The sequence below is a fragment of the Candidatus Clostridium stratigraminis genome, from assembly GCF_045310675.1.
GTDB lineage: Bacteria > Bacillota > Clostridia > Clostridiales > Clostridiaceae > Clostridium_AT > Clostridium_AT stratigraminis.
Window position 1 is genome coordinate 115,344 of sequence record NZ_JBJHZZ010000005.1, and the last position, 57,671, is coordinate 173,014.

General features: G+C 33.8%; 53 protein-coding genes and 1 riboswitch (1 of these 54 only partly in view). Of the genes, 36 read left to right on the forward strand and 17 right to left on the reverse strand.

Annotated features, from left to right (window positions below):
* Positions 1-143 precede the first annotated feature (143 nt).
* Positions 144-1,247 (forward strand): histidinol-phosphate transaminase, encoded by a 1,104-nt coding sequence (hisC, locus tag ACJDUG_RS09810; protein ID WP_406769717.1) that lies wholly within the window; start codon positions 144-146, stop codon positions 1,245-1,247.
* A 76-nt stretch (positions 1,248-1,323) separates the two neighbouring features.
* Here the strand turns inward: hisC and ACJDUG_RS09815 are convergent, their stop codons facing one another.
* Positions 1,324-5,955, reverse strand: coding sequence for an OmpL47-type beta-barrel domain-containing protein (locus tag ACJDUG_RS09815; RefSeq protein ID WP_406769718.1), 4,632 nt, complete (start codon positions 5,953-5,955; stop codon positions 1,324-1,326).
* Between the two features lie 81 nt (positions 5,956-6,036).
* Positions 6,037-6,129: riboswitch (cyclic di-GMP riboswitch) on the reverse strand.
* A 309-nt stretch (positions 6,130-6,438) separates the two neighbouring features.
* Here ACJDUG_RS09815 and ACJDUG_RS09820 point away from each other — a divergent pair.
* The 6 genes from ACJDUG_RS09820 (at position 6,439) to ACJDUG_RS09845 (ending at position 12,834) form a co-directional block, all read left to right on the forward strand.
* Positions 6,439-7,683 (forward strand): MDR family MFS transporter, encoded by a 1,245-nt coding sequence (locus ACJDUG_RS09820; RefSeq protein WP_406769719.1) that lies wholly within the window; start codon positions 6,439-6,441, stop codon positions 7,681-7,683.
* A 209-nt stretch (positions 7,684-7,892) separates the two neighbouring features.
* Positions 7,893-8,777 (forward strand): RNase adapter RapZ, encoded by an 885-nt coding sequence (gene rapZ / locus ACJDUG_RS09825; protein ID WP_406769720.1) that lies wholly within the window; start codon positions 7,893-7,895, stop codon positions 8,775-8,777.
* Positions 8,774-10,114, forward strand: a complete 1,341-nt coding sequence (locus tag ACJDUG_RS09830) for a gluconeogenesis factor YvcK family protein (RefSeq protein WP_406769721.1) — start codon at positions 8,774-8,776, stop codon at positions 10,112-10,114. The genes rapZ and ACJDUG_RS09830 overlap by 4 nt, the downstream gene beginning before the upstream one ends.
* Positions 10,115-10,184: 70 nt before the next feature.
* The gene (gene whiA, locus ACJDUG_RS09835; protein WP_406769722.1) at positions 10,185-11,138 is read left to right on the forward strand and encodes a DNA-binding protein WhiA; all 954 of its coding nucleotides are present in this window, start codon (positions 10,185-10,187) and stop codon (positions 11,136-11,138) included.
* A gap of 5 nt (positions 11,139-11,143) precedes the next feature.
* Positions 11,144-12,451 (forward strand): DRTGG domain-containing protein, encoded by a 1,308-nt coding sequence (locus ACJDUG_RS09840; RefSeq protein WP_406769723.1) that lies wholly within the window; start codon positions 11,144-11,146, stop codon positions 12,449-12,451.
* Positions 12,452-12,543: 92 nt separating this feature from the next.
* Positions 12,544-12,834, forward strand: coding sequence for a Dabb family protein (locus ACJDUG_RS09845; RefSeq protein WP_406769724.1), 291 nt, complete (start codon positions 12,544-12,546; stop codon positions 12,832-12,834).
* Between the two features lie 96 nt (positions 12,835-12,930).
* Here ACJDUG_RS09845 and ACJDUG_RS09850 read toward each other — a convergent pair whose 3' ends face one another.
* A complete protein-coding gene (locus ACJDUG_RS09850) occupies positions 12,931-13,659 on the reverse strand; it encodes a hypothetical protein (protein WP_406769725.1) in 729 nt (242 codons plus the stop codon).
* A gap of 190 nt (positions 13,660-13,849) precedes the next feature.
* On the opposite strand from ACJDUG_RS09850, the gene ACJDUG_RS09855 reads away from it, so the two are divergent.
* The 5 genes from ACJDUG_RS09855 (at position 13,850) to ACJDUG_RS09875 (ending at position 17,257) form a co-directional block, all read left to right on the forward strand.
* Positions 13,850-14,626 (forward strand): acyl-CoA dehydratase activase, encoded by a 777-nt coding sequence (locus ACJDUG_RS09855; RefSeq protein WP_406769726.1) that lies wholly within the window; start codon positions 13,850-13,852, stop codon positions 14,624-14,626.
* Between the two features lie 24 nt (positions 14,627-14,650).
* Positions 14,651-15,910 carry a double-cubane-cluster-containing anaerobic reductase gene (locus tag ACJDUG_RS09860; protein WP_406769727.1) on the forward strand — a complete coding sequence of 420 codons (1,260 nt, stop codon included), beginning with the start codon at positions 14,651-14,653 and terminating at the stop codon, positions 15,908-15,910.
* A gap of 5 nt (positions 15,911-15,915) precedes the next feature.
* Positions 15,916-16,170: a putative Se/S carrier protein gene (locus ACJDUG_RS09865; RefSeq protein WP_406769728.1), complete on the forward strand. Its 255-nt coding sequence runs from the start codon at positions 15,916-15,918 to the stop codon at positions 16,168-16,170.
* Positions 16,171-16,362: 192 nt separating this feature from the next.
* A complete protein-coding gene (locus tag ACJDUG_RS09870; protein WP_406769729.1) occupies positions 16,363-16,791 on the forward strand; it encodes a hypothetical protein in 429 nt (142 codons plus the stop codon).
* A 139-nt stretch (positions 16,792-16,930) separates the two neighbouring features.
* Positions 16,931-17,257, forward strand: a complete 327-nt coding sequence (locus ACJDUG_RS09875) for a hypothetical protein (protein WP_406769730.1) — start codon at positions 16,931-16,933, stop codon at positions 17,255-17,257.
* A gap of 114 nt (positions 17,258-17,371) precedes the next feature.
* On the opposite strand, the gene ACJDUG_RS09880 is transcribed toward ACJDUG_RS09875, so the two are convergent.
* Both ACJDUG_RS09880 and ACJDUG_RS09885 read right to left on the reverse strand, forming a co-directional pair.
* Positions 17,372-18,286: a TDT family transporter gene (locus tag ACJDUG_RS09880; RefSeq protein WP_406769731.1), complete on the reverse strand. Its 915-nt coding sequence runs from the start codon at positions 18,284-18,286 to the stop codon at positions 17,372-17,374.
* A gap of 5 nt (positions 18,287-18,291) precedes the next feature.
* Complete coding sequence (locus ACJDUG_RS09885) at positions 18,292-18,645, reverse strand: C-GCAxxG-C-C family (seleno)protein (RefSeq protein ID WP_406769732.1); 354 nt, start codon at positions 18,643-18,645, stop codon at positions 18,292-18,294.
* Between the two features lie 812 nt (positions 18,646-19,457).
* Here ACJDUG_RS09885 and ACJDUG_RS09890 point away from each other — a divergent pair.
* From ACJDUG_RS09890 to ACJDUG_RS09945, 12 genes are all read left to right on the forward strand, one after another.
* Positions 19,458-21,320: an LTA synthase family protein gene (locus ACJDUG_RS09890; RefSeq protein WP_406769733.1), complete on the forward strand. Its 1,863-nt coding sequence runs from the start codon at positions 19,458-19,460 to the stop codon at positions 21,318-21,320.
* Positions 21,321-21,507: 187 nt separating this feature from the next.
* Positions 21,508-22,086 carry a hypothetical protein gene (locus tag ACJDUG_RS09895; protein WP_406769734.1) on the forward strand — a complete coding sequence of 193 codons (579 nt, stop codon included), beginning with the start codon at positions 21,508-21,510 and terminating at the stop codon, positions 22,084-22,086.
* Positions 22,087-22,234: 148 nt separating this feature from the next.
* Positions 22,235-23,263 (forward strand): LacI family DNA-binding transcriptional regulator, encoded by a 1,029-nt coding sequence (locus ACJDUG_RS09900; protein ID WP_406769735.1) that lies wholly within the window; start codon positions 22,235-22,237, stop codon positions 23,261-23,263.
* 517 nt (positions 23,264-23,780) lie between these two features.
* Complete coding sequence (locus tag ACJDUG_RS09905) at positions 23,781-25,088, forward strand: transporter permease (RefSeq protein ID WP_406769736.1); 1,308 nt, start codon at positions 23,781-23,783, stop codon at positions 25,086-25,088.
* A 110-nt stretch (positions 25,089-25,198) separates the two neighbouring features.
* Positions 25,199-25,333, forward strand: coding sequence for a hypothetical protein (locus ACJDUG_RS09910; protein ID WP_406769737.1), 135 nt, complete (start codon positions 25,199-25,201; stop codon positions 25,331-25,333).
* A 22-nt stretch (positions 25,334-25,355) separates the two neighbouring features.
* Positions 25,356-27,515 carry a hydantoinase/oxoprolinase family protein gene (locus ACJDUG_RS09915; RefSeq protein ID WP_406769738.1) on the forward strand — a complete coding sequence of 720 codons (2,160 nt, stop codon included), beginning with the start codon at positions 25,356-25,358 and terminating at the stop codon, positions 27,513-27,515.
* Positions 27,516-27,543: 28 nt separating this feature from the next.
* The gene (locus ACJDUG_RS09920; protein WP_406769739.1) at positions 27,544-28,224 is read left to right on the forward strand and encodes a hypothetical protein; all 681 of its coding nucleotides are present in this window, start codon (positions 27,544-27,546) and stop codon (positions 28,222-28,224) included.
* A gap of 4 nt (positions 28,225-28,228) precedes the next feature.
* Positions 28,229-29,602, forward strand: coding sequence for an FAD-dependent oxidoreductase (locus ACJDUG_RS09925; protein ID WP_406769740.1), 1,374 nt, complete (start codon positions 28,229-28,231; stop codon positions 29,600-29,602).
* 63 nt (positions 29,603-29,665) lie between these two features.
* Positions 29,666-30,739: an alcohol dehydrogenase catalytic domain-containing protein gene (locus ACJDUG_RS09930; RefSeq protein ID WP_406769741.1), complete on the forward strand. Its 1,074-nt coding sequence runs from the start codon at positions 29,666-29,668 to the stop codon at positions 30,737-30,739.
* Between the two features lie 20 nt (positions 30,740-30,759).
* Entirely contained in the window at positions 30,760-32,295 is a 1,536-nt protein-coding gene (locus tag ACJDUG_RS09935) for an FGGY-family carbohydrate kinase (RefSeq protein ID WP_406769742.1), read from the forward strand.
* 219 nt (positions 32,296-32,514) lie between these two features.
* On the forward strand, positions 32,515-32,994 hold the full coding sequence (locus ACJDUG_RS09940) for an NUDIX domain-containing protein (protein WP_406769743.1): 480 nt from the start codon (positions 32,515-32,517) through the stop codon (positions 32,992-32,994).
* Between the two features lie 30 nt (positions 32,995-33,024).
* Positions 33,025-33,333, forward strand: a complete 309-nt coding sequence (locus tag ACJDUG_RS09945; protein ID WP_406769744.1) for a putative signal transducing protein — start codon at positions 33,025-33,027, stop codon at positions 33,331-33,333.
* A gap of 172 nt (positions 33,334-33,505) precedes the next feature.
* Here the strand turns inward: ACJDUG_RS09945 and glpK are convergent, their stop codons facing one another.
* The 5 genes from glpK to ACJDUG_RS09970 form a co-directional block, all read right to left on the reverse strand.
* The gene (gene glpK / locus ACJDUG_RS09950) at positions 33,506-34,996 is read right to left on the reverse strand and encodes a glycerol kinase GlpK (RefSeq protein WP_406769745.1); all 1,491 of its coding nucleotides are present in this window, start codon (positions 34,994-34,996) and stop codon (positions 33,506-33,508) included.
* A gap of 47 nt (positions 34,997-35,043) precedes the next feature.
* Complete coding sequence (locus ACJDUG_RS09955; RefSeq protein WP_406769746.1) at positions 35,044-35,607, reverse strand: glycerol-3-phosphate responsive antiterminator; 564 nt, start codon at positions 35,605-35,607, stop codon at positions 35,044-35,046.
* A gap of 73 nt (positions 35,608-35,680) precedes the next feature.
* Positions 35,681-36,043, reverse strand: coding sequence for a DUF1667 domain-containing protein (locus tag ACJDUG_RS09960; RefSeq protein WP_406769747.1), 363 nt, complete (start codon positions 36,041-36,043; stop codon positions 35,681-35,683).
* Between the two features lie 96 nt (positions 36,044-36,139).
* Complete coding sequence (locus ACJDUG_RS09965; RefSeq protein WP_406769748.1) at positions 36,140-37,405, reverse strand: NAD(P)/FAD-dependent oxidoreductase; 1,266 nt, start codon at positions 37,403-37,405, stop codon at positions 36,140-36,142.
* A gap of 21 nt (positions 37,406-37,426) precedes the next feature.
* Positions 37,427-38,863, reverse strand: a complete 1,437-nt coding sequence (locus tag ACJDUG_RS09970) for an NAD(P)/FAD-dependent oxidoreductase (RefSeq protein WP_406769749.1) — start codon at positions 38,861-38,863, stop codon at positions 37,427-37,429.
* Between the two features lie 791 nt (positions 38,864-39,654).
* On the opposite strand from ACJDUG_RS09970, the gene ACJDUG_RS09975 reads away from it, so the two are divergent.
* The 3 genes from ACJDUG_RS09975 to ACJDUG_RS09985 are packed head-to-tail and all read left to right on the forward strand — an operon-like array spanning position 39,655 to position 43,448.
* Positions 39,655-40,740, forward strand: a complete 1,086-nt coding sequence (locus ACJDUG_RS09975) for an ABC transporter ATP-binding protein (RefSeq protein ID WP_406769750.1) — start codon at positions 39,655-39,657, stop codon at positions 40,738-40,740.
* Positions 40,737-41,612: an ABC transporter permease gene (locus tag ACJDUG_RS09980; protein WP_406769751.1), complete on the forward strand. Its 876-nt coding sequence runs from the start codon at positions 40,737-40,739 to the stop codon at positions 41,610-41,612. The genes ACJDUG_RS09975 and ACJDUG_RS09980 overlap by 4 nt, the downstream gene beginning before the upstream one ends.
* Positions 41,613-43,448 (forward strand): extracellular solute-binding protein, encoded by a 1,836-nt coding sequence (locus tag ACJDUG_RS09985; RefSeq protein WP_406769752.1) that lies wholly within the window; start codon positions 41,613-41,615, stop codon positions 43,446-43,448.
* Between the two features lie 43 nt (positions 43,449-43,491).
* On the opposite strand, the gene ACJDUG_RS09990 is transcribed toward ACJDUG_RS09985, so the two are convergent.
* The 4 genes from ACJDUG_RS09990 to ACJDUG_RS10005 all read right to left on the reverse strand — a co-directional run bounded on the left by ACJDUG_RS09990 (position 43,492) and on the right by ACJDUG_RS10005 (position 46,584).
* Positions 43,492-44,109, reverse strand: a complete 618-nt coding sequence (locus tag ACJDUG_RS09990; RefSeq protein ID WP_406769753.1) for an HAD family hydrolase — start codon at positions 44,107-44,109, stop codon at positions 43,492-43,494.
* Positions 44,110-44,351: 242 nt separating this feature from the next.
* Positions 44,352-44,531, reverse strand: coding sequence for a RidA family protein (locus ACJDUG_RS09995; protein ID WP_406769754.1), 180 nt, complete (start codon positions 44,529-44,531; stop codon positions 44,352-44,354).
* Positions 44,532-44,707: 176 nt separating this feature from the next.
* Complete coding sequence (locus ACJDUG_RS10000; RefSeq protein WP_406769755.1) at positions 44,708-45,223, reverse strand: DUF2127 domain-containing protein; 516 nt, start codon at positions 45,221-45,223, stop codon at positions 44,708-44,710.
* Between the two features lie 353 nt (positions 45,224-45,576).
* Positions 45,577-46,584, reverse strand: coding sequence for a PLL family lectin (locus ACJDUG_RS10005; RefSeq protein ID WP_406769756.1), 1,008 nt, complete (start codon positions 46,582-46,584; stop codon positions 45,577-45,579).
* Between the two features lie 201 nt (positions 46,585-46,785).
* On the opposite strand from ACJDUG_RS10005, the gene ACJDUG_RS10010 reads away from it, so the two are divergent.
* Together ACJDUG_RS10010 and ACJDUG_RS10015 are read left to right on the forward strand one after the other, a co-directional pair.
* The gene (locus tag ACJDUG_RS10010) at positions 46,786-47,382 is read left to right on the forward strand and encodes a hypothetical protein (RefSeq protein ID WP_406769757.1); all 597 of its coding nucleotides are present in this window, start codon (positions 46,786-46,788) and stop codon (positions 47,380-47,382) included.
* A 217-nt stretch (positions 47,383-47,599) separates the two neighbouring features.
* Entirely contained in the window at positions 47,600-48,991 is a 1,392-nt protein-coding gene (locus ACJDUG_RS10015) for a Na+/H+ antiporter NhaC family protein (protein WP_406769758.1), read from the forward strand.
* Positions 48,992-49,135: 144 nt separating this feature from the next.
* Here ACJDUG_RS10015 and ACJDUG_RS10020 read toward each other — a convergent pair whose 3' ends face one another.
* From ACJDUG_RS10020 to ACJDUG_RS10030, 3 genes are read right to left on the reverse strand one after another with little or no spacing between them, the layout of a single operon-like run.
* Complete coding sequence (locus ACJDUG_RS10020; protein WP_406769759.1) at positions 49,136-49,513, reverse strand: VOC family protein; 378 nt, start codon at positions 49,511-49,513, stop codon at positions 49,136-49,138.
* Between the two features lie 38 nt (positions 49,514-49,551).
* Positions 49,552-50,469, reverse strand: coding sequence for a DUF7916 family protein (locus tag ACJDUG_RS10025; RefSeq protein WP_406769760.1), 918 nt, complete (start codon positions 50,467-50,469; stop codon positions 49,552-49,554).
* Positions 50,470-50,503: 34 nt separating this feature from the next.
* Complete coding sequence (locus tag ACJDUG_RS10030) at positions 50,504-51,265, reverse strand: DeoR/GlpR family DNA-binding transcription regulator (protein WP_406769761.1); 762 nt, start codon at positions 51,263-51,265, stop codon at positions 50,504-50,506.
* A 286-nt stretch (positions 51,266-51,551) separates the two neighbouring features.
* Here ACJDUG_RS10030 and ACJDUG_RS10035 point away from each other — a divergent pair, with 286 nt between their 5' ends.
* Positions 51,552-52,355 carry a Cof-type HAD-IIB family hydrolase gene (locus tag ACJDUG_RS10035; RefSeq protein ID WP_406769762.1) on the forward strand — a complete coding sequence of 268 codons (804 nt, stop codon included), beginning with the start codon at positions 51,552-51,554 and terminating at the stop codon, positions 52,353-52,355.
* A gap of 106 nt (positions 52,356-52,461) precedes the next feature.
* On the forward strand, positions 52,462-53,004 hold the full coding sequence (locus ACJDUG_RS10040; RefSeq protein ID WP_406769763.1) for a GNAT family N-acetyltransferase: 543 nt from the start codon (positions 52,462-52,464) through the stop codon (positions 53,002-53,004).
* Between the two features lie 83 nt (positions 53,005-53,087).
* Here the strand turns inward: ACJDUG_RS10040 and ACJDUG_RS10045 are convergent, their stop codons facing one another.
* A complete protein-coding gene (locus ACJDUG_RS10045) occupies positions 53,088-53,312 on the reverse strand; it encodes a hypothetical protein (RefSeq protein ID WP_406769764.1) in 225 nt (74 codons plus the stop codon).
* A gap of 202 nt (positions 53,313-53,514) precedes the next feature.
* Here ACJDUG_RS10045 and rfbA point away from each other — a divergent pair, with 202 nt between their 5' ends.
* The 5 genes from rfbA to ACJDUG_RS10070 all read left to right on the forward strand — a co-directional run.
* A complete protein-coding gene (rfbA, locus tag ACJDUG_RS10050; protein WP_406769765.1) occupies positions 53,515-54,384 on the forward strand; it encodes a glucose-1-phosphate thymidylyltransferase RfbA in 870 nt (289 codons plus the stop codon).
* Between the two features lie 5 nt (positions 54,385-54,389).
* Positions 54,390-55,271, forward strand: a complete 882-nt coding sequence (gene rfbD, locus ACJDUG_RS10055; protein ID WP_406769766.1) for a dTDP-4-dehydrorhamnose reductase — start codon at positions 54,390-54,392, stop codon at positions 55,269-55,271.
* A 57-nt stretch (positions 55,272-55,328) separates the two neighbouring features.
* A complete protein-coding gene (gene rfbB, locus ACJDUG_RS10060) occupies positions 55,329-56,384 on the forward strand; it encodes a dTDP-glucose 4,6-dehydratase (protein WP_406769767.1) in 1,056 nt (351 codons plus the stop codon).
* A gap of 3 nt (positions 56,385-56,387) precedes the next feature.
* Positions 56,388-56,936: a dTDP-4-dehydrorhamnose 3,5-epimerase gene (gene rfbC / locus ACJDUG_RS10065; protein WP_406769768.1), complete on the forward strand. Its 549-nt coding sequence runs from the start codon at positions 56,388-56,390 to the stop codon at positions 56,934-56,936.
* Positions 56,937-57,162: 226 nt separating this feature from the next.
* On the forward strand, positions 57,163-57,671 hold the 5' portion of the coding sequence (locus tag ACJDUG_RS10070; RefSeq protein WP_406769769.1) for a hypothetical protein. Its footprint extends 349 nt past the window's final position; only the first 509 of its 858 coding nucleotides appear in the window; the start codon lies at positions 57,163-57,165; its stop codon lies off the right edge, out of view.

A 57,671-nucleotide genomic window follows, 5' to 3' on the forward strand; every position in this document is an offset into this window, starting at 1 on the left:
TTAAGGTAATTACAATTAATAATTAACAATTATGGAGATCCAATAGACTTTCATAAAGCCTATAGAAAGTCCTCTTTGGGATTTCAATCTATTAATTTAATTATTAATTTTTAATTATAAATCTAATTATGGGGGTATTTTTAATGGGGTATGGTATAAGGGAAGAAGTATTTAGCATGGAGATGTATGTTGCTGGAAAGCCCATTAGTGAGGTTAAAAGAGAACTGGGTCTTGAGGAGGTTATTAAACTTGCATCAAATGAAAACCCACTTGGATGTTCTCCTAAGGTAAAAAAGGCACTACAGGAAACTATTGATGAAACTTGTCTGTATCCAGACGCTTCAAATTTTGAACTGAAAGCAGCTATTTCTAAAAAATTAGGGGTAAAAACATCTCAAATCTTCTGTGGAGCAGGTTCAGATCTGCTTATTAGAGTTATTTGTGATACTTTATTAAGACCTGGTGATGAAAGCATAATGGCTGAAGTCACTTTTTCACGTTATGATGCAGCAACAAAGCTTATGGGGGGAAGGTCAATAATCGTACCCATGAAGAATCATGGCTTAGATGTTGACGCTATGGCAGACTGTATAAATGAAAAAACTAAATTGATATGGCTATGCAATCCAAACAATCCTACAGGAACTATTTTCAAGAAACAAGACTTGGAAAGAATTATTAATAGAATTCCTGAAAACGTATTCATAATTATGGATGAAGCCTATATTGAATATGTAACCGACGAAGATTATCCAGACACTCTTCAGCTATTAGATAAGTATACTAATATGATAATATTAAGAACCTTTTCAAAGGCTTATGGACTAGCGGGACTTAGATGTGGCTATGGAATTGCCAATGAGGAAATAGTAAAATACTTCAATACTGTAGTAGGTCCTTTTGATGTAAATTTATTTGCGCAAAGGGCTGCAACAGCTGCAATTAATGATAGTGAATACTTAAATTATGTTTATGAAACGAACATAATAGGAAGGGATTATTTATATTCTGAATTTAAGAAGTTGGGCCTTCCATACATTGAAACCAACGCTAACTTCATTATGGTTAGTTCAAAATTAGATGATAAATTGGTTTTTAATGAGCTTTTAAAAAGAGGAATAATAGTAAGGCCAGGCTTCTTGCTTGGAATGCCGGGGTGGATGAGAGTTACCATTGGAACTATGGAGCAGAATGAAGCTTTTATAGGTGCACTGACTGGTATATTACATAAAATTTATTCATTTTAAAAATAATTAAAAAATATACCATAATAAAAGGAAGGCATTTGCCTTCCTTTTGTTATGGTATGTGATTGCTAGAAAGTTATTTTTGTACTTTAACTGTAGTTTGTCCAACTACTAAATAACCATTAATGTAGCAGCGAAACTCAACTACCATATCAGGTGCAGTCAAATTGAAATCTGAACGCTCAAACTTGAACTGACCTAGCTTTGCCTGATTATAGTATCCATTGTTGCTTGTAAGCGCATTTACACCATTTAGTGTTGCAGTATTAAGGTCAAATCCTTGGGTACTATATCCTGATGGAAGATCAACACGAACAGTAAATACCCCATTATTTCCTTTAACAACAATAGGTGTTATTTCAATATTAGCCGGGATATAAACAATAAATTGTTTTTGTACTGTAGTGCTATTACCAGCAGCGTCAGTTACTGTGATAATAATAGTATAAACACCAGGTTTATCAAATTGAATACTTGAACCATTAGTGATAACTTTACCAATAGTTTCATTTGGCTCAAAAACAAGTACCTTTTCATTAACCACACCAGAAAGATTATCATCTGCTATATAGTTTAATAGTAAAGTTGAACCAAGTTTATACTCATCAAATAGATTCATTGTAATAGTTGGTACAGTCCTATCAATCTTTACATAAGTAGTATTAATTGATTCTATATTGCCAGCATTATCAACTGAATAGAAGGTTATTTTGTGAATTCCTTCACCTTGTACAATGAAAGAATTACCTTCAATGTAGTCAGAACCATCAATTGAGTAGAAAGTTTTAGCAGTGCCGCTTAGTGAATCTGCTTCAATTAAGTTTATAGTTACATTATCCTTTGACCAGCCAGCAGGTGAATTTGAAGTAGTGACTGGTGCAGCATTATCAATCTTTACATAAGCAGTATTTAAAGCCTCTTTGTTCCCAGCATTATCAACTGAGTAGAAGGTTATTTTATGAATTCCTTCACCTTGTATAATGAAAGAATTACCTTCAATGTAGCCAGAACCATCAATTGAATAGTAGGTTTTAAAAACGCCAGTTTCATTATCAGCTGCTGTTAAAGTAATATTAAGTGAATTTTGATTTATCCAATTAGTTGGTGCATTAATACTTGTAACTGGTGGTACAGTATCAACAATAAGTTTTGCTAAAACAATACTAGATGGATCAGATTCACCAAATGAATTACTGTAAGAAGTAACATAATATTGATGATTTTCATATGAAAGATTAGTAAAGGTATAGGATAAATTATTTAGGTTTTTTACAAGTAAAACAGGAACGCCATTTATTATCTCATATATATTATAACCATTAGCATAAGTTATAAAGTTCCAAGTAAGCTGAACACTTGTTTTGTCTAGGACATTAATGTTTACCTCTGGAGACTGCATTACAGGGTAGATAATAGTTTCAGTCAGCGGATTAGATAAGGCTGATTCTCCGAAACGAGTACTATAGGCAGTAATCTGATAAACATGAGTTGCTTCTGACAAATTATAAACTTTATAAGTTAAGGCTGTTCCTTTATATATCAATTGCAGCGTGCCATTTGTTACTTCATAAATACGATATTCATTAGCCCAGCTAACAGCTTGCCATGAAAAAGTAATGTTATTAACATTTATAACAGCTGCTGATAAAGTTGGTGAGGATATTACTGGCCAAGTTAATGTAAAGTTTATTGTGCTGTCGGTTTGAGATTCACCAAAACGCGTACTAAATGAATCAACTTCATAACTGTAATCACCCTGAGGCATATTAGTAAAGGTTATAGAAACTCCGGTTACAGTTTGCTTTAATACCTTTTGTCCATCAATAATTTGATATACATTATAAGCTGTAGCATAGCTTGAAGCGGTCCATTTTAAAGTAATATCATTTCCATTTGCTATACTATTTGTTAAGTTAGTGGGTGCCTGCATTGTAGGAAAAACTAATGTTAGGTTTATTTGACTTCCTATTGGAGATTCACCAAAACGCGTACTATAGGAATCAACCTCATAACTGTAATCCCCTTCAGGCATATTAGTAAAGGTTACAGAAGTACCAGTAACAGTTTGCTTTAATACCTTTTGTCCATTAATAATTTGGTACACTTTATAAGATGCAGCATAACTTGATGCGGTCCACTTTAAGGTAATATCATTACCATTTGCCATAGTATAGGTTAAGTTAGCGGGTGCCTGCATTGTAGGGAAAATCAGTGTAAGGCTAACTTGACTTCCTATTGGAGATTCACCAAAACGCGTACTAAATGAATCAACCTCATAACTGTAATCCCCTTGAGGCATATTAGCAAAGGTTACAGAAGTACCAGTTACAGTTTGTTTCAATACCTTTTGACCATCAATAATTTGATATACGTTATAAGATGCTGCATAGGTAGAAGCGGTCCACTTTAAAGTAATATCATTTCCATTAGCAATAGTATAAGTCAAATTAGCTGGTGCTTGCATTATTGGGAAGCTAACAGAAAGTGATAACTCACTTCCATCTGTTGATTCGCCAAATCTGCTGCTTACTGAAGTAACAACATAAGTATGATCACCTTCAGCTATGTTAGTTAAGGTAGTTATTGTAGAGGTTACAGTAGCCTTAAGAACTAATTGATTATCAATTAACTCATAGATTTTATAACTGCCAGCATATGTTACAGGTGACCATGTTAATACAACATCATTAACATTTTGAAGCTTATATACAAAATTACTTGGTGCAGCCATTGTTGGAAGCACTAATGAAAAAGTAGTTTCTGCTCCAATAGGAGATTCTCCTAAAAGTGAAGATACAGAGTCAATAATAAAGTCGTAATCCCCTTGAGGCATATTTGTGAAGGTTACTGAAGTAGTAGTCACTGTTTGCTTTAAAACAGGTTGTCCATTAATAACTTGATAAATTTTATAACTTGTGGCATAGGGAGCAGCAGTCCATTTTAAATTTATGTCATTGCCATTTAAAATACTATAAGTTAAATTAGTAGGTGCCTGCAAAATTTGCCCGTTTAAGTTAACAGTTATATTGCTGCTATCTACTGATTCTCCAAAGCGGCTAGAATATGAGTGAATTTCATAATCATATTGACCAGGCAGCATATTTGTAAATGAAACTGTTGTTCCAGTTACAGTACTTTTTAAAATTGTTACTCCATTAATTATCTGATAAATCTTATAGCTTGTTGCATAGGGCGATACATCCCAGCTTAAGGTAAAATCTGTTGCATTTTTAATGGTTTGTATTACATTTGCAGGTGGCTGCATAACTGGAGGTACTAAAGTAAAGGCTATGCTGCTGCCATCTTCAGATTCTCCAAAACGGGTAGAATAGGAGTGAATCTCATAATTATAATCTCCACCAGCCATATTAGTATATGTGATAGTTGAACCAGTTAAGGTACTTTTTAAGACCTTTTGGCCATTAATAATCTGATATACTTTATAGTTCGCTGCATAAGGGGAGGCTCCCCAGCTTAAGGTAATATCATTTCCATTTGTAATGTTATAGATTAAATTGCTTGGTGCCTGCATTATTGGAAGAACCAAAGTAAAGGAGGCTTGACATCCATCTTGTGATTCACCAAAACGATCACTATAAGATCTAACTTCGTAAACATAATCACCAGCAGGTTTATTGGTGTAAGTGACTGTTGTACCAGTCAATGTACTTATTAAGGTTTCCTCACCATTTGCAATCTGATACACTTTGTATGCTGTAGCATAAGGAACAGTTTCCCATTTTAAGGTTATATCATTCCCATTAGCCATGCTATATGTTAAATTACCAGGTGTCTGCATTATTGGAAGAACTAAAGTGAAGAAAGCTTGACTTCCATCTTGTGATTCGCCAAAACGATCACTATAGGAGTGAATCTCATACACATAATCACCAGCAGGTATATTAGTGTAGGATATACTTGTTCCTGCAGCTGTACTTTTAAGAACCTTTCGGCCATCCACAATTTGATATATTTTATAGTTTGCTGCATAACTTACAGCATTCCATTTTAAGGTTATGTCATTACCATTAGATATGGAGTAGTTAAAATTATTTGGAGCTGTCATAATTGGGAAAGTAACTTGAACCTGTATATATCCTGAAAGTGAAGATTCACCATAAAGTGAATTAACAGAAGAAACCCCATAGGTGTAGTTTCCTTCAGCTGTATTTGTCAGGGTATATGTGGAGGTTTTTGTAGATGCAACTAAGGTTTGCTGACCATCTCCTGCAATTTGATAGACATTATAAGCTTGAGCATATTGAGAGGTTGTCCAACTTAAAACAACATCGTTTCCATTTTGTATTTTGTAAGTTAAATTAGTTGGTCCTGCCATAATTGGGTAAGTAATATTAACTGAAACAGGAGCACAGGGACCAGATTCACCAACAGTACTTAAGGTTGAAACAACGTAGCTATAGGAGCCTTCTGGAAGGTTACTAAAGGTATAAGATGTTGATGCTGTAGTACCAAGTAATTTGAGCTGACCGTCAAGAATTCCATAAACATTATAACCAGTAGCTTGATAAACAGAACTCCATGTAAGTTTTACATCACTTGGTGTTGTGAGCTGAATGGAGAGATTACTGGGCGGCAGCACCGTATTATCAGTAGTTAATGCTGAAGCATATACCGATGGAAATACAAGCTGCAATGCCAGCAGCAGTGATACAAAAAATAGAGCACTGCTAAAGAAACGTTTTTTCATGATATATTCCTACCTTTCACTGTGAAAAAGGGAAGAAAAATGAATCGTAAACAAGATACACAATCTAAAAAACTATGCTCTTGTGGCAACCGGCTGCCATCCACGTAAAAATATTCGTGGTTCAGGCCCTTGGCTTTGCGTCTCATGGTTTCCCATGGTTTGCCTTTTTCACTTTATAATATATTTAGATATGCAGCTTAGTGGTTTAACTATATTCATTAAATAGATAAACTTTAATTACACATCTATATGAAAAGTTTAATATATTTATTAAAAACAAACAAATAAATATTATCAAAAATTTCAATTTTATCCAATAATACTATTGCCATTATCACAATACCATGGACTTTTCTATTGCCCACGAAGTGGTTTTATCAGTAAAAGAATCTAATTATTGCAGTTCACCTTAGATGGTGGACTTTTTTATTTAATCTCTTTTATTAATATGATAAAATTACCATGTGATGAGGGGGAATATCTATGCTCAAAATTTTTAAAACTTATAGGGGGCTACCCAAAAGTATTTATATTTTATTTATTGCACAAATAATTAATAGATTCGGTGACTTTGTGGTACCATTTCTAACTCTGTATTTAACACAAAAAATTGGATTATCCGCTGGGATATCTGGAATCATTGTTACAGCAAATATACTTATAGGCATTCCTGCCTCATTGATTGGCGGAAAGACAGCAGACAGTCTGGGAAGAAGAAAGACTTATTTATGGTCTCAAAGTATTGCTGCTATTTCTTTGCTGCCTTGTGCAGTATTTAAGAATCCTGTTATTATAGTTACCTGTCTAATGATTAATGCATTTTTCACTGGATTTATTAGACCTGCATTAAGCGCTATAGTAGCAGATGTTCTTCCACCTAAGCAGAGACAGCTTGGTTTTTCGCTGCAATATTTAGGAACGAATATAGGTGTGTCCTTAGGACCAATTGTGGCAGGAATTTTATTTAAAAATATGCTTCCTATGTTATTTATAGGTGATGCCTTAACTTCTTTATTAGCTGTTATACTTATTGCACTTTATGTAGAGGAAACTAATCCATCCCACAATAAGGTAATTAGACAATTTGAAAAAGAAGAAAAAGGCGGCGTTATAAGAGCCTTTGCTAAAAGGCCCTATTTATGTATCTTTTTAGTAGTATATATAGCCTACTGTTTTGTATATACTCAGCACAGATTCTCATTACCAATTACCATGGGTGATATATATAAATTAGATGGCTCAACAAGATTTGGTTATCTTATGAGTATAAATGCCTTTACAGTAATATTTTTAACTGTAGCAATAACAAGCTTAACTCATAAGTTTCATGCTCTTACAAAGATAATCATTGCGGGAATACTATATGCAATAGGATTTGGTATGATAGGAATTATACATAATTTCGCTCTATTTGTATTATCCACAGTAATTTGGACAATAGGTGAAATATTAGTTACTACTAGTTTTGGAGTTTACATATCAAATAACAGCCCAAGTAACTATAGAGCAAGTTTTAACGCAGTTGGAGGGTTAAGCTGGAGTATTGGAGGTGCCCTTGGCACATCCCTAGCTGGAAAGTTCATAGACAGTTTTGGACTGAATTATATATGGTCATTGACATTTATAATAGCTGTTATAGCTACCATAGTTATGTATGTAGTTAAGATATTATCAGTTAATGAAGAAAATCGGTTAAAAGAAGAGAAATGTAAAGAGGTGAAAGCTTAATATTTTAAGTATATATTTAAATTATAATAATTAAACAATACATTAATTTGTGTTATAATTTAATAATAAAACTGTACTATAAAGTTAATAATTAAATAATAGATTAGAGGTTATTGTTTTATTTTATTTATTAAAAATAGAAAATAAAACTTTGGAATTATTAAAATTCATAATTATTTTTACTCATTTTATATAATCGGAGGTAAGTTATGCGTTTTGTAATAGTAACAGGACTATCAGGGGCCGGTAAAACACAAGCTATTAGATGTTTAGAAGATTTGGGGTACTTTTGCGTAGATAATTTACCTGCTACCTTAATACCTAAGTTTGCAGAAGCTTGCTACCAAACGGAAGGCAAAATAGATAAAATAGCATTAGTTATAGATATTAGAGGCGGACAATTCTTTGACGATTTATTTGTAAGCTTAAATTATTTGAAGGAACAGGACTTAAGCTATGAAATATTATTTTTAGATGCAAGCGATGAAACAATAATTAAAAGATTCAAGGAATCTAGAAGGAAACATCCTTTAGCACCAGACGGAAGAATTCTTAATGGCATTATTAAGGAGAGAAATAGACTTAAGGAAGTGAAGGATAGGGCTAATAATATAATCGACACAACAAAGCTTGCAACTAGAGAGCTTAGAGAAAAGCTTACTTCCATATATTCTGAGGAAGGACAGATTGAAAACGAGCTTATGATTACTGTACTTTCTTTTGGATTTAAGTATGGAATTCCGGTAGATTCAGATTTGGTTTTTGATGTTAGATTTTTGCCGAATCCTTTCTATATACCTGAACTTAAGGTATTTTCGGGAAATGACAAGGAAGTTAGGGATTACGTGTTTAACTTTGAGGTTACAAACAGTTTCATTAATAAGCTTCAAGATATGGTGGAATTTCTCATACCAAATTATTTAAAGGAAGGTAAGAGACAGCTTATTATTTCAATAGGCTGTACCGGCGGCAGGCATAGATCAGTAGCCATAGCTAATGAAGTATATAATAGGCTTAAAGCTAAAGGTCATAAGGTAACAATAGACCATAGGGATATTAATGAAGATATTAACAGAGGTGGAATGAAGCTATGAGGTTTATTGACTGGCTTAAACCTGGAATTAAAGTTAAAAGATGGGTTATGCTTGGAGCCCTTGGAATATTAATGATAGCCTTCGGACTTGTAGAATGGATTCAACATAGATGGTATAGTGCTTATTATATTTCTTTTTATGTTTTCTTAATGTTGGCAGGCGCCTTTTTGCTGTATTTAGCGGTATCACAAGGCATGAAATCCTTTATTTTCTTAATAAATAAGGGTTATATTAATGTTTCTTTGGATTCAAAGAAACTGGAGAATTTAATTTATGAAAAAAGGCTATTAGTAAAAGGGCCTAAGATTGTGGCAATCGGCGGAGGAACTGGACTATCTACAATGCTTAGAGGTCTTAAGTATTATACAAGTAATATTACTGCTATTGTTACAGTTGCAGATGATGGCGGCGGCTCTGGGGATCTAAGAGAGGATTTAGGAATACTTCCTCCTGGTGATATTAGAAACTGTATTCTTGCACTGGCAGATACAGAGCCATTAATGGAAGAGCTGCTTCAATATAGATTTACTGGGGGCAGGCTTGAAAACCAAAGCTTTGGAAACTTGTTTCTTGCTGCTATGGATGGAATTTCTTCTAATTTTGAACAGGCTGTCCAGAAGATGAGTTCAGTTTTAGCGGTTACAGGTAAAGTGCTTCCAGTTACCTTAGATAATGTGGTGCTTAAGGCAAAGCTTAAAAATGGCGAAGTAATTGAGGGTGAATCAAAAATACCTGTGGCTGCACTAGAAAATAATAGTCCCATAGATAAAATATTTTTAGAGCCTTCTAGCGCAAGGGCTCTTTATGAATCGCTGCAGGCTATAAAAGATGCAGATGCAATTATACTTGGACCAGGAAGCCTTTATACTAGCGTTATACCAAACCTTTTAATAGATGATATTGGAAGAGCTGTACAGAGAACAAAGGCATTGAAAATATATGTTTCAAATATAATGACTCAGCCAGGTGAAACAGATGATTTTAGTGTGCAGGATCATTTAAAGGCGATATTTAAGCATACCAGTTCTGATATGGTGGATTATGTAGTTGTAAACAATGGTAGAATCAATAAAGAATTAGAGAAAAAATATCTTGAAGAGGGTTCGACCTTAGTTAATCTTAATGAAAAGGAAATTGCTGCCTTAAATGTTAAGATAATCGCTGGAGATCTTATAAAGGTACAAAATGGACTAATTAGGCATGATTCAGAGAAATTAGCAGGAATATTAATAGAAACCATAATGGAAAATCAATTATTATCTGATAAGAAGAAGATTATAGAATACTTCTATCTATCTGAAAGACTAAAGGAATCAAAGGGAATTAAATATCATTAAAGTATATACTTTATAATTAATTCATGGTTTAATTTCATGTAACTTATTATCTACTTAAAGGAGCAGAATTATGTCATTTTCGGCGAAGGTGAAAGGTGAGATTTGCAGAATTGGAAACATAACTAAAAGTGAAGCTAGAGCAGAGCTTTCAGCAATAATGAAGGTAAGCGGCACCTTGTCCCTTGGGGGCAGTAAACAGCTTAGTTTTAGAATTTCAACAGAAAATCCATCTATAGCTAGAAGAGTATTTAAACTCTTAAAACAATTTTTTAATATACATACAAATCTCTTTGTAAAAAGAAGCAATTCCTTCAAGAAGAATAATATATATATGGTTATTATTACCGAGGAAATGGGTGTAAGGGATCTATTAAAGGAAGTAGGGGTTTTAAGCAAAACAGAAGGAATAATATCCCTAGATTATGAAATCCCAAAGGACTTTATTTCAAAAGACAGCACTAAAAAGGCATATATTAGAGGAGCTTTTTTAGGCGGCGGAAGTATAAGTAATCCAGAAAAGACCTACCACCTTGAATTTGTAACTCATAATATTGATTATGCAGAGCAGCTTTCAGAGGTCATTAACACTTACGGACTCTTTTCTAAGGTTATTCAAAGAAAGGGAAGTTATGTAGTTTATATTAAGGAAGGTGAGCAAATAATTGATCTCCTTAATATTATTGGTGCACATACATCCCTGCTTGAACTAGAAAATGTTAGAATAATGAAGGAAATGAGGAATAATGTTAACAGGCTTGTAAACTGTGAAACAGCTAATTTAAGCAAAACTGTAAATGCAGCAGTTAGACAGGTAGAAAGCATAAAATTAATTGAAAAGGAAATAGGGCTTCAAAGACTTCCCAAAAATTTAAGAGAAATAGCTGAGCTAAGACTTAGCTTTCCTGATGAGTCTTTAAAGGAATTAGGAGAATTATTAAATCCACCAGTTGGAAAATCCGGAGTAAATCATAGACTTAGAAAAATAGAGAAAATTGCAGAGGAACTAAGGAGAGAGGGAAGGTAATTATTATGTCAAAGCATGAGGATATAATTAAGTATATACTTTCATTAGAGGTTGGAAATAAAATCTCAGTCAGAAGCATAGCTAATGCCTTGGGGGTAAGTGACGGTACTGCTTATCGTGCCATTAAAGATTGTGATGCACTAGGAATAGTAACGACTATACCAAGAGTCGGCACAGTTAGAATAGAAAAGGTAGAAAAGAAAAGTATAGAGGCATTAACCTATGGGGAAGTAATAAATATTATTGACGGCTCCTTACTTGGCGGAAAAGACGGTATTCACAAGACCTTAAGCAAGTTTATCATTGGAGCAATGACCCTTGATGCTATAACAAAATATATTAGCCCAAACTGTCTAGTTATTGTGGGAAACAGGGAAAAGGTACAAAAGCTGGCCCTTGAAAATGAATGCGCGGTGCTTATTACAGGAGGCTTTGGCTGCAGTGAGGAAGTTAAAAGGTTAGCAAATGAAAAATGCCTTCCTATAATATCCTCCTCCTATGATACCTTTACCATTGCAAGTATGATTAATAAAGCCATTTCTGAGAGCTTAATTAAGAAGGATATTATTTTAGTAGAAGATATTATGATAACTGAACCTGTATATTTAAGGGATACAGATTTAGTTTCACGCTGGAAAGAGCTTATAAATGAAACAAAGCATGAGCGCTATCCAGTTGTAGATTCAGAAATGAAGGTAGTTGGAATTATTACCTTAAAAGATATGCCAATTGGTGCTGCTAATGATGATGAATTTATTAGTAAGTATATGACAAAACAAATTATAAATGTTACTCCAAAAACTACAGCTGCATACACTGCTCATATTATGGGTTGGGAGGGCATTGAACTTTGCCCTGTAGTGGATGGAAGAAGGCTTATTGGTGTAGTAAGCAGACATGATGTAATTAAGGCCCTGCAGTACATCTCAAGACAACCTCAAGTTGGAGAAACAATTGAAGATCTAGTACTTAAAAACTTCCAGTTTGAAGATGGCGATGAAAAAATGCACTTTTGGGGAAAAATAATTCCTGAGATGTTAGATCCAATAGGTACAGCCTCCTGGAGCGCTTTAAATATGCTGTTATCAACCATGGGGATTATGAATTTAAGGCAAAGAAATAATATAAATATTTCAGTAGACAGCATTTCTACATACTTCGTTAAGCCAGTACAAATAGATAGCCACATTGAGATTTTCTCTGAAATCATTGATATGGGAAGAAGCTTCTGTAAAGTTGAAATTACCATGCTGGACAATAAAAGCGAACTTGTTGGAAAGGCCCTGTTGTCAGCAAAGGTGCTGAGGAAATAGGGGGATGTGGCACGGGGACGTTACTTGTGGCATATTTGCTTGTCCTATTTTCAGAAGATATAAATTATAGATTTAATAAGGAGGCTAAAACCATGTTTACACATATTGTGTTTTTCAAATTTACTGAACCAAAACTGCAGCATGCAGAGGAAGGAAAGAAGCTTTTGCTTGCCATGGAAGGAAAAATTCCAGAGCTTAAAGAGCTGGAAGTTGGTGTGGATCTGCTTCATACTGGACGTTCCTATGATTTAGCTCTTATTACTAGATTTGATAATCAAGAGGACATGGATAAATACCAAGTTCATCCCTACCATGTGAATGAGGTGCTGGCAAAGCTTAAGCCAATGCTTGAAGGATCAGCAGCTGTGGATTTTGAAGTTTAATCTTTACATACTTTGACACTAAATAGAGCTGAAGTCACTAATGACTTCAGCTCTTTTGATGTACATAATTCTCTTAACAAATTTCTATGAAATCTTTTATAAGGGTGCGGGGGGGATAGTGGGATTAAATACTAGTGTTTTTGGTTTATACATTTTACCATCCCAGGAATAATCAATGCCAATATAACCAATTAAACCCCCAAAATCACTTTCATCTCTTAACACATAAACACTGATATCAGCAGATAATTTATTATTTTCTATAGTGTATTCTACAGATCTAATATCTGCATAGGGATCATGAGGCTTTGCATAGTTAAATTTAGAAATATCAAGGTTATATTTATTTTTACCTGCAAGAACTGTCACTTTACCTCCATGCTGCTTCAATTTTATATCGCGACTAATTGTGGATTCTATTGACTCTAATGCTGCCTCCTCATATCTTCTGTATGAGTCATGATACTGATTTAGAATATGAATATCCCTAAAAGGCTTTCCTGGGACAGCCTCATTGTTATTTAGTATTACAATAACATCTTCAAAAGTATCACCGTTAATATCCTCTCTATATAATGCAGGTTCGTATTTTCCATGGTGCCAATTTGGAAAGTTGTAAAAATATTCACCCCTATCACCAATTTGAACAGTGAAATTCTCATAATTTATCCAGCTTAACCTATTAGCGATTAAGTAAATATTCTGGTGCCATACATTAGACTGTAAACTTTTAAGTACGATTCTCTCAGCTGCATAAATATTTTCTAATTTGAATGTAGACAAAGTCAAAGCTATAAGGCAGCAAGCAGTGATTTTTTTAAACATATTCACACCCCTTTTAAGCTTAATTTAACCAATAGTTTAAGTTATTATTTTATTAAAATTTCAATTATCAATTTTTTTAATAGTTAAATAAGCGTCTATAAAATCTTTCAATTAGAAATTAGGTAAATTAGTGCATATAATTTAATTGTACACTGCACTTTGAGGATTAATTTTTAAAAGAGGAAATAAGATGTATTACATTGGTATAGATATAGGTTCTACTGCTTCTAAAGCAGTTGTTATGGAAAATGGAGAAATTATTAAGTACTTTATACTTCCAACCGGCTGGAGCAGTATTGAAACTGCAGAAAACATTAAGAAATCCTTAACAAAATATGGATACTTTGATAATGCCTTAATTGTTGCTACAGGCTATGGAAGGGTTTCTGTACCTTATGCAAATAAAACTGTGACAGAAATAACCTGCCATGGGAAAGGGGCTTATTATCTCTTTGGAGAAAATGGTATTGTTATTGATATAGGAGGTCAGGATACAAAGATAATAAGTATTGAGGCTGGAAACATAATGAATTTCACTATGAATGATAAATGTGCTGCTGGTACTGGAAGGTTTCTTGAGCTTATGTCAGGAACTTTAGGTTTATCAATAGATGAATTAAGTGAACTTTCCAAAAAAGGGAGTTCAACTTCAATTAGCTCTATGTGCACTGTCTTTGCAGAATCTGAAGTTATAAGTCTTATAGGAAATGGTGAAAAAAGAGAGAATATAGCCTTTGGCGTTATAGAATCTATAAGTTCTAAGGTGAAGTCACTGTCCCAAAAACATGGCTTTGCAAATAATTATTTTCTAACTGGTGGACTTTGCGATAATAATGCCATAATAGCAAGCCTTTCTAAAAAGCTTGGCGTACAAATTAATACTCACAAGCTAGGCAGATATGCAGGAGCAATAGGCGCAGCGCTTATTGCAAGCAAATTGACAATTAATAACAATTCAATATTATAAATTAAACAATAGGGGGTTTTATCAATGGGTGATTACAGAGAACTTTGGAAAAATTTAAACATGGATTTAGAGAAGCATGATCAACTTTGTGCTGTACTACCAGAAATGTATGGTTCTGTTTACTTAAGTCAAGAAAATAGGCCAGAGGGAATGAACTATTTTAATTTTGTTGTTTCTGAGGTACATGGCCTTAGAGTAGAGGAATTAGACAAGCACAAGAAAAATGGAGGAAAGGTACTTGGAACCTTCTGTGTATTTGTGCCTGATGAAGTTATACTAGCTGCAAATGCTATTTCAGTAGGCCTTTGTGCAGGTTCTCAATTTTGGGTAGAGGATGGAGAAAAGCTGCTTCCAAGAAACATGTGTCCTTTAATTAAAGCAGCTGTAGGAGCTAAGGTAAGTGGAACTTGTCCTTATTTTCAATCCTGCGATATGATAATAGGGGAAACAACCTGCGATGGAAAGAAAAAGGCTTGGGAAATTCTTGATGAATATGTTCCTGTTCATGTTATGGATCTTCCTCAAATGAAGAGGAATAAGGATTATAATATGTGGATGGATGAAATTAAAATATTTATTGAAAAGGTTGAAGAGCTAACAGGAAATAAAATAACTGTAGAAAATTTAAAGAAGGCAATTAAGCTTGTAAATAGAAAGAGAAGTGCTCTTAAAAGGCTTTATGATTTTAGAAAGCATACTCCTTCACCAATTAGTGGTAAGGATGCACTGCTTATTTCTCAAATTGCCTTTTATGATGATCCAGAAAGATTCATTCAGCAGGTTAATGCCCTTTGTGATGAACTGGAAGAAAGAGCTAAGACATTAAAGAGTGAAGGCAAGAAAAGAATAATGATTACGGGAACTCCAATGGCTCTACCAAATTGGAAGCTTCATGATATTATTGAAAATCTTCCTGCTGAGGTAGTAGTGGAAGAAACCTGTACAGGCACAAGATATTTTGAAAACCAGGTTTCAGAAGAAGGAGATACTATTGAAGCTTTAATAAATAATTTAGCTGACAGATATTTAAACATAAATTGTGCTTGCTTTACACCTAATACAGGAAGAATAGATGATATAAAGAAATATGTAGAAGAATATAAGGTTGATGGAGTTATATACTCAAACCTATCCTTCTGCCATACTTATGCAATAGAATATAACAGTGTTGAAAAGGCATTAAAGGCTGCAGGAATTCCAATAATGAATATAGAAACAGACTATTCTGCAGAGGATGCTGGCCAAATAAAAACAAGAGTAGAAGCTTTCTTAGAGATGCTTTAAAGCCTATGGATAAAAAAGTAGAATACTATATTCTCTTTCCCTCATACACCTATGGACTAGCACTGGAAGGACTTCTTAGGAAGGAAAAAATAAAATACGTTATTGTTCCTACTCCAAGAGAACTCACTGTGTCCTGCGGTGTCTCCATCAAATATAATAAGGAGGATGAAGAGGCAATTAAGAAACTTGTACAAGACAACGCAATAAGCATTATTGGTTTTTACAGATTAGAAAAACAATATAAAAAGTTTTATGCTTAGCATAAAATTACTTAATCACTGGGGACTGTCCCTACTGATTTAACAGCAGCAATATCAGAAAAAGATATTACTGCTGTTTTCATTTGCTTATATTTCAGTATTATAATAAAAGCAATTATATAGTAAAGCAGTTGGTAATTATTTCAATGACATGTTAAAATATAATATATGACACTTATTATGGAGGTTTTTATGTTTGGGGAAACGGGGAAATCTAAAAAATTATTAAAGCTTTCAGCTGTACTAATTGGCGTACTGATTTTATCAATGATTATTCATTATTGTACAACATATGGTGGAGAATATGCTGTTACAATCTATACTAAATCAGGAGTAGATACAAATACATTAGGTTTATTTGATAACGAGAAAGTTACAAAGGTACAAGAGGGAAATAAATTTTATATACTCATGAAAAATCCATCTGTAGATATTAATGGAATTAATAATAATGACATAGAAATTCAATTGACTAAAAAACAATTTGATGATTTAATAATACCAAACAAATTAATAGATGGACTTCCTTTATACTTAAGATTTAAGTACAATGGTATAAGGGGAACTAATCCTAAATGGACATTTATCAGTTTTACGGAATATAACCCATTTCGACCATAATAATTAGAAGACTAATAAAGAAAATCTAGTATATAGCTGTTAAAAATGTTTATAGTTTTAGCAAGATTAATCTAAGAAATGTAAACAAGCTATTGAAAAAATGATGATATTTTATGAGCCTCAAAAAGGAGATGAGTAAATGCCAGATGTGAATAATCTAATCAATCAACAATTACCTCATATAACAACTAATACAATAATTTTAATAATAGTCGCCATAATTGCTATTTATGTTTTAATAAAGGTTATAAGCAGCGTAATAAAAATAATAGCTTTTCTTGCAGTTTGCTGGCTTATACTAATGTCCGTTCAAAGTACAAATCTTGTGAACATTCCTTTAGTAAAACAATCTTACACGGCCATCGAAAGAATAATTCCTTCAAAAGAGTTGTGGACAAAGGCCACTAGTTATGTTAAAGATGCAGACAAAATAAAAAAGGCTATTGAAGACTTAAATAAAAAGTAAAATATAATGGCATCCACATGAGGTATTACTTACTCATATGGATGCCAATCGTATTTCTAAGGCAAAGGTCTTCTTGACATTTAGATGAGCCGCAAGAAACGTCCCTCTGTCACATTATTCAATAAAAAGAAATTGTAAATACTTAATTAAAACATATAAAACAATCACTATAGTCAGTATCTCTTGAAATTTAACTACATAATTTAATAAATATAAAGTTTTATGAAGCTTTAGTAAATACGCATTAGTTTGTTTCATGGCAACTGCACTTATAGCAAGTGGAAAAGTAAAGGAAGAAAAGCTTGGATAAAATTTAAGCTTTAAGAGTTTTGGTAAATACAAAAGCACACCAAGAAACATTATAAAGGATAATATACCTAAGAAAACCACTATACTGAAATCTTTAGCCTGAAAGCATGCTAGGTATCCAGTAAGGCAAAGGCTTGCAGGAGCAGCCATTATAGCAATAGTAGGCATAGCAGGTTCAGGAATAGACTTAACTACAAATACCCTATATATTACTATTGGAAGCAGTAATAAGTATAGCGCAAAACCAAACCAAAATACTGCTTGTCCAATGATATTTTGGTTATAGGCTGGAGCAGTTACACTTGCAGCAACAATACCGACATAAACTATAAAATAGCTTGGAAAAAGCCTTTGTATATTAAAGTTAAAAATAAATTTCTTTGTAAAATAGATAATTAAAATTATATTTAATATAAGTCCCATAACCCACATTCCAAAAGCTGCTTTTGGAAAATAAGGTTTTAAATATGTGGATAAAATCATTAAACCCATTGCAAAGGTAGGCGAAACACTTGCTACTATTGGATTTTGAAGATGTTCAATTATGTCCATTGGGTAAGTTACTAGCTTTATTAAAAGTAGAAGTAATAATAAAGCAGCTATACTTCCGAAAATATTTCTGTAAACTGCTCCATAGGATTGAACAAGGTTACCTGCTGTAGCAAAGGCTAACATTAACCCTGCTAGTGGTATTGGCACTTTTTTAATTACATTTTTCATTATTATTAAACCTCATAATCATCAGTATTTATAAGGCCAAGTTCTCTAACTATAATCTCAGCAGTTTTTTCAGCTATTTCACCTGTAAAGGAAATACATTGCTCTTTATGCTCCCCTGAAGCCATGTCCATACCATGGGTAAGGACCTTACAGCATAACACTTTATGATTGTTTTTAAAGCTCTCCTGTAACTCATTTGCAAGGGCAAAGGTCTTTTGAATTTTTGTATCTCCGCCTTTTGTCCTTCCAAAGAAATAACCTAAACACATTACACCGCCTGATACAGCACCGCAAACACATTTTGACTTGCCAATTCCTATAGGAAATCCTGAGGCCATAGCTATCATTTCATCAGGCATATCTAATTCAAAATTATTTTTTATGGCACTTACAATTGCTTCAGAACAAAAAAATCCCCTTTTCTATATAATTCTTCAGCTTCACTTTTAATTTTTTTAATGCTTATTTCTTTTTTCAATTTTTTAATCCCCCTGTTTTTAAGATGTCCAGATTTATAACTTCATCTAATAAACTTTTTCATAGCTTACTAAACACTATCTTTTTTATGCAATACTAATTTATCATATTTATATTTCAAATTTAACTAATATAAAAAAATAAAATACAAGCTGAAGAAAGTATAATAAATTTTTATAATTACTTTTTTATTAAATTGAGGCTCTCTTTAAGAATTGTGGCAATAACAAATAATTACTTTAATTCAGGTATAAATCTCTAAATAAAAAAGGAGAGAACCCTCTCTCCTTAATTTTGTATTATTTTATTTTAGATTTACTACTTTCCTTGTCTCTATTGTCCTTTTGAGGATTTCTGCTTTTAGTATCTGATTTAGAACCAGTACTAGAGCCTATTGTCTTATCGTTATTCTTGCTCATAAAGTGCCTCCCTGAAGTGAATTTTGTTTTATTATTACCTTAATAAAATTATATATTCAAAAAGCAATCATATGAGATATGAATTAGCGATTTTAATAATTGAATTTATTTCTACTCATAAAAGTAATAACTTATCTAAAGTTAATAGTTTATTAACAAAATGAAAACATCACTGTCACAAAAAAAATATAAAGTTTTAAGTGGGTCATAAATAGGACCTTTTATATGAATACATAGTATATTACTTACTATTCAATAAAAGGAGGACAAAATTAATGAAGAATCTATTAAAAAAGATAAAGGATGAAAAATCCGTTTTAGTAGTTATTGAATTATGTATTACTATGGCATTAATATCAAGTTTTATATTTGAAATTACAGAAAGGCTAGGGAATTTCCCTCAGACAATTAGTTGGATTGCAATGAATGCTGGCACCTTTGCAATAAGCACAGCATTTATATTCTTTATTTACTTATTTTTCACAGCTCTAATTGGAAATTATAATAAAGGCATAATTTTATGCTTTCTTTTATTTGGAATTACTGCATTTGCAAACATTGAGAAGTTAAAAATCCTTGGAGCACCAATATATCCTGTGGATTTCCTTGAAATTAAGAATGCAAGCACTATACTTAGTATGCTTGGAGGGAAATTTATTGTTTTGCTTATTATTGGAATTATAATAGTATTTACTATTATTAAATTCATAGTAAAACTATTGCCCAAGAATAAACCCCTTAAGTTACCTTCAAGAATTTTACTAACATTAATATCTTTATTTTTCATATATACTTTTGTGAATTATAAAAACACCTTTATTAATAAGTATTATATAAAATCTGGAGTATCAGAAGTTCTCTGGGACCAACGTGAGAACTACGATGAAAATGGTTTTATGTTTGGTCTTTTATCTAATATTAAAAGTGATGTTATGGAAAAGCCGACTAATTACAGCGAAGCAGAAGTAACAAAGGTAGCAGAAAAATATAAGCAGGAAGCAGACAAGCTAAATGCAGCTAAAACTTCAGAAGGTAGCCTGCAGCCAAATATAATTTATATTATGGACGAAGCCTTTTGGGATCCTACAAGAATGACCTCCCTAAGCTTCAGTGAAGATCCAATGCAAAATATAAGAACTGAAATGGCAAGTAATTCTTCAGGCTATCTTTTATCACCGGTTTTTGGTGGGGGTACTGCAAATACCGAGTATGAAGCTCTTACTGGATTTTCGATGTACAATAACATTGCTGGAACTATACCCTACCAGCAAGCCATGGATAAGGAAAAATTCGTACCTTCCATTGTAAGTATATTAAAGCAGCAAAATTATAACACTCTTGCTATTCATGCTTATGAAAAAATATTTTATAAAAGAGATGTGGCATATAAAACCTTAGGCTTTGATAAATTTATTGGTGATACCGATATGAAATATCAAGATACTCAGGTTCCTGGAGGATATATTTCAGACCAATCTGTAGTAAATGAAATATTATATCAATTAAATCAAAGCAGTAAACCAACCTTTATCCACGCAGTAACAATGCAAAACCATTTTCCGTTTAATGAGGGAAAATATCCTCAAAATACTGTGACAGTTTCAGGTTTAAGCACTGCAGCAGATACAAACGAGCTAGAAACTTATACCCAAGGCATAAAATCTACAGATGAGGCAATGAAAACCTTGTTTGATGGCTTAGCAAAGATGGACAGGCCTACCATAGTAGTCTTCTTCGGTGACCATCTACCTGCATTATCTAATTCAATATATAATACTGCAAAATTTGGTACAGGGAGCAATGCCTTAGCTAATGAAAAAGCATTGTCAGAAACACCATTACTTATATATTCAAATTTTGGTTTACAAAAGACTGATCTAAAAACTATAAGTCCTTCATTTTTAGGGGTAACCTTATTTGATATGTTAAATAAGCCTCTAAATCCATATTACACAATGCTTGATGATATAAAACAAACAATCCCGGGCCTCAAATCAAGTGTTCAGGTAGATTCAAAGGGTAATGTGAAGACAAGCCTTACAGATGATGAGAAACAGCTTTTAGCAGACTACAAACTGATACAATATGATTTAATGGAAGGAAAACAATATTCCTTACCTATACTTTTTGGAAAATAAGACAAATAAATTAAGTCACTGCATTTTGAGGCAGTATCTTAATATTTAGGTTAAAGAACAGGGTTGATGCTATACAATTGAGTCATTATAAGGAAGATCCAGTAATATTGTGCAATATTCCATATTATGGTACAATATTACTGGATTTATTTATAGGATTTAAATCAATGTTAATTAAGGTGGTATTATGAAATTCAATAAATATTTTTTTGTTTTTATTGTAATATTAGTTACTATACCTTTAATTGGATGTTCAAAGCAAGTGTTATTGAATGAGAGTAATAGTAACTTATTGAACTATAACTTCAAGATAACAAACTTGAAAAATATAGACAAAACTCTAAGTAATCAAAAATATGGATATTCTACTGATCCTAATAGAAAATATGCTGCAGTAATTATCTATCAAGGAAAAAAAGCGTCCATGAATCAATACTTAGTAAATAAGAGTGACATAGTAAATTTGAATATACCTAAGGACTCCTTTTTTATCATATCTCTTCATGCAAATTGCACAATTGCTTCTTCATGGAATATTAAGAATAATATTGATAATGGGATAATTCAGTTTCAAAACAGATCTTGGATTGATATACCTATGCCTAAATCAGAAAAAGGTAAGCCGGGTTTAAACTATAATCGTCAGAACTTTTACTTTAAAACCTTAAAATTAGGCAGCCAAAAAATAATTATGAGATATGAACATGAAGTAGAGGAAATAGATGAGCCTTTTGAAATAAATTTCAATATTAAAATCAATGAATAAATAAAATTTGATGTGGCAAGGGGACGTTTCTCTTGCCACATTTTTATATAAATTACATCCTTTGTTACTTATTGAAATGCTCATTTCCTGGTGGTATAATGACTTTATCTATGTTACTTGAGTGAAAGTGTATCAATGGGGTGATAAAGTGGCAGCAACAATTAAAGATGTGGCTAAAGCAGCAAGTGTTTCTGTAAGTACGGTTTCCCTTGTTATTAATAATAGCAATTTAGTGAAGCTTGAAACAAGATATAAGGTTTTGCAAGCAATAAAAGAATTGAATTACAAACCTAATGAATATGCTCGTTCTCTTGTGACTAAAACTAAAAAAGTTATTGGCGTTGCTTGGCCAACAACTATTTCTTCAACAATCTTGTTTTCTTTTGAAGGACATACAGACACATATTTAAGTGAATTACTTCCTAGTATTGAAAAGGAAATTAACAAATCTAATTATAGTATGATGTTGGAACATTTCAGAATAAATGATCCATCTACATTTTTACCTTCTATCATGGATAACACAAAGGTGGATGGTATGCTGGTAACAGGTGGTATTGTCAGTGATGAGGTTCTACAGAGGATTCAAGAAGTTAAAATCCCAACTGTCCTTGTAGGTTCAAGACATAATAATCTAGACTATGTTGATACTGATCCAGAATTAGGTATGTATAAGAGTACTAAATATCTCATTGAAATGGGGCATAAGGATATTGCATTCATAAATGGTCCAGATGAATCACAGTCTTCAGCAAGAAAATTGAGTGGATTTTATAGGGCAATGAAAGAGCATGACTTGCCAATAAATGATAAGTGGATTACAAAGGCGGAATATTCTGGAGCAGCTGCCTATAGAGCTATGAGCGACTTATGGGATATGAACATTAGACCTACTGCAATAATTGGAGGGTTTGATTGTATTACCATAGGTGCATTAAGATTTTTATATGAAAAGGGACTTAACTGTCCTAATGATGTATCTGCTATTGGGTTTGAGGATAGCATTCTAGCTGAATACAGTTATCCACCTCTTACTACTGTTCGAATACATAAGGAACAAATTGGTATAGAGTCTTGTAAGATATTGTTGAATCGTATTAATAAGCCTACTGCAAAAAAGGTTAAACTTATTATTGAGCCGGAGTTAATTCTAAGAGGGTCCGTAAAGCATCTATGAGAATATCTTTTAATAAAAGCTCATACAATTATGATTATGCATTGTTTAAACAATTTCAATTAAATTGTAACGTTACAAATGGAAATAATGTGAATGAGTTATAAGTATAGTTTTATGTTATAAAATATTCATAATATTCATGAAAACTATTGACAAATAAAATAAACAGGTGATATATTGAAGATAAGGAAGCACTATTGGGTAATATCCATAGTGTTATATTAAGGCTTTCGTGTTGCTTTAAAATAAATTTAAAACGTTACAAATTAAGATTAATGCTGGTTTATTATCTGAATTGGAGGTAAACTAACCAAAGAAAGCATGTTTTTCTGTCTATTTTTGTTGAAAATTAATATGAAAAGCTAAACACGATTTAAGCCTATGGACATATAAAGGCCTTATAAAAAAGTAAAGGGGGAAAGTTATTAAATCAATGACAAAAAAGCATTGCGCAAAAAGGACTATGTTTGAAACTAATGAATTTGAAAAAGTAAAAAAACGAAAGGGGCTATAAAAAATGATAATAGGTATTGTAATTATAATAATTTTCTTAGCGATGGCTGTAATGATGATGATGAAGAAAATACCAGCTATGCTTGCACTCCCAATTATGGCTATATTAATAGGCGCAGCAGCAGGGTTGCCTTTAAGAGGAGATCAAGGCATTTTAGATTTTGTTCTAGTAAATGGTTCCTTAAAGCTTGGAGGAACATATGTAGCAATCCTGTTTAGCTGCTGGTTATCTCAAATTCTATATCGTTCTGGTGTAACTAATACAATTATTAAAAAGGCAGCTGAGCTTGGAGGGGACAAGCCATTTGTTATTACTTTAATGCTCTGTGCTGTAACCGTATTCTTATTTACTACATTATATGGAACTGGAGCAGTTGCAATGGTTGGTGCAGTTGTACTTCCTATATTGCTTTCTGTTGGTATTACTCCAATTGTTGCAGCTAATGTATTTCTTGCAGCAATGTCAGCTGGATATTCCCTAAATCCTGCAAACATAGCACTTATAACTAACATTACTGGAGTAAAGGCTGCTGACATCAATCTTGCTGCATCTGTACTTGCCGCAGCTGGATGTCTGTTTACTGTAGTTTATCTTGCTTGGAGTTTCAAGAAAAATGGTCAAAAATATGCATTTGCAGCAAATATCGAATATGGAAATAATACAGAGGTTAAGGTAGAAGCACCATCTCAAGTAAAAGGATTCAGAGGATTAATGGCATGCTTAACTCCTTTAGCAGTTGTAGTAATTACCCTAATTTTTAAGCTTCCTGCTTTGGCTGTATTCGTAATTGGAATTTTATGGGCAGTTATATTTACTTACAATGGAAATTGGTCTAAAAATATGAATATGATTGTTCAAAGTTTCTATGAAGGCTTTAAAGAAGGTGCTCCAACAACAGGCTTGATGTTCGGAATTGGTATGATTTTAAATGCTGTTACAGCACCTATAACTCAATCTGTAATTAAACCTTTTATGGTGTCCATTACCCCAGCAACAGCAACAAGCCTTATTATATTCGTTTGCTTGCTTAGCCCACTTGGATTATACAGAGGACCTTTTAATCTTCAGGGACTTGGTGCAGGATTGGCAGCTAGTATGCTAGCAGTAAATGTTGTGCCAGTTGCAGCATTATCAGCTGTATTCTATGCAGCATTCCGTTGGCCAACTCAGTCATGTCCTACTTCAACTCAAGTTGTATGGACATCAAACTTTGTAGGACTTGATCCAATAACTACTACTAATAAAGTACAACTAGCTAACTGGGTTCTTACAGCAGCAACTGTAGTTATATTAACATTCATGTATTTTTAAAAGATAAAATGAAGAAATATCTCTTTTATAGTAATTAAGATCTATAAAATAATCTTACATAAATATTTTGTGGACATAAATTCATACTTTAGAATTAATTTAAGTGAAGTTTGGCAGGAAGTGTAAAGCTGAAGAAGCTTATAAATGAAACACTTCCTGTCAATTTAAGTAAATCATTAGCACCAGCAATTAGATTGAAAACAATGTTCATAGGAAATCCCTTTGAACCTTTTATACATAACTAAATAGTCAGAGGAGTGTATTGAAATGAAAGCAAGGATAGGAATAGACGTAGGAGGAACCTTTACAGACGCAGTAGCTATAAACCATGAAACTTATGAATTGATTGGATCTGTGAAAATGCCAACAACTCACACAGCTAAAGAAGGAGTAGCAGCAGGAATAATAGCTGTCCTTAATAAGATAATGGAAGAATACAATATCAGAGCAGAAGATGTTGTATTCATTGCTCACGGAACTACACAAGCAACTAATGCATTACTTGAGGGAGATGTTGCTAAGGTTGGAATTATAACTTTAGGTAGTGGTGTACAGGGAATGAAGGCAAAAAGTGATACAAATATGGGAAATATTGAACTTGCCTCAAACAAATATCTTCACACTGTAAACAGCTATGTAAATACCTCAGAAATGGGTAAACTCAATGAAAATATAAGCAATGCATTACTTGAGCTAAAGGACCAAGGTGCAGTTTCAATGGTTGCTACAGAAGCTTTTAGTGTGGATAACCCTGAAAATGAAAATATGGTGCTTGATAAGTGTAGAAATATGGGCATTCCTGCAACTGCAGGAAGCGATGTTTCTAAGCTATATGGACTTAAGGTAAGAACTCGTACAGCTGTAATAAATGGAAGCATATTACCAAAAATGCTGGATGCTGCTAATATGACTGAAGAAAGTATTAAAAATGCAAAAATTGAAGCACCATTAATGGTAATGCGCTGTGATGGCGGTGTTATGACAGTTGAGGAAGTTAGAAGTAGACCTATACTTACAATTCTATCAGGACCTGCTGCAGGTGTTGCAGGTGCTTTGATGTATGAAAAACTAACTGATGGTATTTTCTTCGAAGTTGGTGGTACAAGTACAGATATATCCTGTGTAAAGGATGGTAATGTAACTATAAAATACGCAGAGGTAGGCGGCCATAAAACCTATTTAAATTCCTTGGATGTCCGTACAGTAGGTGTTGGCGGTGGAAGTATGGTGCAAATAAGTAACGGAAAGGCAATTGATGTTGGTCCAAGAAGTGCTCATATTGCTGGTATGGGCTATGAAACATATGCCACTGAGTCTGAAATTGTTGATCCTGTATTAAAAACAATAAGCCCCTTAGAAAATGATCCAGAGTATGGCTATGTAGAATGCTCAAATGGCAAGAAGTTTGCACTTACTCTTTCTGGTGCTGCTAATATTTGCGGCTATGTAAATAAAAAGGACTATGCATATGGTAATGCAGCTGCAGCTAAAAAGGCCTGGGAACCATTAGCTAAAAACATGGGACTTTCTGTGGAAGAAGCAGCTAAAAAGGTACTTGGTTTTTCTGCTGCAAAAAATGGTAAGGTTGTAAACAGCATGATTCAAGATTATGGCCTAGACAAGAATTCTATAACATTCATAGGCGGCGGCGGTGGTGCTGGAACAGTAGTGCCACATATTGCTGAAACCTTTGGATGCAAGTTCAAGCTGGCTAAGAATGCTGAAGTTATCTCACCTATAGGCGTAGCGTTAGCTATGGTAAGGGACATGGTAGAAAGAACTATTTCTAATCCAACAGAGCAGGATATACTTTCTATCCGTAGAGAAGCTATGCGTATGGCTGTACAATCAGGCGCCATTCCAGATACTATTGAAGTTAAAATAGAAATTGATGCTCAACGTCATAAGGTAAGAGCCATTGCTATAGGAACCACGGAGCTTAGAACAAAAGATATGAATGGCAAGCGTAAAACTGATAAGGAACTTATGGACATTGTAGCTGACAACCTAAAGGTTCCAGCAGAAAAGGTTGGGATAGTAGCTGATAATGGAAGTCTCTGTGCTATTACAAGTGAAATTATAAAGAAACAATTAATATTCTTTAAAAAGAAGGTTAATGCAGTAAGGCTTATTGATAGGGACGGAATAATAAGATTACAAAAGAAGAATGCTTCTGTACGAACCTGCGGACCAAATACATGGAAAAATGCTATTGATCAATTGCTTGAAGAATATACAAATTACAGTGATGGGGGAGCGGAAATCCCAAATATCTACATAGCTTATGGAAGCAGGATAATAGACCTTTCTGGAATGCAAGGTGCGGGTCAGATAAAGTCAGTATGTGAGGCGGAGCTTTCTGGCATACAAGAGATTGAAAAACTAATAATGATATGTACACTTACTACAGAAAACGAAAGAGGTTAATATTTAGGGCAAGATTGGAGGTATAGGCATGAGAGCTTTCCCATTTCCAGATAAGATAATGTCAAGAGAAGAATTACTAAGAGATCTTTTATATGAGAAAATTCCAAAGGGTGATCTTGAAAGCATTTCCGACAGAGCCTGGGAAACAGGCGCAGCTGCAGCTAAAGCAATTATTAAAGAGCATGGCTTTGAAATATCAATAATAGAAATTGCAAAAATAAGTGGACTTACAATTGAACGCAGTGAAAAGGATCATGTAGCAGGGAATGTGAGGTATTTCAGCGAGTATTATTCTGGACGTAACGCAATAATACTTTATACAGAATCTGTAAGTAAATGGGCAAAGATTAATAGGCTGTCAATGGATGAGGCTGAGGAATTAATATTGTCTCATGAATACTTTCACTTTCTTGAGTGCACAAAACTAGGTTTAACCTCCAAGCAATACATGGTTCCAAACATAAAAATAGGGAAAATTGTACTTGGGAAATCAGGTATTCGAGCTCTTTCAGAAATAGGAGCCCATGGCTTTTCCAGAACCTTTTATGAGTTAAGAGGACAAGCTGTTAATGAGAAAATATCAAATAAACAGAATTTATTGTGTAATGAAGCAGTTAATCCTTTGCAGTTTGATGGTGAAAAAACAGCAGAAAAGATTTTTAGCTATAGCTTTAAAAATATATTTAGTAGTAAGGATAAGAGGAGATAAGAGCATGAAAAAAGAAATCATTAAAACAGATGTTGCAGTTTTTGGCGGGGGACCTGGTGGAATTTCTGCAGCTGTAGCAGCTGCTAGGCAAGGAGCAAAAACTTTAATTGTTGAGAGACTAGGATTCTTAGGCGGTGGTATGACTACAGGACTTCCACTTCTAGCCTTCTTGGATGTAAAAGGAAGAACAGTAACTGGAGGAATTGCCCAGGAAATCGTTGATAGATTAACAGAAATGGGAGGCAGCTATGGACACAGAATATGTCCTTTTCATAACTCTACAACAATTATCAACCCATTATATGCAAGAATAGTAAGCTTCCAAATGATTAAAGAAAATAATATTGAGCCATTGCTGCACTCTGAGGTAATCGGTGCTGGTGTTGAAAATGGAAAGCTGGTATCTGTTACAGTTATGTGCAAGGGTACAGAGATTGAAATACAGGCTAAAGTATTCATAGATGCAACAGGTGATGGTGATGTAGCTTACTTAGCTGGAGCAAGATATGAAAAAGGACAGGAAGGTACTGGTTTAATGCAGCCACCAACCTTAATGTTTGATATTGGTGGAGTTAAATTAGAGGAATTCTTCGACTATTTAGAGCAGCATCCTGAAGAATTACCATATGGTTCTGGACTAAATCACATACGTCCAGGTTACAATGCAGACTTTTTCCGTGAAAGCCCAAATCATGTATTTTTCGGATTAAATGCACTTATTTCAAAACTTAGAGCTGAAGGTAAATGTCCTATAGATAGGGATACTGTAATTTATATTAATCAGCCTATAACAGACCATGTTGCTATCAACACAATTAGAATTTTGAACTTTGATGGTACTAATGCAAGTGATTTAAGTCGAGGTGAGATGGAAGGACATCTGCAAATTCTACCGCTAATAAAGATGCTTCAGGAAAATGTACCTGGCTTTGAAGACTGTTACTTGTCTTCCATAAATCCAACTATTGGAGTACGTGAGACAAGAAGGGTTATAGGTAAGAAAATGCTGCATAAAGAGGAAGTTATAAATGGTGATGTTCCAGCTGATACTATAGGACTTGGTTCATACATTATTGATATTCATAATGGTGAAGGTAATGGTACTTATATAAAAACGCTTGAGGAACCATATGGTATTCCTTATGGATGTACTCTTGCAGAAGATATTGATGGATTAATGCTAAGCGGCAGGTGCATAAGTGTAGATGCTGTAGTATTTGGTTCTTCAAGAGTTATGCCAACTTGTATGGCAGTTGGAGAAGGCGCTGGTGTTGGTGCAGCACTTGCTGTAAAGCATAATATAAGTCCATCTGAGGTTAATACAGATGAAATAAGAAACATACTTATAGAGCAAGGGGCAATACTTTCCATTAATTAATAATAGAATTTTATATTTACTATAAAAAATTTTAAAAATTAAAAATAGAATGGAGGAATTTATATGTCAATGCCAAAAACAATGAAAGCTCTTGTAGCTTATAGCTCAAATGATTATAGGTTTGAAGGAGAATATCCAGCCCCTATTTGCGGGCCAGATGATATTATTATAAAAACAGAAGGCTGCGGAATATGTGCAGGTGACCTTAAATGCCAGCATGGAGCTGCAATGTTCTGGGGAGATGAGACACAGCCATCTTGGGTACAAGCACCATTTATTCCCGGACATGAATTTGTAGGAATTGTTGCTGCTATAGGAGAGAATGTTAAAGGCTACGAAATGGGAGACAGGGTTACTGCTGATCAGATAGTACCTTGCGGGGAATGCCGTTTCTGCAAAGATGGCCATTATTGGATGTGCCAGCCTCATGAGATTTTTGGATTTTTCGGAAAACTTAATGGAGGTATGGCTGAATATGTAAAACTTCCAAAGAATGCTGTAATACATAAGGTACCTAAGGATATGAAACTTGAAGATGCACTTCTTATTGAACCTTATGCTTGCTCAAAACACTGCGTTGACAGGGCACAGATAGGCTGTGAGGATATAGTAGTACTTTCAGGCGCAGGTACTCTTGGCCTTGGTATGGTAACTTATGCAAAACTTAGAAACCCTAAAAAGCTAATAGTACTTGATATGATGGATGAACGTTTAGAAAAGGCAAAAGAACTTGGTGCAGATTTGGTTTGGAATCCATCCAAGGTAAATGTTGTAGAGGAGATTATGAAGTTAACAGATGGTTATGGCTGTGATATTTATATAGAAGCAACAGGTCATCCATCCTCAGTAACACAAGGAATGCAGATGATTCGTAAGCTAGGAAGATTTGTAGAATTTTCCGTATTTGGAGCCCCAACTACCTTAGACTGGTCAATTATAGGCGACCGAAAGGAGCTTGATGTACTTGGATCACATTTAAGCCCTTACTGTTTCCCATTTGTAATAGAAAATATTGCAAAGGGTACTTTAAAAACTAATGGGGTTGTATCTAAGACATTTGCACTTGAAGATTGGAAAACAGCATTTGAATATGCCACTGGTAAGGATGGAGATTTCAAGGTTGCTATAAAATTCTAAGCATAAAAGGAGGGGTAAGTATGACAAGCTATCTTATTGGAACTGACATAGGCACCTCAGGAACCAAGACCATAATAATGGATACTGAAGGAAAACTTATTGCATCAGATCTTCAAGAATATGACGTATTGACACCAAAAGCTTTATGGGCAGAACAGTGGCCAGAGGTATGGGTAGACGCTGTTAAGTTATCCATAAAAAATGCAGTTAAGAAGTCAGGCTGTGAGCCTCAAAATATTAATGGCATATGCATAAGTGGATTATATGGAGGCTCTGGAATTCCTGTAGATGAAAATATAAAGCCTGTACGCCCTTGTATTATATGGATGGACAGAAGAGCAGCAGAACAGGAAAAATGGGTAATTGAGAACATAGGCAAAGAAAAAATGTATGAGATTACACATAATGGGACAGACCCATATTACGGTTATACAAAGATACTGTGGATTAAGGATAATGAACCTGAAAATTGGGTAAAGACAAAGTTGTTTTTACCTCCAAACTCCTTTGCAATATATGAACTTACTGGGGAAATTGCCGTTGATTATTCCTCTGCAGGAAACATCGGCGGATTATTCGATGAAGAAAACCGAACATGGTCCAAAGAAATGCTGGACGCAATGGAAATACCGATGAGTATGATGCCTAAGCGTATAGTTGAATCAAGTGATATTGTTGGAAGGCTTACAAAAGAAGCAGCAAAGGAGCTTGGATTAAATGAAGGCACTCCTGTTTGTGCTGGTGGAGTAGACTGCGTAGTGGCTACTTTTGGTCTTGGAATATTTGAGCCAGGTCAGTATGCAGCTGTTATTGGTACGTCTATGTGTGCTGCTCTTGTTCACGATAAGCCAATAAGTGCAAAAGGACTTATAGAAATGCCCTATGTTAAGGATGCTAAGAAGCTCTCTTATTCCTTTGGGGGTGCAGCAACTGCCGGTGCCTTAATTAAATGGTTCCGGGACAATTTTGCTATGGAGGAAAAACTAGTTGAGACGAATGGTGGCGAGAATGCCTATATAGCGCTAGATAGGGAAGCTGAAGGTATAGCTCCTGGAAGCGAAGGGCTTATAGTACTTCCATACTTCATGGGAGAGAGAAGCCCGGTGTGGGATACTAATGCAAGGGGCACTATTCTGGGCTTAAGCCTTTCTCATACAAAAGCTCATATATATAGAGCATTTCTTGAAGCGGTAGCATTTTCACTACGACACTCAATGGAAAGCACCAATACTGATTTAGGAGATTATATACTAGTTGCAGGTGGTGTTGCAAAATCAAAGCTTTGGAGACAAATTATTGCTGATGTTACAGGATATGCAGTAGTTTGCCCGCTTAATGATGTTGAGGCCAATTTAGGAGACGTTATACTGGCAGGAATAGGAACGGGATGCCTTACCTATGATGATGTTGAAAAATGGCAGCTATTTGATGAAAAGGTAATACCAAATCCTGATACTCATGAATTGTACAATAAGTATTATAAACTATATGGTTTAGTATACAAACATCTCAGTGATGACATGAAAGAATTAAACAATATCGCTAAAAGGCAATAACATTTAAATGAAAAAATGGTGGGCTAATAATTAGTCTACCATTTTTTATTAAGGAAAATAAAAATATCAAGGAGACATCCCAGTGTACATTTATATATATAACATAGTAAACAGTGATATAATTAAATAAAGAATTAATCTTAATAATAATTCTCCGGGGTGAAATTAATAAAGAATATTATGTTTACATAAAAATGTAAAGAAACGAGGAGCTTAAAGATGAGTATAAGAAGTACCGCAAAAGCAATTATTATTAATAAAGGAAAAGTGCTATTAAATAAATGTTTTGATGAATATAATGGGGAATATTACTCATTACCTGGTGGTGGACAGCACACCTATGAAACATTGCAGGAGGCTATAATTAGGGAATGTCTTGAAGAAACTGGTTACAGCGTTATTCCAAAAATATTTGCAGCACTCTGTGAAGAAATATGTGAAAATCCAAAAACAAAGGAATTATATCCAGAATATATTCATAAGATGTATCATATTTTTATATGTGAATTAAGAAATGAAACAGCAAAAAAACCAATTGAAATTGATGATATGCAAGTTAGTAGTGAATGGATTAACATAGAAGATTTAGATAAAATTCGGCTCTTGCCTAAGGTGTTGAATGAAAATATTGGCAAGATTATTAGTGATCAGATACCTATGTTTATAGGCTCTGAGCATATTAAATATAATCATGGCTAAATAAATTAAATAAAGAGGGAGGTATTTAAAATGTTTTGTCCAAAATGTAGGAGTGAGTATAGTGAGGGATTTACTACCTGCGCTGATTGTGGCGCTGAATTAGTAGAAGAACTATCAAAGGAAGCAGAATTTGAATATGTAGAATTTACTACAATTGCAGAAACAAGGAATTTGGGTTTAATAGCTTTAGCAAAATCAATTTTAGATTCTGAAGGGATAAAATATTATATAAATGATGTTCCAACATTAATTGCAGCAGGAACTATATTCGCACAGATTCAAGTGCCGATATCAGATGCCGAAAATGCAAAAGAATTATTAAAAGATATAGGACTATGATAATATCTTAATGTACCATGACCTTTTTAAATAATCTCGTAGTTATTTTATTGTTTTAATTATACTCTGAACGGAAAATTTGAAAAGGCAATAGTACGCTTTGATATCTTTTATGAAGATATATGAAAATAATATAAGGGGAGTATATCAATTTGATATGCTCCCTTTTATATTATTTAATCCAACCTTGAGATCTTTTTACAGCTTCATGCCAGCCGGACAATAAATCTTCTCTTTTTGAAGCCTCCATTGTTGGTATGAAAACCTTTGAGACTGCCCAGTTTGCACTTACTTCCTCTTTGTTTTTCCAATAGCCAACTGCCAGCCCTGCAAGGTAAGCTGCGCCTAAAGCTGTGGTTTCAATAACTTCTGGCCTGTCAACCTGGACTCCAAGAACATCAGATTGGAATTGCATCAAGAAGTTGTTGGCACAGGCTCCTCCATCAACCTTTAGTGACTTAAGAGTTATTCCGGAATCTTCCTGCATTGCATCCAAAACATCTGATGTTTGATATGCCAGGGATTCTAAGGTAGCTCTTATAAAGTGCTCCTTTTTAGAACCTCTTGAAAGCCCTACTATAGTCCCTCTTGCATATGGATCCCAATAGGGTGCACCAAGTCCTACAAAGGCAGGAACTACATAAACACCATTTGTATCTTCAACTGCTGCAGCATAGTCTTCAGAATCTGCAGCAGTTTTAAGTATTCTAAGTTCATCTCTTAACCATTGAATAGCTGCTCCGGCAACAAATACGCTTCCTTCAAGAGCATATTCTACCTTACCATCAATACCCCATGCTATTGTTGTTAATAGTCCATTTTTAGATTCTATTGCCTTTTCGCCGGTATTCATTAACATAAAGCAACCTGTACCGTAAGTATTCTTAGCTGTTCCTGGCTCAAAACAAGTTTGACCAAATAAAGCTGCCTGTTGGTCTCCTGCAGCACCGCCAATGGGAATTTCTCCACCTAGAAGGTGGTTGTCAGTATATCCGTATACGCAGCTTGAAGGCTTAGGCTCTGGAAGCATTGATTTTGGAATATTTAGTTCAGCTAGAATTTCATCATCCCACTTCAGATCATGGATGTTAAACAGCATAGTTCTTGAAGCATTGGAGTAATCGGTTACATGAACTCTACCGTTAGTGAGCTTCCAAATTAGCCAAGTATCAATATTTCCCAATAATAGATTACCTTTTTCAGCTTCTTCTCTTGCGCCTTGAACATTATTTAAAAGCCACTCAACCTTTGTAGCAGAGAAATATGCATCTAATATTAAACCGGTTTTTTCTCTAACAATCTTGTCAAAGCCCCTTGACTTTAATTCGTCGCATCTCTCAGCTGTTCTTCTGCACTGCCAAACAATAGCATTATGTATTGGAAAGCCAGTTCTCTTGTCCCAAACTACAGTGGTTTCTCTCTGATTAGTAATACCAATGGTTGCAATATCCTTTGCTGTTGTATTGATTTTAGCCATTGCTTCGCTGGCAACACCAATTTGAGTTGACCAAATTTCCATTGCATCATGTTCTACCCAGCCAGACTTAGGAAAGATCTGAGTAAATTCCTTTTGAGCCACACTTTCAATTAAGCCCTTTTCATTAAACAGTATACATCTTGAGCTTGTTGTACCTTGATCCAGTGCCATGACATACTTTGCCATTTGCGTCCTCCTCTAAATAAGTAATAAGCCATATGGATGCTACTAAATTATTTTATATCCCACAAGCTAATAGCAGTAGTTGATATGGCTACAGCGCCAGCAGATAGAGAGTCCATAATATCTTTCTTAGTTTGTATTAAGCCGCCTGCAATTATAGGAAGGTGAACTTCCTTTTCCATGGCTTTAATAATTTTGCTTGCAATACCAGGCATAACTTCAACTGCATCAGGTATTACGTTATGAACATTTTTTATTCCTGTATCTAAAGATAGGGAATCAATTGCAAAGACTCTAATTATAGTAGAAAGTCCTAATTGCTTACCATATTTTATATTGCTGGGGCGAGTGCTTATAATTCCATAAGGATCTGAATAATGTTTAATGAATTCAATGCCCTTAGAATCGCCCTTAAGACCATCTATCATATCCACATGAACAAATACAAGCTTTCCTCTTTCCTTTAATTTTTCGCAGATACCCTTAATGTTTAAGATGTTCCCGTAAAGAACAAATACTATATGGACAGAACTATTAAGGGCACTTTCAAGCTGCTCATCATTTTTAATAGCTGCTACCACAGGATTATTTCTTAACAATTCTTCTAACTTCATTTAATGACCTCCAGTATTTTACTAAATATTGGTCAGGCTTTGTTATGCTATTAATTAACTTTACTTTAATATTTTATACCTTCACATTTTTTGTAGCAACAATATTTACACCAGTGTTTAGTATATTTGGAACAATAACATCACCAATATTTATTGGAGCCTTAACTTTAATATCCTTTAAAGCCTTTATGCAGTCAAATATTTTATCCTTTGGAATATCATTTTCTGTTTTTACAGATACAACAGAATCTTGGCCATTTTCTACTAAAACAGTAGTAGTTACAATTCTGCTTGGGTTCATGCATTCCTTTATACCATACTCATGACCTATATTACAGCTATTTCCGGAGACTTTTACAACTTGCCCATTATCCACTTCAACTTCTAAGCTGCAGCCTAAGGGGCATCCAATACAGGTTAATTCTTTCTTTCCCATAAAACTTTCTCCTTTCGTCGAAAAACTGGGCAGTTTAAGAGTGCTCATTCCCATTAGCATACTGCCCGTTAAAGTCCATTTAGGACTCTAACCTACTTAATTTTCCTCAACCTTAAAGGTAATTTTACTTAAATACTTATGTTTATCTAACAACTCCTTAGCAAGCCTGACACTTTCCATTTCTCCTGGAGTAAGTATTTTCTTTTTAATATGTATTACCCGGGTATTACCGAAATAAACAGATATATAGCTGTTTTTGTAAACATCGCCTACTCTGAATCTAATATCAATATTCTTATTTATATTTTCAAAATTAATGTTTTGAGGTACGGTATATCTGACGCCTTGAATTGCCTCAATATTAACTGAAGAAGCTCTATTTAAGCAGCCATTTTTCTTTACAAAAAGTGCTGCATTTTTACCTGCATTGTAGCTTTCTGTAGTAACAAAATCCACTAGGTCATGTACATGAAGCACGTTTCCGCAGGCAAATACACCTTCAATACTGGTTTCCATAATTTCATTAACTATTGGACCACTGGTAATAGGAGATAGCTCTATATCTGCGTTTCTGGAAAGCTCATTTTCTGGAACCAATCCAACAGATAAGAGGAGAGTGTCACAGCTAATAAACTGTTCAGTTCCTTTAATTGGTCTTCTATTTTGATCTACTTCTGCAATGGTTACACCTTCAACTCTTTCTTTACCTTTAATATTTATTATTGTGTGGGAAAGCATAAGGGGAATGTTGTAATCATCAAGACACTGCACTATGTTTCTCTTAAGTCCGCCAGAATAGGGCATAAGCTCAACAACAGCCTTTACTTTAGCACCTTCAAGGGTCATTCTTCGTGCCATAATAAGACCTATATCTCCTGAGCCTAATATTACAACTTCATTCCCAGGCATAAAACCTTCACAGTTTACAAACTTTTGAGCAGCACCAGCAGTATAAATACCAGCACATCTGCCTCCAGGAATATTAATGGCTCCTCTAGGCCTTTCTCTGCAGCCCATAGCTAAAATTATAGCCTTTGCTCTAATTTCAAGTATTCCATCCTCTTCATTAACTGCTGTAATTATCTTATCTTTATTCAAATCCAGCACTGTAGTATTTAATTTATAAGGTATATTTAATTCAAAAACCTTATCGATGAATCTTTGTGCATATTCTGGACCTGTAAGCTCTTCCTTAAAGGTATGTAGTCCAAAACCATTATGTATGCATTGATTTAATATTCCTCCAAGCTGATTTTCTCTTTCTAGAATTAATATATTATCAATTCCATCTTCTTTAGCCTTTATAGCTGCAGCAAGCCCTGCAGGGCCACCGCCAATTATTACTATATCTAATTCCATCATCTTAAAGCCTCCACTACATTTTTATATATTATCTTTGTTTCTGCCAGTAAGGAGCACAGAGTTTCCGCCAAACTTAGTAATTTCAGTTTTAGGTACCTTAAGCTCCCTGCATAATATATCTACAATTCTTGTAGTGCAAAAGCCTGACTGACATCTGCCCATGCCAGCTCTTGTTCTTTTTTTCACTCCATCTAGGGTGGTTGCACCTAAGGGGCTTCTTATGGCATCTAATATTTCACCCTCAGTAACAACCTCACATCTGCAAACTATTTTGCCGTATTCAGGTATTCTTGCTATAAGCTCTTTTCTTTTTTCATTTGATAATTCTCTAAACTTTACTGGCTTTTCTCTAACTGCTATAAAATTCTCTTTTTCTGATGCAGGTAATAAATTTAAAACTATATTTCTTACCATTTCTGCAATAGCAGGTGCACTAGAAAGACCAGGGGATTCTATACTTGCCGCATTAATAAAGCCTTTTACATCAGAAGCCTCACCTATTATGAAATCATCAGCCTCAGTTCTAGCTCGAAGGCCTGTAAATGATGTAATAATTAAATTCATCGGTATATTTCTTATAGATTTTTTTGCCTTTTCAAGAATATCCTCTAAGCCTTCTTTAGTAGTGGCTAAATCAAGCTTATCGAGAGTATCTACAGCATTAGGACCTATAAGTAAATTGCCGTCTACTGTAGGAGTGACTAAAACTCCTTTACCAAGTGCAGAAGGAAGCTGAAATATTGTTTTAGAAACTAAGCTTCCAGCTGCCTTATCAAACAAGCAGTATTCACCTTTTCTAGGAATAATTTTTATTTTATTATTGCTTACCATATTATTAATATCATCAGAAAACAATCCAGCTGCATTTATAATTAATTTGCTTTCAATAACGCCATTATTAGTATTAATTGCAAAGGGATTTTCATTTTTTTTAATATCCATAACCTTTGTACCAAGCCTAAATTCAACGCCATTTAAATATGCATTTTCAGCAAGGGCAATGGTAAATTCATATGGACAAACTATTCCGCCAGTTGGCGCATATAATGCTGCCACTACTTCCTTGGATACATTAGGTTCAATTTCGTGAATCTCTGCAGCATCTAATATTTGTAAATCTGGGACTCCATTTTTTTTACCCTGCTCTTTAAGCTCAATAAGCTTGTGATAATCATTTTTATCAAAGCAAAGCACAAGTGATCCATTTCTTTTAAAGGGGAAATTAAGCTCCTTAGAAAGCTTATCAAACATTGAATTTCCCTTAGCATTTAACTTACCCTTTAAAATGTTAGGTATAGCATCGAAACCAGCATGAATAATAGCACTGTTAGCCTTAGTTGTACCGGAGGCTATATCTACTTCTTTTTCAAGAACACAAACAGTAAGCTTGTATTTTGAAAGCTCTCTAGCAATAGAACAACCTACAACTCCTGCTCCAATAATAGTTACATCAAACATTCCAAAACCCCCTCGTATTCCTTTCAAGCACACAACAATTATTAATCGTTGTGCCTCCCATATTCCTCATATTGTATGCAAGGGTATTATTCCTTGACTCTCTGTATTCATTATTCTGCCCTAAAAGATTAGTCTATTCCTACCCATAATGTGAATAATTTCAACAAGATGACCTTAAGGAGGGAATAAAAAAACAAAAAAAGCCCCAACTTAAAGTACAACTTTAAATTTGGCTCTCTTAATCTCAGCCTTATATATTAACTTAGCTCATGGGCTTATTCTAGCACATGTGAGTATTTACTTCAATAGAAAAGTAAAGTAATGCTACCTGCTCAGGAATAGTAGGGGGTGTAACAGGGTTTGCAATATGGGACACGGTGACGTTTCTCGTGGCAAAAGAGCATGTACATGGAATGGCACTTGGCAATAAGTAATACAAACTTATATGCATGCCGTTATTATTAAATAAGTAAATAACTCGTATGGGTGCCATCTCGTATGTTTAAATATTCACAATTTTATATATTTAAACGTTTACATGAGATAAGCTAGAAACGCGCTGTATTCAAGTGAATTTCAATAATTTTTTAGAAATTTCGAAAAAATTATTGAATAATTATGCAGAATGTGATATATTTTTTTTCAGTCGAAAAATGAATGTAACTATTACATATATATATGTAATAGTTACAATGTCGTTTTAAAACAACCTGTATCAACTTATAAAATGCCATGACAGGGGGCCTAGTATACTCTGTGGACTATACATAATCAGAAGGAGTTGTTAAAGTGTGACAGGAGAAGCTATTATTCGATTAGTCAATACTGTTAAAAGTTTTGGAAATGGTGGGAACGCTGCTGTGAAAGGAATTTCATTGGATGTGATGCCTGGAGAATTTTTAACCATTCTTGGTCCAAGCGGATGTGGGAAGACCACAACCTTAAGACTGATTGCAGGATTTGAGAAGCCAACGGAAGGTAATATCTTTATTGGCAATGAGGATGTAATTTCAGAACCGCCTTATAGGAGAAACGTGAATACGGTGTTTCAGAATTATGCTCTTTTTCCGCATATGAATGTGTTTGATAATATAGCTTTTGGGCTTACAATGAAAAAATTACCTAAGAATGAGATTAAATCTAAGGTAGAAGAAATGCTAAAAATAGTTCAACTGGATGGCTATGAAAATAGAATGCCCTCACAGTTAAGCGGAGGTCAAAAACAGCGTGTAGCTATTGCCAGGGCCGTAATTAATAATCCAAAGGTGTTGCTTTTAGATGAGCCTCTTGGTGCCCTTGACCTAAAACTTAGGAAACAGATGCAGATTGAATTGAAGCATCTCCGGAAAAGGCTTGGGATAACATTTGTTTTTGTTACTCATGACCAGGAAGAAGCACTTACAATGTCCGATAGAATTGTTGTTATGAATAATGGATATATAGAACAGGTAGCAAGTCCTGAAGAAATATATGAAAGGCCAAAAACTAAATTTGTAGCAGATTTTATTGGTGAAACAAATATATTTGAAGGATATGTTACTGAAGTAGATAATGATAGAGCAATGCTTAAGATTAATGATGACCAAAAGGTAAGAATTAAAGATATAGATTTATCTATTGGAGAACTTGCATGCATTGCAGTTAGGCCTGAAAGATTAAGAATAAAAAATGTACCTGAAAATGGTGACGAATATATTAAAGCAAAATTAAAGGAAAGAATCTATGCAGGATCAGCCATGAGAACAGTAGTTACTACGGCAGACGGCAAAGATGTTGTTGTAGATGAAAAGCCTGGAGAAATATTTGACTTTGAAAGTAAAAGGCAGGAGATCTTTGTTACCTGGAGCCCTAAAAGTGCTGTGGTGATGAAGGCATGAAAAAAAAGTATGCTTTGTCGGATATAAAGCAGCTCAGTCCATTTAAACTGCTAAGCCCTGTAGTTATATGGATGCTGTTGTTTTTTATAGTTCCACTTCTCTTAGTTGTTATTGTCAGCTTTATGCAGAGGGGACAATATGGGGATATTAAATATGTACTTACTATAGGAAACTATAAAAACATGATTAATCTGTTATATTTAAATGTATTTATCAAATCCCTTGGAATAGCCATTGTTACTACATTAGTATGCCTGATCTTTGGATACCCTTTTGCATATTTTATTGCAAAAGCGCCTAGAAAATTCAGTGGAATACTATTGCTTCTTGTTATGATTCCATTTTGGACAAATTCCCTGGTTAGAACCTATGCCTGGATAATTTTATTAAGAACTGAGGGAATTATTAATACATATTTAATGGCACTTCATATTATAAAGACTCCCTTGCAGCTTTTATATAACAATACTGCTGTATTTATAGGGATGTTTTATATGATGTTTCCATTTATGGTTCTTCCAATATATACTTCAGTTGAGAAGCTGGATAAATCCTACTTAGAAGCAGCCTCAGATCTGGGAGCTAATAATGTAATTACCTTTGCAAAGATTACTTTACCCCTTACAATGTCTGGAGTAATTTCAGGATGTATGCTGGTGTTTGTTCCGACTCTAGGATACTTCTTTATTCCTGATCTCATGGGCGGAAGTAAAGTATTGTTATTAAGTAATTTAATAAAGAATCAATTCCTGGCAGCAAGGAACTGGCCTTTTGGTTCTGCTATTTCGGTAATCTTAATTGTAGTTATGCTTTTGATTATAGGCATGTACTTTAAGTTAACCAAGAAACACCAGGAAGGGCAGGTGCTTTAATTGAAAAAATCTATTGGCAGTAATGTAAGTAAGCTCTATACATTTTTGATTTATTTATTCTTATATTTACCAATTATAGTACTTGTTATATTTTCCTTTAATAATTCTAAGTTTAATGCAGTATGGACAGGCTTTACCTTAAAGTGGTACAAGAGCTTATTAACTGACTACAGCATATTAGCTGCCTTAAAGAACAGTTTAATTGTTGCCGTTGTTAGCAGCTTGGTATCAGTTATAATTGGAACTATAACAGCTGTAGGAATGTACAAATATAAATTTAAAGGTAAAGGGGTACTGGATGGACTCTTATATGTCCCAGTTGTAATTCCCGAAATTGTAATGGGAATTGCACTTTTGGCATTCTTTTCACAGGCAAAGATAAATTTAGGCTTAGGAACACTTATTATTGCACATATAACCTTTAGTATATCTTACGTTGTAATAGTTGTAAGAGCAAGGCTGGATGGTTTTGATAGGGCAGTAGAAGAAGCTGCTATGGATTTAGGAGCTGATTCTTTAACTACATTTTTTAAAATTACATTACCAATGATTATGCCAGGAGTGGTTGCAGGCGGAATGATGGCTTTCACACTTTCACTTGATGACGTTATAATTAGCTTTTTTGTGGCAGGTTCAAGAATCACAACGCTCCCGCTGCAGGTTTATTCAATGGTAAAGTTCGGAGTTACTCCAGAGATAAATGCTCTATCTACAATTTTGATGATTTTCACTTTGGCTATAGTAATTTTCTCTGATAAATTAAAATCAAAGAATATTAAAGGCAAAAAGATGACGAAAATAATGATTTCACTCCTATTATGTACAATAATAATAGGAGGCGGAATTTTTAATGCAGTTAAAAGTGCTGATAATAAGCAGCAGGTTTTAAATGTGTTTAACTGGTCAGAATATTTGCCTCAATCCGTAATAGATAAATTTGAACAGACTTATAATATAAAAGTTAACTATTGTACCTTTTCTTCTAATGAGGAAATGCTTGCAAAGCTTATGGCAGGAGGATCGAATTATGACCTGGTAGTATCCAGTGACTATATGGTTGATATTTTAAAGAAACAGAACTTAATTCAGCCTATAGATAAATCTCAGTTAACTAATTTTAAAAATATAGGCGACAACTATAAAAACTTAGAATTTGATAAGGGAAACTTATACAGCGTACCATATATGTCCGGGGACGCAGCAATAGTTTATGATGCCACAAAAGTTAAGGAGAATATCACCTCCTGTGCTGATCTATGGAACAGTAAATACAAAAATTCCATTGTGGTACTGGATGATGAGAGAGCAATTGTAGGGATGGCACTTAAAAAACTAGGCTACTCCATAAATGATACAGATCCATCGCACCTAGCTAAAGCAGAGCAGGAGCTAATTAAGCTTCAGCCCAATATTAAAGCCTACGACAGTGATAGCCCTAAGACTATGCTTATAAACGGAGAAGCATCAATAGGCTATGTATGGGGTGCAGAAGCTGCACTAGCTAAAAGGGAAAATAGAAATTTGAAAGTTGTAATTCCAAAGGAAGGGTTGTTCCTACAGCAGGACAATTTTGTATTACCTAAGAATTCTAAAAATGTGAAATCTGCTGAACTTTTTATGAATTTCATTATGGAGCCGGAAATAAGTTCAGAAATTTCAAAGGTTTTTCCATATGCAAATCCAAATACAGCGGCTTATCCATTTATTGATAAGAGCATCCTTGATGATATTGGTATTTACCCTCCTGAAGAAGATCTTAAAAAAGGAGAATACCTAAAAGATATAGGTGATAAAAGTCAGTTAATTGATAAGATATGGTCTAAAGTTAAACAATAAAAAACCTATAAAAAATAGGGCAGCTATCTAGCTGCCCTTAATTTTAAATTAATTTTAATACTTTCTTAGGATCTTCAAGAATATAATTTGCATTAATACCTTCTGATGATTTGGCACCCCATAATGCCAAGGCAAAATCTATACCTGCACCGTAAGCGCATTCCATATCGTATTTCGTATCACCAATATAGATTATCTTTGATTTATCTATACCTGCTTGTTCAATTAACTTTAAAATTGGCTCTGGATTGGGCTTATGTTTTTTAGTATCATCAGCACAAACCACTAAACCAAAGTATTGATCCAGCCCAAAATGTACAAAATCATTTTGAAATTCTTCTCTTGTTTTTGAAGTAACTATACCCATTGAAATTTCCATTTTACTTAAAGCAGCTAAAGTTTCCTCAATCTTATCAAAAACCTTCACATGCTGGAAACTATCATTTATATACTGATTCCATTTTATAATGCAAGCTGAAACATTTGATATTTTCAGTTTTTCTAAGGTCACTTCTCCAGGAATACCCAAGGCAAATCTTAATTCATCAAAGCTCATATGCTTATTAAGCTCTTCCAATACCAATTTTTGAAGTGATGAAAGAAGCGCAAATTCCGTATCTAAAAGTGTGCCATCAATATCAAAGATAATATAGTTATACATTCTAACCTCCAAGCATTAATTTAGTTCACTTATAACAATATATGTATATCATTATAAACCTAAAACGTTTATAGAAAATGAAAATTAGATAAAAAAATGGACAGCTTTATTTGGCTGTCCTTAAAATTTGCTACTATATGCATGTTTAATGTGTGGCACGAGAAATGTCCCCGTGCCACGTAGGAAGTGGAACTATCGTTGTAAGCAGTAAGAATATTTTGTAATGAAGGTCTCACTTATTACTAGCTAGTGAAACTATCATAGTAAGCATTTAGGTCGTTAATTTTCTTATCTAAAACAAAATTCATGTTGTAATAGTCAGCAATGTGCTTTAAGAAGGTTTCTTTGGATACACCTGACTTTTCCATTAAATTATCAATTTCATTTAATATTTGTTCTGAAACTCCAACTGTACCGTTCATAACAGACACTCCTTTATAAAATATGTGATATATTATATGTAAATCAAAATACAAAAGTGATACATAATTAATATCCTATACATATATAATATAACACATATAATATAATTTCAATATTAAAATGAAACTTTTAAGCAAATTTAAATAATAAAATAAAAATATATAATATAGAGGCCTTATAAAGTAAATTCACTTTTCATTCTTTTATATTCTATGTAAGTTAAAAAAATCATGATAATATCAAAAATTGTAAGGACAATTAGAAAAGCTGAATGATCAATTGTATAACGATAAATTTGATAAACAATAAATAAAATAAATGAAACGATAGTTAGGGGATAGGCCCAAATATTTCTTTTCCATAACAAAACAATAAGAATAAATTTAACCAGACCATGAGAAATTAAATAGAACACTCCAAAATTTTGCGAACTAATAGAAAAGTTAGAACTCATTTTAATCATTAAATTAGAAATTACATCATTTGGGTCTTCAGATAATTCGTGCTGCGTTAGTAAAACAACTAATTTGTTAAGTGATGCCGGGGTAAAAAAATTTAATAAGATCCCTCCTATTATTTCTAAAACTCCATCAATGGCTTTAAGTAAAATTCCAATTTCAAAACTTTTATGAATTACATCATTGTTCATATGTTTAGCTGTAACTTTTCTGTTTTCATTTTTTACTGACATTTGTTTTCTCCTTGCTTATAAAAATTCATTATGTTCTCTTTATTAAGAAACACCAATCTATTTATATATTTTAATACTTTTTTATTATGTAATACTAATTTATTATATATTTTAATACAGATTCATTAGATTAAGGTTAATAAATCATTAAAAATTTATATATTTCTAACAATATTCTAAAACTCAAATGTAGTATGCAAAAACCTCCCATAGGATATTTTGCTGCCTCAATTGGCTGCACAAGTACTGATATATTAGTTAAATTATAACATATGTAAAAATATATGTATTAAGTTGCACAAATAAAAAACTGGCAGAGGGAGTCGTCCCTCTGTCAGTTTCAGTCTTTGAAGCTAGTCTCTCCATATATGCCACATAGCATTGTCACTACCTCTTGCAAACACATCAGTTCTATTAGGTCCCCAAGATATTGCAGCTGGGTCTGAGGTTATATTTCCTCCAAGACTACTCCAGCTACTCCAGCGAGAACCATCCCAAGACCTGGTGATTACTTGGTTGTTTCGATCCCTAGCAAATACTTCAAGTCTATTTGGGCCTCTAGAAGAAACTGCAGGACCTGAAGTTAAGAACCCACCAAGATCTTGCCATCTACTCCAGCTGGTTCCATTCCACCATATGTGAATGAGCTGATTGTTTTGACCGCGAGCAAATACATCAATTCTATTGTTTTCTGAGGAAACAGCAGCAGGGGCAGAGGATAATCTCCCAGCTATACGTATCCAATTACTCCATCGTAAGCCATTCCAATATCTATGCCATAGGGCATTGTCCACACCTCTTACAAAAGTATCCAGCCTGTTAGGAGCCCATGAAGAAACAGCAGGAGAAGAGGTTAAGTTTCCTCCAAGAAATTCCCATCTGCTCCAACGAGAGCCGTTCCAGAAAATATGCCACATAGCATTGTCCCTGCCTCTGCCAAATACATCAATTCTATTGTTTCCCCAGGAAACAGCAGCAGGGGCAGAAGTTAATATTCCGCCAAGATTTACAAAGCCATTCCAGTGCGAACCATCCCACCATTTGTGATATAAAGCACTATCAGTTCCCGTGGAAAAAGTATCAAGTCTGTTAGGTGCCCATGAAGAAGCACCTGGCGCAAAAGCTAAAACACCACCAAGGCTCTGCCAGCTGCTCCATCTGCTGCTTAAGGTAGTTGAATCATTCATGCTGCCAGTATCTGAATCACCATTTACAACTTCTTCTACATCTTCGTTATAAGATGGATCAAAATCTTCAGGATCATCATATGCATCAAAGTACTCAGAATTTCTAAGCTCCCCATCTAAAAAAGAGCAAGTAGCTTCAGGTGAGTAATAAGGGCAATAAAAATTATTATACATTTAAACCTCCTGTGGTTTTTGCTATAGATAAAAATCCTTATCACATTCATTTTATGGTTAGCTGTAAAACATGTTACAGAAATAGTATCACTTTCCGTTTAATTCCATAAAATATTATGGATAGTAATAATATGACAAAGGAAATTACTTGTAATTATCTGGTTACTTTCTATATAAAAGCAATAATTTATGAGGTGAGATATGGAAAATTTAAGCATTTCAAACAAAGGGAATGAAGCTTTACGGAATGAAAATGTTATTAGGGTTAGAGATAGTAGAATTACAAGAATTTATACAAATGAAGGGGTAGGATATGTAACAATATCTTATGCAGCTGTAGGTCCAAATAACATGCTTCATAATTATCGTGTTACATTGGTAATAGGGCCTAATACAATAATACTAAGTCCATATGGAGACAATTTTTCATTTAATAATTTGAGAGTAGGGATGATAGTAGATGCTGATTTTTCAACTAAAATGACAAAAAGCATTCCACCACAGTCAGAGGCTTTTAAGATAGTTGTCAGTTATAAAAATTGGCCTTTTAATTCTAAAACTGATAGAGTATTGGAGGTTGATGTCAACAATAGATATCTTTATACCGGTTTTGCTGACGATATATATAGTCAAATGCGATTTCTCATAACTAATTCAACACTAATTTTGGATAGAAGGGGAAATAGAATAAGTTTACGAGATATCAGGGCAGGTCAGATGGTAAGAATAGATTTTGCAACCTTTATGACACTTAGCTTTCCGCCACAAACTACAGCGTTTTTCATCCAGGTCCTATAAATTAATCAATAAAAAAAATGTCGATAGATACATTCTATCGGCATTTTTTAGGTAACGAAAGTGTATACGTATTATACTTCTTCTATATTTTTATATGATATTATATAATTAAGATGTTACTGTTCGTTTAACTTATGATGCTGCAGCTTGTGGCATTAGCTGAAATACTACAAAAATGAGGCATGGGGACTTTCACTTACCACATAGGGGGATTTATATGAAAGAAAATAAAGTTTCTGATAGAAATATATATATAATTTTGATTCTTACACTTATTTCAATAATTAGCTGTATTATATTTAAAATATTCTTATTTTATGGCTTTCTTGCTAGTATTGCTGTTACTTCACTTATACTTATAAAAAGTGGATTTTCAATAATTGAAATATTAAAAATGATTAAAAAAGGCAATGCTGAATGTGCATCACTATTTATTTTAGTTGCATTAATTGGGGCCATGATCTCTATATGGATGACCTCAGGGGTTGTGCCAACAATGTTGTTCTATGGACTAAAATATATGCAGGGTACTAATTTCTTATTTGCAGCTTTTATTCTAACCTCCATAGTTGCAATTTTTATGGGAACGGCAATAGGAACTGTAAGCAGTGTGGGCATTGCTCTGCTAGGACTTTCCAGGGTATTTGGAATACCTGACTATATTCTTATGGGAGCTATAGTGTCAGGTGCATTTGTAGCAGACAAGATATCACCAATATCAAGTCTTTTTAACCTTACACTTGAAACTGTGCAAGTAGGCAGTAAAAAAACACTGCTCTCCATGCTCAAGACCTTTCTCCCAACTTATTTTTTAACGGCTCTTATATATTATTTTTTAGGGAAAAAGTATACTGCAGTACTTGTAAATTCAAATATAGATAATTTTACCACAGCAATAAGCAGAAGCTTTGTAATATCTCCCTTTGTATTATTGCTGCCATTAGGTATTATAATAATGTCCTTTCTAGGAGTGAGAATGGTAAAGGCAGTGGCTTTTACATTAGCAATTGGAATAGCTGTCTCTATAGGTCTTCAGAAGGGAAACTTTTATGCAGTTATGACCGCAGTATTTAGTGGATATAAGGCTGCAACTGATTCTGCTGTATTAAACACTGTTTTAGTCAGCGGCGGCGTACGTTCTATGTTAGACATACTCCTTATAATGGCTGGTGCAATAGGTCTAAGCAGCATATTTCAAGAATCTGGTCTAATACTTCCTTTAATTAATAGGCTTACAGGAAGTATTAAAACGAAGGAAGGGCTTATTATTAAAACAGGGCTTATAAGCAGCATTATGACCTTAATAAGTGATGAAACTATAGGCATTATTCTTCCTGGAAAGCTTTTAAGCTATAAATATAGTGAATTAGGAATTGAGAATACAACCTTAGCTAGAACAATTGCAGATACAGGAACAATTATATCCCCCCTTATTCCCTGGAATGTAAATTCAATATTTATAGTTATTACAACAGGTATTCCAACTTTAGCCTATGGACCTTATTCCCTACTATGCTATTTGTCACCTTTAATAACTGTAATTTTTGCCTATATGAGTAGACTCTTCATTAGAAAACAGGTAGAAGAGCTGGAAAGTTCAAGAATATAATGGACATGTTTTTAAGATTATTGAATTTTTAATAGTGATGTGCTTATTAATTGAATGGTTATTCTTTAAGGAATTATAAAAAAATAGGTGCTGGCGTGAAATATAGTTTATTTTTACACCAGCACCTAAATTACAAAAGTTTCTCTATTTTTTAGCTTCACCAGCTTGAGGCTTTAGCTCAATTAAATAAAGTAAATTGCCGTCAGGATCATTAAAATAAGCAAATCTAGTTGTTTCGGAATCCATGAAACGCTGAAATTTAATACCTTTGGATTTTAGAAGCTCAACTTCAGAATTTAACTTTTCTACTTCAAACCCAATAGAGATACTCTCTGAAAGCTCATGATGCAGGTTATCTGCTCCCTTAGGATGTATTATCCAAATTGTTAGTCCTGGTGCCTCAATCTGAGCCAAATGTCCTTCTATCTGAAATTGCAAATTTAATCCTAAGGTCTCTACATAAAATTTTACTGCCTTTTTAAAATCTGCTGCTTCTATTGTTGTATTTGCACTTTTAAACATTATTGTGCCTCCTTTTCATAGAAATGATATTAAAGAACTTATCTATTAATTGATCTTGCCATCCTGTTAAAAGTATGTCTTTTTCCTCTTATTGCTATACTATAATTCATAATATTTTCCGGTGGAGCAGCTTTACTGCCGGCATCACCTATATGATGCATATCTGTGCCAGTCATTTTGCACATAAGGGCAATTTGCTTTAAGGTTTCAGAGTCGGCATCTTCCTGTGAGGTTCCTATTGCAGTCAAGGTAAGAGCACCAAGGCTATGAGCATAAGTTACCAGTTCCCTAACATATTCCATGGTAATGCCAGGCACAGTACCAGGTGCAGGCAGTAAAATTATATTTGCACCAGCATTAACAAATTCCATTATATCTTCTTTTGTAATAATATTTTCCCCGGCCTCCTTTAGGGAACCAGCCGCATGCATTTTTCCCGCAGCTAAAATTATCTTATCTCCTAAAGCTGCACTAATGCTTTTTAATGAACTAACAATTGCCTTGTTAGATACCCCAGTACCTGGGTTTCCAGTTAGAAGAAGCATATCAGCACCTAATTTATTAGCCGTTACTGCAGCATCAACAGTTGCAAGTCTCCCTTTAGATATTTTGGAAATCTCCCCAATTGTCTCTTGCTCATTATCTACAGGTTCTAAATTAATGCCAATTAATCTTCCGGTTAGCCTTTTTATTTCTTTAATTATCTCCTCTTTATCAACAATTGGAATTCCATGAAAAACAGGATCATAAACGTCAAACACATTTAATAATAAAATATCTGCACCAAAGGCAGCAGAATATTCTGCCGAGCTAATAGGGGAAAAGACATGATCAAATACTCCAATTATTTCTGAAACTAACACTCTGCCTTCACTTGCCTCAATTGCTTGTAAAATATCTGTTTTGCTCATCTTAATAAAATCAGAAGCACTGCAATCTAATAAACGTTTTGTCATAATTAAACCTCCATCCATAATTTGATATTTAGAATTATATTAGTTTAACATCTAGTCTCTTTATATGTTCTTTTATTTCCTCGGTAATTTCCGAGTCAGTAATTACTGCATCAAAATCTTCTAAGGAAGCAAAGTTATAGGTACAATCTAAATTAAATTTTTCTTTTTCTACAAGTAAAAATACTTCTTTACTATTTTTAACTATAAGTTCTTTAATATTACCATCCTCTGAGGTGGCGGTTCCTACACTGCTTGAATTTAAATTCACACCTGAGCTTCCTAAAAAACCTTTATTGAAGTAATATTTTGATACTCCTTTAATTACCTCTGAACCAATAACTCCACCGGATTTATTATCGTACATCCCGCCAATACAAATTAACTTTACTGTTTCATTATCATAAAAAAGTGGGGTTATTATAACCATGTTAGTTATTAAAGTCAGCTTTTTAGTACTGCCAGCTATTAACTGAGCTAATAGATCGTTTATACTAGAGGCTTCTATAAAAATAACGTCCCCATCTTCAATTAAATCAAAGGCTTTCCTGGAAATTATCTCTTTGCTGTTTAAGCTTACATTCATTCTAGCAGTTATAGGGCTGCTTTTAGAAAACTCTCTATTAAGAATAGCCCCGCCATAGGTCCTTTTTAAAGCTCCTTCTTTTTCTAATTTTTGAAGATCCTTTCTTATCATCCCTTCAGTAACCTTAAAGATTTCACTTAAATCTTTTACATTTACTCTGCCATTTTTATTAAGTATATTTAAAATCTGTTCATGTCTTTCTTCTATAAACATTTGATACCTCTTCATTATCATTTAGTATTATTTCTTCTTATTATTATAACATTATTATCAAATTAATAAAATACCTTGAAAAATAATTATAAATGATATACAATGATATTAAATATTAATAAATGATAATAAATATTCATAACTTTATAAATTTTAAGAGATATATAATTTAGCGTAATAGGATTAGACCTAGCGTTATTTATTATATTCTAGGCACCTTCAAAAGAGCGTATAGCTGTTTTGAAGGTGCCTAATTAATGCAGAAGTGGAAAGACGGGGGATTTAAATGTATAAACTTTTAGCAGTTGATATGGATGGTACATTATTAAATAGTGATAAAATTATTTCAAATACCAATAAAGAAGCAATTAAAAATGCAATAAAAAAGGGTACAAAGGTTGTTATAACCTCTGGAAGAGGACTAAAGGGTTTAGAAAAATATCTAAAGGAAGTAAATTTAACAGGAGAAAATCAGTACTTAATTGGAAATAATGGCGGCACAATATACAGAACAAGTGATTTTAAATGTATTGCCTATAAAGGATTAAGAGGCAAGGACTTTAAAAAAATTCATTCAATGAGCAGGAAATATGGGTTCAATATGATCGGCTATACTCATGAGGGTGTTATAACGGCGGAAGAAAATGAACTTTCTAGATTTGAAGCAAAATTCTTAGAAACAGCTGTTAAAACAATTAATATTGAAACAGGTATAAATGATGAAGATGAAGTAGCCAAGATAATCCTATCGCAGAAAAGAAAGCTGTTCTTCACAAAGAAGCATGAGCTTCCTGAAAAATTTTTAAGTGATTATAATGTGGTAAAAACCTCGCCCAGAATTTTTGAGGTAATGGATAAAGACTGTAATAAGGGCTATGGTGTTAAAGCTTTAGCAGACAAGCTTGGGATTAAAAAGGAAGAAGTAATATGCATAGGAGATCAGGCTAACGACATTGAAATGATAACCTATGCTGGACTTGGTGTCGCCATGGGAAATGCTATTGAGGAAGTCAAGGCTGCAGCTCAATATATAACTTCAGACAATGATAATGATGGGGTGGCAAAAGCCATAGAAAAATTTATACTGTAGAAATTTATTCATAATCTTGGTAAAGGCAAAGAGTTAGTTTATAATATATATAATTATTAGTTAATCAGTACGTAGCAATGAATTTGTATATAGGAGGTTGAAAAATATGGATCTTACAGGTAACAGAATTTACATTCGTTTTTTAGAAGATTCAGATGCAGAAGCTTTACTGGATCTACATATAAGAAATAGTGAACTGTTTCAGAGATATTCCCCGACTTTTGCTGAGGACTACTACACACTTGATTCAAAACGCGAATATATTATTAAATCAATAAAGCAAAGGGAAGAAGACAAGAGCTATAACTTTGGTATATATTTAAAGGATAATGGGAAATTGATTGGTGATGTAGATCTGTTTAATATAGCTCGAGGTGCTTTACAAAGGTGTCTAATTGGTTATTCATTGGACAAACAATATAATGGGAAAGGGTATACAACGGAAGCAGTTACCTTAGCAGTTGAATTTGCATTTAATGTATTAAAACTGCACCGCATTGATGCGGGCACTATGTTAAACAATATAGGTTCAATGCGAGTATTAGAAAAGGCAGGTTTTCATAGAGAAGGTATAGAGCAAAAAGGTGTAAAGATTAATGGTCAATGGGAAGACCATCAGGTATTTGCTATAATTTCAGATAAAAACTAAACTTTTTTAGTAAGAATGTCCCTTAACAGTAGCAAAATAAAAAACACGCATTAAAGCGTGTTTTTTTGTTAGCAGCAGATTATTTACTTATATTCCACTTTTACCAAAGTAGTGCATGGTACATATATTTCAGATAACATCCTGCGGTTTTCATCATACATAACAATTTTTCTTTTCTCTATAAAATCTGTAGTATCAATAGTTTTTATTATGATGCCGTTTAGTAATGTCTTATCTTCCTCATAAATTCCCTGAGAGTTTTTTTCTCCTATCAATTCAATACTTTTACCAATTCTTTCCTCTTTCAAGCAATTAGTTATATTTTCAAGAATTATATTAAACTTTTTATAATTAATATTATGTACTATTATAACATAAATAACAATATATTCAAATAATTCAGTCGGTGTTATTATGCTTTCTTATAAAAAAATTAATATCATTTTCATTATTAAGCATATATTATATGGAATAATAAAAAGATTTTATTTGAAAGAGAGAGTGCCGCAATTGAAAGGAATTATTTTAGCAGGAGGCTCAGGGACACGCTTATATCCAATAACAAAATCAGTGTCAAAGCAGATACTGCCAATTTACGATAAACCAATGATATATTATCCTTTGTCAGTTTTAATGCTAGCAAAAATAAAAGAAATATTAATAATATCTACTCCAAGAGATGTTACAGTATTTCAAGATTTACTAGGGGATGGAAGCCATTTAGGACTTAACATTGATTATAAAGTTCAAAATGAGCCTAAGGGTTTAGCTGAGTCCTTTTTAATAGGCGAAAAGTTCATTGGAAAGGATAATGTATGTTTAGTGCTGGGAGACAATATTTTTTATGGCTTCGGTTTTTCAGAGAGACTTCAAAATGCAGCAGCAAGAAATGAAGGAGCTACAATTTTTGGGTACCATGTAAGTAATCCTTCAGAATTTGGAGTGGTGGAATTTGATGAGGCGTTTAATGCTCTATCCATTGAAGAAAAGCCATTAGAACCTAAATCAAGCTATGCTGTACCAGGACTTTACTTTTATGACAATGAGGTAATTGAAATTTCAAAGAAGCTTAAGCCATCTGCCCGTGGAGAATTAGAAATAACAGAAATAAATAATGAATATTTAAAAAGAGGTAATCTTAAGGTGGAGTTATTTGGAAGAGGTATGGCTTGGCTTGATACAGGAACCTACAGCGGACTCTTAAATGCAGCAAACTTTGTAGAAGCTATTCAAACAAGACAAGGGCTATACGTAGCCTGCATAGAGGAAATAGCCTATAGGGAAGGCTTTATTAATTGTGAGCAGCTTAAGAAGTTGGCAGAGCCCCTAATGAAAACAGATTATGGCAGGTATTTAATGAAGCTTGTTATGGGTGGTTGATATATATGAAAATATTAATAACAGGAAGCAAAGGACAGCTAGGAACCCAAATGACAAATATGATAAATGCTAAGGAATCGGAGCTTGGAAAAATCAATACAATATATAATGAGGCTGAAGTAAAGGGCATTGATTTAGAGGAGCTTGACATAGCTGATTTAAATGACACACGAAGTATAGTAGTGGATTTTGCACCGAACCTTGTAATTAACTGTGCGGCTTATACTAATGTAGATGGCTGTGAAGCTAATGAAGATGCAGCATTTAAAGCAAATTCCATAGGACCTAGAAATTTAGCAATGGCTTGTGAAGAAATAGAGGCTAAACTTGTACACATATCAACTGATTATGTCTTTTCAGGAAGTGGGTATAGACCATACAGGGAATATGATGCGGCAAATCCAATTAATGTATATGGGAAAACTAAGCTCTTAGGTGAAAGGTATGTGCAGCAGCTCTGCAGTAAATATTTTATAGTAAGAACTTCATGGCTTTACGGCTTAAGCGGAAACAATTTCGTAAAGACCATAATAAAGGCAGCAAATGCAAACAGCAGCTTAAATGTAGTAAACGATCAACGGGGAAATCCTACAAATGCTGAAGACTTAGCCTATCACATACTAAAGTTAGCACTCACAGAAGAATATGGAATCTATCACTGTACAGGTTCTGGAGAATGTTCATGGTATGATTTTGCATGTAAAATTGTAGAATATTTAAAGCTTGACTGTACAATAAAGCCAGTAACTACAGAAGAATATAAAAAAGGAGCTATTAGACCAGTTTTCTCCTCGCTTGATAATATGATGCTTAGATGCACAATTGGGGATGAAATGAGACCTTGGCAGGAAGCCCTTAAAATGTTTACTAATCAATTAAATAAATAGGTGCTAAAACAAGCTAGAAGCTTCATAAATTATAATTAATTAAAATTAGGTGGGGATATGAAAAATTATTTAATAACTGGCGGTGCAGGATTTATTGGATCAAATTTTATCATTTATATGTTAAGTAAATACAAGGATATAAAAGTTATTAATGTAGACAAGCTAACATATGCAGGAAACTTAGAAAATTTAAAAGCCGTAGAGAACAATTCAAACTATAGCTTCCTTCAAGCTGACATTTGTGAGAAGGAAGCCATAAGCAAGATATTTAAAGTTTGGAATATTGACTATGTAATTAATTTTGCAGCAGAATCACATGTGGACAGAAGTATAAAAGAACCTGGCATATTTGCTAAAACTAACGTACTTGGAACAGTAAATCTCTTAAATATTGCTAAGGATAATTGGCAGGAAGGAACTAGTTTTAAAAAGGGCAAGAAATATCTTCAGGTTTCTACAGATGAAGTATATGGTTCACTTGGAGGAACTGGTTACTTTATGGAAGCTACACCACTTAATCCACACAGCCCATATTCTGCAAGTAAAACAGGTGCTGACCTTATGGTAAAGGCCTACTATGATACCTATAAAATGCCTGTAAATATCACTAGGTGTTCAAATAATTATGGTCCTTTCCAATTTCCAGAGAAATTAATTCCATTAGTAATAAATAATTGCCTTAATAAAAAATCCCTCCCTGTATATGGAGATGGATTAAATATAAGAGACTGGCTATATGTAGTAGACCACTGCAGGGCAATTGACATGGTAATAAGAAAGGGAAGTTTAGGAGAAGTTTATAATATTGGTGGTCATAATGAAAGAACTAATATTTATATTGTAAAAACAATTATTGAATATATTAATAAAAATGTAGATAGTGAGGTATCTGAAGACCTTATTAAATATGTTAGGGACAGACTAGGCCATGACAAAAGATACGCCATAGATCCTACTAAAATTAAAGAAGAGCTCGGCTGGTTCCCTGAAACTACCTTCGAAGATGGAATTAGGAAGACAATTAAATGGTATTTGGATAACAAAGCTTGGATGGATAATATAACAAGCGGCGATTATCAAAATTATTATTACAATATGTATGAAGGGAAATAAGCTATGGGTAAGTTTAATATATTAGAAACTTCCATAAAAGGTGTTTATACAATAGAACCTAAGGTTTTCAAAGATAAAAGAGGCTGTTTTTTAGAAACCTACAACTATGAGGATTTTAAAGCAGCGGGGCTTGATATGGTTTTTGTACAGGATAATCAATCAAGCTCCTCAAAGGGAGTTCTTAGGGGGCTGCATTTTCAAAGAAATCATCCTCAAGGAAAGCTGATAAGAGTTATAAAAGGAGAAGTTTTTGATGTGGCTGTAGACCTAAGAAAGGACTCCCAAACTTATGGAAAATGGGTGGGGGTTATTTTAAGTGAAGAGAACAAAAAGCAGTTCTATATACCAGAAGGCTTTGCCCATGGTTTTCTTGTACTGTCAGAGGCTGCTGAGTTTTGCTATAAGTGTACTGAATTTTATCATCCTGAAGATGAAGACGGAATAGCCTGGAACGATCCAGAAATCGGCATTAAATGGCCTATAGGTAATATAAGTGAAATAATTCTATCAGAGAAAGATCAAAAGTGGAAGGGTATGTGCCTGAGAGGCTAATGTGGCATGGGGACGTTTCTCCTGCCACATTAGCATGTCTAGGTATTAAACTAAAGTTAACGAAAATCATCAATTGTAGAGGTGTTAATATTTGGTATGAATAATTTTTTATTGTATAATGGTATAAAGGAGTTGTGGAACATTAGTATGTCCACTGTGGCGATGTTTGGACTACTAAATATTCAGATAGATTAAGATCTTAAAAAATTTTTGGGGGGCTATTATTATGAAAAAAATGTTTACAATCTTATCTTTGGCTATTGTTCTGCTTTTGACAGGATGTACTTCTAAGGCCGTACCAAACTTAAAAGGCGGCTATCAAAGTGATAGAGAAGGTGTTGGCTACGTAATCTTGCTATCTTTTCAACCAGATGACAGCAGCTTCGTAGAATATATTGACAGCAGGGAAGTTGATAGAGGCACTTATAAAAAAACCGAAGATAATTTGTATCAAATAAAAAGCGACAAGCAAGATTTTGAAGTTGCGTTAAATACTAAAAACTCATTTAATATTATAATTAAAAAGCTTAATAATGGGAATCCAATTCAAATGAAGAATATAAGTACTATTCCAGGATATTTTAAAAACCCATATGGTGATGAAGACAAGTATATGGCTTTATTAGAGGACAAAGATAAAACTCAAACTTCTCCGGCAACTGTAGATAATAATAAACCTGCTGCAAAGTCAGGAATTGACTGGAAGTGTGTTTATATTGGTTCATTAGTACAAAA

What these genes read in the sequence shown, in the direction of transcription:
- hisC (WP_406769717.1), top strand. Translation starts at nt 144, where the DNA reads ATGGGGTATGGTATAAGGGAAGAAGTATTTAGCATGGAGATGTATGTT.
- ACJDUG_RS09815 (WP_406769718.1), bottom strand. Translation starts at nt 5,955, where the DNA reads ATGAAAAAACGTTTCTTTAGCAGTGCTCTATTTTTTGTATCACTGCTG.
- ACJDUG_RS09820 (WP_406769719.1), top strand. Translation starts at nt 6,439, where the DNA reads ATGCTCAAAATTTTTAAAACTTATAGGGGGCTACCCAAAAGTATTTAT.
- rapZ (WP_406769720.1), top strand. Translation starts at nt 7,893, where the DNA reads ATGCGTTTTGTAATAGTAACAGGACTATCAGGGGCCGGTAAAACACAA.
- ACJDUG_RS09830 (WP_406769721.1), top strand. Translation starts at nt 8,774, where the DNA reads ATGAGGTTTATTGACTGGCTTAAACCTGGAATTAAAGTTAAAAGATGG.
- whiA (WP_406769722.1), top strand. Translation starts at nt 10,185, where the DNA reads ATGTCATTTTCGGCGAAGGTGAAAGGTGAGATTTGCAGAATTGGAAAC.
- ACJDUG_RS09840 (WP_406769723.1), top strand. Translation starts at nt 11,144, where the DNA reads ATGTCAAAGCATGAGGATATAATTAAGTATATACTTTCATTAGAGGTT.
- ACJDUG_RS09845 (WP_406769724.1), top strand. Translation starts at nt 12,544, where the DNA reads ATGTTTACACATATTGTGTTTTTCAAATTTACTGAACCAAAACTGCAG.
- ACJDUG_RS09850 (WP_406769725.1), bottom strand. Translation starts at nt 13,659, where the DNA reads ATGTTTAAAAAAATCACTGCTTGCTGCCTTATAGCTTTGACTTTGTCT.
- ACJDUG_RS09855 (WP_406769726.1), top strand. Translation starts at nt 13,850, where the DNA reads ATGTATTACATTGGTATAGATATAGGTTCTACTGCTTCTAAAGCAGTT.
- ACJDUG_RS09860 (WP_406769727.1), top strand. Translation starts at nt 14,651, where the DNA reads ATGGGTGATTACAGAGAACTTTGGAAAAATTTAAACATGGATTTAGAG.
- ACJDUG_RS09865 (WP_406769728.1), top strand. Translation starts at nt 15,916, where the DNA reads ATGGATAAAAAAGTAGAATACTATATTCTCTTTCCCTCATACACCTAT.
- ACJDUG_RS09870 (WP_406769729.1), top strand. Translation starts at nt 16,363, where the DNA reads ATGTTTGGGGAAACGGGGAAATCTAAAAAATTATTAAAGCTTTCAGCT.
- ACJDUG_RS09875 (WP_406769730.1), top strand. Translation starts at nt 16,931, where the DNA reads ATGCCAGATGTGAATAATCTAATCAATCAACAATTACCTCATATAACA.
- ACJDUG_RS09880 (WP_406769731.1), bottom strand. Translation starts at nt 18,286, where the DNA reads ATGAAAAATGTAATTAAAAAAGTGCCAATACCACTAGCAGGGTTAATG.
- ACJDUG_RS09885 (WP_406769732.1), bottom strand. Translation starts at nt 18,645, where the DNA reads ATGCCTGATGAAATGATAGCTATGGCCTCAGGATTTCCTATAGGAATT.
- ACJDUG_RS09890 (WP_406769733.1), top strand. Translation starts at nt 19,458, where the DNA reads ATGAAGAATCTATTAAAAAAGATAAAGGATGAAAAATCCGTTTTAGTA.
- ACJDUG_RS09895 (WP_406769734.1), top strand. Translation starts at nt 21,508, where the DNA reads ATGAAATTCAATAAATATTTTTTTGTTTTTATTGTAATATTAGTTACT.
- ACJDUG_RS09905 (WP_406769736.1), top strand. Translation starts at nt 23,781, where the DNA reads ATGATAATAGGTATTGTAATTATAATAATTTTCTTAGCGATGGCTGTA.
- ACJDUG_RS09915 (WP_406769738.1), top strand. Translation starts at nt 25,356, where the DNA reads ATGAAAGCAAGGATAGGAATAGACGTAGGAGGAACCTTTACAGACGCA.
- ACJDUG_RS09920 (WP_406769739.1), top strand. Translation starts at nt 27,544, where the DNA reads ATGAGAGCTTTCCCATTTCCAGATAAGATAATGTCAAGAGAAGAATTA.
- ACJDUG_RS09925 (WP_406769740.1), top strand. Translation starts at nt 28,229, where the DNA reads ATGAAAAAAGAAATCATTAAAACAGATGTTGCAGTTTTTGGCGGGGGA.
- ACJDUG_RS09930 (WP_406769741.1), top strand. Translation starts at nt 29,666, where the DNA reads ATGTCAATGCCAAAAACAATGAAAGCTCTTGTAGCTTATAGCTCAAAT.
- ACJDUG_RS09935 (WP_406769742.1), top strand. Translation starts at nt 30,760, where the DNA reads ATGACAAGCTATCTTATTGGAACTGACATAGGCACCTCAGGAACCAAG.
- ACJDUG_RS09940 (WP_406769743.1), top strand. Translation starts at nt 32,515, where the DNA reads ATGAGTATAAGAAGTACCGCAAAAGCAATTATTATTAATAAAGGAAAA.
- ACJDUG_RS09945 (WP_406769744.1), top strand. Translation starts at nt 33,025, where the DNA reads ATGTTTTGTCCAAAATGTAGGAGTGAGTATAGTGAGGGATTTACTACC.
- glpK (WP_406769745.1), bottom strand. Translation starts at nt 34,996, where the DNA reads ATGGCAAAGTATGTCATGGCACTGGATCAAGGTACAACAAGCTCAAGA.
- ACJDUG_RS09955 (WP_406769746.1), bottom strand. Translation starts at nt 35,607, where the DNA reads ATGAAGTTAGAAGAATTGTTAAGAAATAATCCTGTGGTAGCAGCTATT.
- ACJDUG_RS09960 (WP_406769747.1), bottom strand. Translation starts at nt 36,043, where the DNA reads ATGGGAAAGAAAGAATTAACCTGTATTGGATGCCCCTTAGGCTGCAGC.
- ACJDUG_RS09965 (WP_406769748.1), bottom strand. Translation starts at nt 37,405, where the DNA reads ATGATGGAATTAGATATAGTAATAATTGGCGGTGGCCCTGCAGGGCTT.
- ACJDUG_RS09970 (WP_406769749.1), bottom strand. Translation starts at nt 38,863, where the DNA reads ATGTTTGATGTAACTATTATTGGAGCAGGAGTTGTAGGTTGTTCTATT.
- ACJDUG_RS09980 (WP_406769751.1), top strand. Translation starts at nt 40,737, where the DNA reads ATGAAAAAAAAGTATGCTTTGTCGGATATAAAGCAGCTCAGTCCATTT.
- ACJDUG_RS09990 (WP_406769753.1), bottom strand. Translation starts at nt 44,109, where the DNA reads ATGTATAACTATATTATCTTTGATATTGATGGCACACTTTTAGATACG.
- ACJDUG_RS09995 (WP_406769754.1), bottom strand. Translation starts at nt 44,531, where the DNA reads ATGAACGGTACAGTTGGAGTTTCAGAACAAATATTAAATGAAATTGAT.
- ACJDUG_RS10000 (WP_406769755.1), bottom strand. Translation starts at nt 45,223, where the DNA reads ATGTCAGTAAAAAATGAAAACAGAAAAGTTACAGCTAAACATATGAAC.
- ACJDUG_RS10005 (WP_406769756.1), bottom strand. Translation starts at nt 46,584, where the DNA reads ATGTATAATAATTTTTATTGCCCTTATTACTCACCTGAAGCTACTTGC.
- ACJDUG_RS10010 (WP_406769757.1), top strand. Translation starts at nt 46,786, where the DNA reads ATGGAAAATTTAAGCATTTCAAACAAAGGGAATGAAGCTTTACGGAAT.
- ACJDUG_RS10015 (WP_406769758.1), top strand. Translation starts at nt 47,600, where the DNA reads ATGAAAGAAAATAAAGTTTCTGATAGAAATATATATATAATTTTGATT.
- ACJDUG_RS10020 (WP_406769759.1), bottom strand. Translation starts at nt 49,513, where the DNA reads ATGTTTAAAAGTGCAAATACAACAATAGAAGCAGCAGATTTTAAAAAG.
- ACJDUG_RS10025 (WP_406769760.1), bottom strand. Translation starts at nt 50,469, where the DNA reads ATGACAAAACGTTTATTAGATTGCAGTGCTTCTGATTTTATTAAGATG.
- ACJDUG_RS10030 (WP_406769761.1), bottom strand. Translation starts at nt 51,265, where the DNA reads ATGTTTATAGAAGAAAGACATGAACAGATTTTAAATATACTTAATAAA.
- ACJDUG_RS10035 (WP_406769762.1), top strand. Translation starts at nt 51,552, where the DNA reads ATGTATAAACTTTTAGCAGTTGATATGGATGGTACATTATTAAATAGT.
- ACJDUG_RS10040 (WP_406769763.1), top strand. Translation starts at nt 52,462, where the DNA reads ATGGATCTTACAGGTAACAGAATTTACATTCGTTTTTTAGAAGATTCA.
- rfbD (WP_406769766.1), top strand. Translation starts at nt 54,390, where the DNA reads ATGAAAATATTAATAACAGGAAGCAAAGGACAGCTAGGAACCCAAATG.
- rfbB (WP_406769767.1), top strand. Translation starts at nt 55,329, where the DNA reads ATGAAAAATTATTTAATAACTGGCGGTGCAGGATTTATTGGATCAAAT.
- rfbC (WP_406769768.1), top strand. Translation starts at nt 56,388, where the DNA reads ATGGGTAAGTTTAATATATTAGAAACTTCCATAAAAGGTGTTTATACA.